The organism is Sulfuriferula sp. AH1 (genome assembly GCF_002162035.1).
Classification (GTDB): Bacteria; Pseudomonadota; Gammaproteobacteria; order Burkholderiales; family Sulfuriferulaceae; genus Sulfuriferula.
Genome location: NZ_CP021138.1, coordinates 1 through 55,397 on the forward strand (window position 1 = coordinate 1; position 55,397 = coordinate 55,397).

63 protein-coding genes, 2 tRNA genes and 3 pseudogenes are annotated in these 55,397 nt (G+C 54.4%); 31 read left to right on the forward strand and 37 right to left on the reverse strand.

Features of this window, described 5'->3' with window-relative positions; genetic code table 11:
- Positions 1-65: 65 nt before the first annotated feature.
- The 4 genes and pseudogenes from dnaA (at position 66) to CAP31_RS00020 (ending at position 6,594) form a co-directional block, all read left to right on the forward strand.
- Positions 66-1,403 (forward strand): chromosomal replication initiator protein DnaA, encoded by a 1,338-nt coding sequence (gene dnaA / locus CAP31_RS00005; RefSeq protein ID WP_087445653.1) that lies wholly within the window; start codon positions 66-68, stop codon positions 1,401-1,403.
- A 222-nt stretch (positions 1,404-1,625) separates the two neighbouring features.
- Positions 1,626-2,732, forward strand: a complete 1,107-nt coding sequence (gene dnaN / locus CAP31_RS00010) for a DNA polymerase III subunit beta (protein ID WP_087445654.1) — start codon at positions 1,626-1,628, stop codon at positions 2,730-2,732.
- Between the two features lie 74 nt (positions 2,733-2,806).
- Entirely contained in the window at positions 2,807-5,203 is a 2,397-nt protein-coding gene (gyrB, locus tag CAP31_RS00015; protein ID WP_087445655.1) for a DNA topoisomerase (ATP-hydrolyzing) subunit B, read from the forward strand.
- A 410-nt stretch (positions 5,204-5,613) separates the two neighbouring features.
- Positions 5,614-6,594 (forward strand): annotated as a pseudogene (locus CAP31_RS00020) (IS3 family transposase).
- Positions 6,595-6,688: 94 nt separating this feature from the next.
- Here the strand turns inward: CAP31_RS00020 and grxD are convergent.
- From grxD to CAP31_RS00055, 7 genes are all read right to left on the reverse strand, one after another.
- Positions 6,689-7,006, reverse strand: coding sequence for a Grx4 family monothiol glutaredoxin (gene grxD, locus CAP31_RS00025; protein ID WP_087445656.1), 318 nt, complete (start codon positions 7,004-7,006; stop codon positions 6,689-6,691).
- Positions 7,007-7,021: 15 nt separating this feature from the next.
- On the reverse strand, positions 7,022-7,270 hold the full coding sequence (locus CAP31_RS00030; RefSeq protein WP_087445657.1) for a BolA family protein: 249 nt from the start codon (positions 7,268-7,270) through the stop codon (positions 7,022-7,024).
- Between the two features lie 143 nt (positions 7,271-7,413).
- Entirely contained in the window at positions 7,414-8,097 is a 684-nt protein-coding gene (locus tag CAP31_RS00035) for a fumarylacetoacetate hydrolase family protein (protein ID WP_087445658.1), read from the reverse strand.
- A gap of 37 nt (positions 8,098-8,134) precedes the next feature.
- Positions 8,135-8,410, reverse strand: a complete 276-nt coding sequence (locus CAP31_RS00040) for a hypothetical protein (RefSeq protein ID WP_087445659.1) — start codon at positions 8,408-8,410, stop codon at positions 8,135-8,137.
- A complete protein-coding gene (locus CAP31_RS00045; protein ID WP_087445660.1) occupies positions 8,407-10,029 on the reverse strand; it encodes an ATP-binding protein in 1,623 nt (540 codons plus the stop codon). Before CAP31_RS00045 ends, CAP31_RS00040 begins: the two co-directional genes overlap by 4 nt.
- The gene (locus CAP31_RS00050; protein WP_087445661.1) at positions 10,029-10,511 is read right to left on the reverse strand and encodes a hypothetical protein; all 483 of its coding nucleotides are present in this window, start codon (positions 10,509-10,511) and stop codon (positions 10,029-10,031) included. The genes CAP31_RS00045 and CAP31_RS00050 overlap by 1 nt, the downstream gene beginning before the upstream one ends.
- The gene (locus tag CAP31_RS00055) at positions 10,508-11,632 is read right to left on the reverse strand and encodes an NAD(P)/FAD-dependent oxidoreductase (protein ID WP_087445662.1); all 1,125 of its coding nucleotides are present in this window, start codon (positions 11,630-11,632) and stop codon (positions 10,508-10,510) included. The genes CAP31_RS00050 and CAP31_RS00055 overlap by 4 nt, the downstream gene beginning before the upstream one ends.
- Before the next feature lie 301 nt (positions 11,633-11,933).
- Between CAP31_RS00055 and CAP31_RS00060 the strand changes: the two genes are divergently transcribed.
- Positions 11,934-12,233: a hypothetical protein gene (locus CAP31_RS00060; protein ID WP_087445663.1), complete on the forward strand. Its 300-nt coding sequence runs from the start codon at positions 11,934-11,936 to the stop codon at positions 12,231-12,233.
- A gap of 124 nt (positions 12,234-12,357) precedes the next feature.
- Positions 12,358-13,611, forward strand: coding sequence for a D-amino acid dehydrogenase (locus CAP31_RS00065; RefSeq protein ID WP_087445664.1), 1,254 nt, complete (start codon positions 12,358-12,360; stop codon positions 13,609-13,611).
- Positions 13,612-13,687: 76 nt separating this feature from the next.
- On the opposite strand, the gene CAP31_RS00070 is transcribed toward CAP31_RS00065, so the two are convergent.
- Complete coding sequence (locus CAP31_RS00070; RefSeq protein WP_087448180.1) at positions 13,688-14,308, reverse strand: DsrE/DsrF/DrsH-like family protein; 621 nt, start codon at positions 14,306-14,308, stop codon at positions 13,688-13,690.
- Positions 14,309-14,439: 131 nt separating this feature from the next.
- On the opposite strand from CAP31_RS00070, the gene CAP31_RS00075 reads away from it, so the two are divergent.
- Positions 14,440-14,730 carry a LysR family transcriptional regulator gene (locus tag CAP31_RS00075; protein WP_087448181.1) on the forward strand — a complete coding sequence of 97 codons (291 nt, stop codon included), beginning with the start codon at positions 14,440-14,442 and terminating at the stop codon, positions 14,728-14,730.
- 57 nt (positions 14,731-14,787) lie between these two features.
- Here the strand turns inward: CAP31_RS00075 and CAP31_RS00080 are convergent, their stop codons facing one another.
- The 18 genes and pseudogenes from CAP31_RS00080 to CAP31_RS00160 all read right to left on the reverse strand — a co-directional run bounded on the left by CAP31_RS00080 (position 14,788) and on the right by CAP31_RS00160 (position 25,780).
- Positions 14,788-15,084 (reverse strand): 2Fe-2S iron-sulfur cluster-binding protein, encoded by a 297-nt coding sequence (locus CAP31_RS00080; RefSeq protein ID WP_087445665.1) that lies wholly within the window; start codon positions 15,082-15,084, stop codon positions 14,788-14,790.
- A gap of 28 nt (positions 15,085-15,112) precedes the next feature.
- A complete protein-coding gene (locus CAP31_RS00085) occupies positions 15,113-15,964 on the reverse strand; it encodes an SIR2 family protein (protein WP_087445666.1) in 852 nt (283 codons plus the stop codon).
- A 28-nt stretch (positions 15,965-15,992) separates the two neighbouring features.
- Positions 15,993-17,141, reverse strand: a complete 1,149-nt coding sequence (locus CAP31_RS00090; RefSeq protein ID WP_087445667.1) for a DegT/DnrJ/EryC1/StrS aminotransferase family protein — start codon at positions 17,139-17,141, stop codon at positions 15,993-15,995.
- A gap of 21 nt (positions 17,142-17,162) precedes the next feature.
- On the reverse strand, positions 17,163-17,435 hold the full coding sequence (locus CAP31_RS00095; protein ID WP_087445668.1) for a DUF6129 family protein: 273 nt from the start codon (positions 17,433-17,435) through the stop codon (positions 17,163-17,165).
- Positions 17,428-17,637 (reverse strand): putative nitrogen fixation protein NifT, encoded by a 210-nt coding sequence (nifT, locus tag CAP31_RS00100; RefSeq protein WP_087445669.1) that lies wholly within the window; start codon positions 17,635-17,637, stop codon positions 17,428-17,430. Before nifT ends, CAP31_RS00095 begins: the two co-directional genes overlap by 8 nt.
- A gap of 31 nt (positions 17,638-17,668) precedes the next feature.
- Positions 17,669-18,820, reverse strand: coding sequence for a cysteine desulfurase family protein (locus tag CAP31_RS00105; RefSeq protein WP_087445670.1), 1,152 nt, complete (start codon positions 18,818-18,820; stop codon positions 17,669-17,671).
- The gene (locus tag CAP31_RS00110; protein ID WP_087445671.1) at positions 18,817-19,215 is read right to left on the reverse strand and encodes a DUF3024 domain-containing protein; all 399 of its coding nucleotides are present in this window, start codon (positions 19,213-19,215) and stop codon (positions 18,817-18,819) included. The genes CAP31_RS00105 and CAP31_RS00110 overlap by 4 nt, the downstream gene beginning before the upstream one ends.
- A 16-nt stretch (positions 19,216-19,231) precedes the next feature.
- Complete coding sequence (locus tag CAP31_RS00115; RefSeq protein ID WP_087445672.1) at positions 19,232-19,483, reverse strand: nitrogen fixation protein NifZ; 252 nt, start codon at positions 19,481-19,483, stop codon at positions 19,232-19,234.
- Between the two features lie 11 nt (positions 19,484-19,494).
- On the reverse strand, positions 19,495-19,797 hold the full coding sequence (locus tag CAP31_RS00120) for a nitrogen fixation protein NifZ (RefSeq protein ID WP_087445673.1): 303 nt from the start codon (positions 19,795-19,797) through the stop codon (positions 19,495-19,497).
- On the reverse strand, positions 19,794-20,600 hold the full coding sequence (locus CAP31_RS00125) for a 4Fe4S-binding leucine-rich repeat protein (RefSeq protein ID WP_223247305.1): 807 nt from the start codon (positions 20,598-20,600) through the stop codon (positions 19,794-19,796). The genes CAP31_RS00120 and CAP31_RS00125 overlap by 4 nt, the downstream gene beginning before the upstream one ends.
- Positions 20,584-21,171: a hypothetical protein gene (locus CAP31_RS00130; protein WP_223247306.1), complete on the reverse strand. Its 588-nt coding sequence runs from the start codon at positions 21,169-21,171 to the stop codon at positions 20,584-20,586. The genes CAP31_RS00125 and CAP31_RS00130 overlap by 17 nt, the downstream gene beginning before the upstream one ends.
- Before the next feature lie 10 nt (positions 21,172-21,181).
- Positions 21,182-21,553 carry an iron-sulfur cluster assembly accessory protein gene (locus CAP31_RS00135; protein WP_087445674.1) on the reverse strand — a complete coding sequence of 124 codons (372 nt, stop codon included), beginning with the start codon at positions 21,551-21,553 and terminating at the stop codon, positions 21,182-21,184.
- A 24-nt stretch (positions 21,554-21,577) separates the two neighbouring features.
- The gene (locus CAP31_RS00140) at positions 21,578-21,802 is read right to left on the reverse strand and encodes a 4Fe-4S binding protein (protein WP_087445675.1); all 225 of its coding nucleotides are present in this window, start codon (positions 21,800-21,802) and stop codon (positions 21,578-21,580) included.
- 28 nt (positions 21,803-21,830) lie between these two features.
- Positions 21,831-22,160: a NifB/NifX family molybdenum-iron cluster-binding protein gene (locus CAP31_RS14920; protein WP_255377118.1), complete on the reverse strand. Its 330-nt coding sequence runs from the start codon at positions 22,158-22,160 to the stop codon at positions 21,831-21,833.
- Between the two features lie 113 nt (positions 22,161-22,273).
- Positions 22,274-23,392 (reverse strand): annotated as a pseudogene (gene nifB / locus CAP31_RS00145) (nitrogenase cofactor biosynthesis protein NifB); the annotation flags it as partial.
- Positions 23,393-23,655: 263 nt separating this feature from the next.
- Positions 23,656-24,051 (reverse strand): phage holin family protein, encoded by a 396-nt coding sequence (locus CAP31_RS00150; RefSeq protein WP_087445676.1) that lies wholly within the window; start codon positions 24,049-24,051, stop codon positions 23,656-23,658.
- 29 nt (positions 24,052-24,080) lie between these two features.
- Positions 24,081-24,269 carry a hypothetical protein gene (locus tag CAP31_RS14880; RefSeq protein ID WP_189836623.1) on the reverse strand — a complete coding sequence of 63 codons (189 nt, stop codon included), beginning with the start codon at positions 24,267-24,269 and terminating at the stop codon, positions 24,081-24,083.
- Between the two features lie 239 nt (positions 24,270-24,508).
- A complete protein-coding gene (locus CAP31_RS00160) occupies positions 24,509-25,780 on the reverse strand; it encodes an ATP-binding protein (RefSeq protein ID WP_087445677.1) in 1,272 nt (423 codons plus the stop codon).
- Between the two features lie 209 nt (positions 25,781-25,989).
- Here CAP31_RS00160 and CAP31_RS00165 point away from each other — a divergent pair, with 209 nt between their 5' ends.
- Complete coding sequence (locus CAP31_RS00165) at positions 25,990-26,250, forward strand: transposase (RefSeq protein WP_087445678.1); 261 nt, start codon at positions 25,990-25,992, stop codon at positions 26,248-26,250.
- A gap of 53 nt (positions 26,251-26,303) precedes the next feature.
- Here the strand turns inward: CAP31_RS00165 and CAP31_RS00170 are convergent.
- The 3 genes and pseudogenes from CAP31_RS00170 to nifA form a co-directional block, all read right to left on the reverse strand.
- Positions 26,304-27,529, reverse strand: a pseudogene (locus tag CAP31_RS00170) (IS256 family transposase).
- A gap of 105 nt (positions 27,530-27,634) precedes the next feature.
- The gene (locus CAP31_RS00175) at positions 27,635-28,072 is read right to left on the reverse strand and encodes a hypothetical protein (protein WP_087445679.1); all 438 of its coding nucleotides are present in this window, start codon (positions 28,070-28,072) and stop codon (positions 27,635-27,637) included.
- Between the two features lie 32 nt (positions 28,073-28,104).
- The gene (nifA, locus tag CAP31_RS00180) at positions 28,105-29,730 is read right to left on the reverse strand and encodes a nif-specific transcriptional activator NifA (RefSeq protein ID WP_087445680.1); all 1,626 of its coding nucleotides are present in this window, start codon (positions 29,728-29,730) and stop codon (positions 28,105-28,107) included.
- Between the two features lie 364 nt (positions 29,731-30,094).
- Here nifA and CAP31_RS00185 point away from each other — a divergent pair, with 364 nt between their 5' ends.
- From CAP31_RS00185 to CAP31_RS00265, 17 genes are all read left to right on the forward strand, one after another.
- A complete protein-coding gene (locus CAP31_RS00185; protein WP_087445681.1) occupies positions 30,095-30,325 on the forward strand; it encodes a zinc ribbon domain-containing protein in 231 nt (76 codons plus the stop codon).
- Positions 30,326-30,583: 258 nt separating this feature from the next.
- Positions 30,584-31,795, forward strand: a complete 1,212-nt coding sequence (locus tag CAP31_RS00190) for an IscS subfamily cysteine desulfurase (protein WP_087445682.1) — start codon at positions 30,584-30,586, stop codon at positions 31,793-31,795.
- Positions 31,796-31,810: 15 nt separating this feature from the next.
- Positions 31,811-32,236: a Fe-S cluster assembly scaffold IscU gene (iscU, locus tag CAP31_RS00195; protein ID WP_087445683.1), complete on the forward strand. Its 426-nt coding sequence runs from the start codon at positions 31,811-31,813 to the stop codon at positions 32,234-32,236.
- A gap of 43 nt (positions 32,237-32,279) precedes the next feature.
- A complete protein-coding gene (erpA, locus tag CAP31_RS00200) occupies positions 32,280-32,648 on the forward strand; it encodes an iron-sulfur cluster insertion protein ErpA (protein WP_189836660.1) in 369 nt (122 codons plus the stop codon).
- Positions 32,649-32,671: 23 nt separating this feature from the next.
- Positions 32,672-32,995 carry an iron-sulfur cluster assembly protein IscA gene (iscA, locus tag CAP31_RS00205; protein WP_087445685.1) on the forward strand — a complete coding sequence of 108 codons (324 nt, stop codon included), beginning with the start codon at positions 32,672-32,674 and terminating at the stop codon, positions 32,993-32,995.
- A gap of 33 nt (positions 32,996-33,028) precedes the next feature.
- Complete coding sequence (hscA, locus tag CAP31_RS00210; protein WP_087445686.1) at positions 33,029-34,909, forward strand: Fe-S protein assembly chaperone HscA; 1,881 nt, start codon at positions 33,029-33,031, stop codon at positions 34,907-34,909.
- A gap of 25 nt (positions 34,910-34,934) precedes the next feature.
- Positions 34,935-35,297, forward strand: a complete 363-nt coding sequence (gene fdx, locus CAP31_RS00215) for an ISC system 2Fe-2S type ferredoxin (RefSeq protein WP_087445687.1) — start codon at positions 34,935-34,937, stop codon at positions 35,295-35,297.
- A gap of 279 nt (positions 35,298-35,576) precedes the next feature.
- Positions 35,577-37,235, forward strand: coding sequence for a methyl-accepting chemotaxis protein (locus CAP31_RS00220; protein WP_369802416.1), 1,659 nt, complete (start codon positions 35,577-35,579; stop codon positions 37,233-37,235).
- A gap of 282 nt (positions 37,236-37,517) precedes the next feature.
- Entirely contained in the window at positions 37,518-38,648 is a 1,131-nt protein-coding gene (gene nifV, locus CAP31_RS00225; RefSeq protein ID WP_087448184.1) for a homocitrate synthase, read from the forward strand.
- Positions 38,648-39,487: a serine O-acetyltransferase gene (cysE, locus tag CAP31_RS00230; protein WP_087445689.1), complete on the forward strand. Its 840-nt coding sequence runs from the start codon at positions 38,648-38,650 to the stop codon at positions 39,485-39,487. The genes nifV and cysE overlap by 1 nt, the downstream gene beginning before the upstream one ends.
- Before the next feature lie 13 nt (positions 39,488-39,500).
- On the forward strand, positions 39,501-39,830 hold the full coding sequence (gene nifW, locus CAP31_RS00235; protein WP_087445690.1) for a nitrogenase stabilizing/protective protein NifW: 330 nt from the start codon (positions 39,501-39,503) through the stop codon (positions 39,828-39,830).
- Positions 39,831-39,839: 9 nt separating this feature from the next.
- Positions 39,840-40,685 (forward strand): electron transfer flavoprotein subunit beta/FixA family protein, encoded by an 846-nt coding sequence (locus tag CAP31_RS00240; protein ID WP_087445691.1) that lies wholly within the window; start codon positions 39,840-39,842, stop codon positions 40,683-40,685.
- A gap of 33 nt (positions 40,686-40,718) precedes the next feature.
- On the forward strand, positions 40,719-41,825 hold the full coding sequence (locus CAP31_RS00245; RefSeq protein ID WP_087445692.1) for an electron transfer flavoprotein subunit alpha/FixB family protein: 1,107 nt from the start codon (positions 40,719-40,721) through the stop codon (positions 41,823-41,825).
- An 11-nt stretch (positions 41,826-41,836) separates the two neighbouring features.
- The gene (locus CAP31_RS00250) at positions 41,837-43,135 is read left to right on the forward strand and encodes an FAD-dependent oxidoreductase (RefSeq protein ID WP_087445693.1); all 1,299 of its coding nucleotides are present in this window, start codon (positions 41,837-41,839) and stop codon (positions 43,133-43,135) included.
- Complete coding sequence (locus tag CAP31_RS00255; protein WP_087445694.1) at positions 43,132-43,428, forward strand: ferredoxin family protein; 297 nt, start codon at positions 43,132-43,134, stop codon at positions 43,426-43,428. The genes CAP31_RS00250 and CAP31_RS00255 overlap by 4 nt, the downstream gene beginning before the upstream one ends.
- 57 nt (positions 43,429-43,485) lie before the next feature.
- Positions 43,486-43,809, forward strand: coding sequence for a ferredoxin (locus CAP31_RS00260; protein WP_087445695.1), 324 nt, complete (start codon positions 43,486-43,488; stop codon positions 43,807-43,809).
- On the forward strand, positions 43,809-44,300 hold the full coding sequence (locus CAP31_RS00265; RefSeq protein WP_223247307.1) for a hypothetical protein: 492 nt from the start codon (positions 43,809-43,811) through the stop codon (positions 44,298-44,300). The genes CAP31_RS00260 and CAP31_RS00265 overlap by 1 nt, the downstream gene beginning before the upstream one ends.
- Positions 44,301-44,324: 24 nt before the next feature.
- On the opposite strand, the gene CAP31_RS00270 is transcribed toward CAP31_RS00265, so the two are convergent.
- Both CAP31_RS00270 and purM read right to left on the reverse strand, forming a co-directional pair.
- The gene (locus tag CAP31_RS00270; protein ID WP_087445696.1) at positions 44,325-44,597 is read right to left on the reverse strand and encodes an oxidative damage protection protein; all 273 of its coding nucleotides are present in this window, start codon (positions 44,595-44,597) and stop codon (positions 44,325-44,327) included.
- Between the two features lie 23 nt (positions 44,598-44,620).
- A complete protein-coding gene (purM, locus tag CAP31_RS00275; protein WP_223247444.1) occupies positions 44,621-45,670 on the reverse strand; it encodes a phosphoribosylformylglycinamidine cyclo-ligase in 1,050 nt (349 codons plus the stop codon).
- 41 nt (positions 45,671-45,711) lie between these two features.
- Here purM and CAP31_RS00280 point away from each other — a divergent pair, with 41 nt between their 5' ends.
- Entirely contained in the window at positions 45,712-46,779 is a 1,068-nt protein-coding gene (locus CAP31_RS00280; protein ID WP_087445698.1) for an AI-2E family transporter, read from the forward strand.
- Positions 46,780-46,808: 29 nt separating this feature from the next.
- Positions 46,809-47,690: a phosphoribosylaminoimidazolesuccinocarboxamide synthase gene (locus CAP31_RS00285; RefSeq protein WP_087445699.1), complete on the forward strand. Its 882-nt coding sequence runs from the start codon at positions 46,809-46,811 to the stop codon at positions 47,688-47,690.
- A gap of 55 nt (positions 47,691-47,745) precedes the next feature.
- On the opposite strand, the gene ntrC is transcribed toward CAP31_RS00285, so the two are convergent.
- The 4 genes from ntrC to glnA form a co-directional block, all read right to left on the reverse strand.
- Entirely contained in the window at positions 47,746-49,143 is a 1,398-nt protein-coding gene (ntrC, locus tag CAP31_RS00290) for a nitrogen regulation protein NR(I) (protein WP_087448186.1), read from the reverse strand.
- Between the two features lie 13 nt (positions 49,144-49,156).
- Positions 49,157-50,215: a nitrogen regulation protein NR(II) gene (glnL, locus tag CAP31_RS00295; RefSeq protein WP_087445700.1), complete on the reverse strand. Its 1,059-nt coding sequence runs from the start codon at positions 50,213-50,215 to the stop codon at positions 49,157-49,159.
- Between the two features lie 115 nt (positions 50,216-50,330).
- A complete protein-coding gene (locus tag CAP31_RS00300) occupies positions 50,331-50,807 on the reverse strand; it encodes a DUF4124 domain-containing protein (RefSeq protein ID WP_087445701.1) in 477 nt (158 codons plus the stop codon).
- Between the two features lie 108 nt (positions 50,808-50,915).
- Positions 50,916-52,325: a glutamate--ammonia ligase gene (gene glnA / locus CAP31_RS00305; RefSeq protein WP_087445702.1), complete on the reverse strand. Its 1,410-nt coding sequence runs from the start codon at positions 52,323-52,325 to the stop codon at positions 50,916-50,918.
- 312 nt (positions 52,326-52,637) lie between these two features.
- Here glnA and CAP31_RS00310 point away from each other — a divergent pair, with 312 nt between their 5' ends.
- From CAP31_RS00310 to CAP31_RS00325, 4 genes are all read left to right on the forward strand, one after another.
- On the forward strand, positions 52,638-53,090 hold the full coding sequence (locus CAP31_RS00310) for a rhodanese-like domain-containing protein (protein ID WP_087445703.1): 453 nt from the start codon (positions 52,638-52,640) through the stop codon (positions 53,088-53,090).
- Between the two features lie 57 nt (positions 53,091-53,147).
- Positions 53,148-53,963: a shikimate dehydrogenase gene (gene aroE / locus CAP31_RS00315; RefSeq protein ID WP_087445704.1), complete on the forward strand. Its 816-nt coding sequence runs from the start codon at positions 53,148-53,150 to the stop codon at positions 53,961-53,963.
- Positions 53,960-54,652: a monofunctional biosynthetic peptidoglycan transglycosylase gene (gene mtgA, locus CAP31_RS00320; protein WP_087445705.1), complete on the forward strand. Its 693-nt coding sequence runs from the start codon at positions 53,960-53,962 to the stop codon at positions 54,650-54,652. The genes aroE and mtgA overlap by 4 nt, the downstream gene beginning before the upstream one ends.
- A gap of 47 nt (positions 54,653-54,699) precedes the next feature.
- Positions 54,700-54,775, forward strand: a tRNA-Phe gene (locus CAP31_RS00325).
- Between the two features lie 46 nt (positions 54,776-54,821).
- Here the strand turns inward: CAP31_RS00325 and CAP31_RS00330 are convergent.
- Both CAP31_RS00330 and CAP31_RS00335 read right to left on the reverse strand, forming a co-directional pair.
- A complete protein-coding gene (locus CAP31_RS00330) occupies positions 54,822-55,196 on the reverse strand; it encodes a diacylglycerol kinase (RefSeq protein WP_223247308.1) in 375 nt (124 codons plus the stop codon).
- A gap of 124 nt (positions 55,197-55,320) precedes the next feature.
- A tRNA-Met gene (locus CAP31_RS00335) sits at positions 55,321-55,397 on the reverse strand.

A 55,397-nucleotide genomic window follows, 5' to 3' on the forward strand; every position in this document is an offset into this window, starting at 1 on the left:
TTTTTCAAGTTATATAAAATAACTTTATATTTTATTTATTGGTTAACAAATTTTGAAATTACGTTATGAATGAATTTTGGCAAGATTCCCTATCCAAACTCGCCCATGAGCTCCCTGCTCAGCAATTCAACACTTGGATAAAACCATTAAAACCCATCGTAAATAATAACGAATTGAGCTTAATGGCCCCAAATCGTTTTGTACTGGATTGGGTTAAGGATAAATTTTTAACGCGGATAGAAGAACTCGCACTGGATTATTTTGGCGCTTCAACAACCATCAATCTCGGAATTGATACCACCACCAAAAACCAGACTGATAATCCAAATAAATCCGTTGCCATTACAGTTGATTCGGTTATCGTCTCACCAAAAAAAGAACCGCCCAAACGCCTTAATCCTGCATTCAGTTTTAATACACTGGTTACCGGTAAGGCCAACCAGTTAGCCCGTGCAGCGGCAATTCAAGTCGCAGAAAACCCCGGTACAGCCTACAACCCATTATTCATTTATGGCGGCGTTGGCTTAGGAAAAACGCACTTGATTCAAGCAATTGGAAATTATGTTCATGCGAATAATCCGGATGCGCGAATCAGTTACATACATGCGGAAAATTACGTTTCGGATGTTGTTAAAGCCTACCAGCATAAAACCTTTGATGAATTCAAGCGTCATTATCATTCTTTGGATTTGCTGCTGATCGACGATATCCAGTTCTTTAGCGGTAAAAACCGTACACAAGAAGAATTTTTCTACGCATTCAACGCCCTGATTGAAGCAAAAAAACAATTAATCATTACCTGCGATACCTACCCCAAAGAAATTGCAGGCATGGAAGACCGCTTGAAATCACGTTTTAGTTGGGGATTGACTGTATCAATAGATCCTCCCGAACTGGAGATGCGAGTCGCCATCCTGTTAAAGAAAGCGATGGCTGAAGGCATTGCGTTAGAAGAAAATATTGCTTTTTTTATTGCAAAACAGGTACGTTCAAACGTTCGAGAACTTGAAGGCGCGCTTAAACGCGTCTTTGCGTATGCCCGGTTTTCCAATAGACCAATTACATTGGAATCTGCAAAAGAAGCGCTCAAGGATTTGCTCGCCGTACAAAGCCGCCAGATATCAATTGAAAACATACAGAAAACCGTTGCTGATTTTTATAAAATAAAAATTATCGATATGCATTCCAAAAAACGCACACGTGCGCTAGTACGGCCAAGACAAATTGCCATGTCCCTGGCCAAGGAATTAACCAGTATGAGTTTGCCTGATATTGGCTCTTCCTTTGGCGGCCGAGATCACACTACCGTATTACACGCCTGTCGCAAGGTAACCGAATTAAAAGAAGAAGATGCCAATATAAACCGCGAATATGCTTTATTACTTCAAGTACTTACAAGTTAATATGTACATAATTGGAATTGCAACTCAAAATACGTATAACCTGAACATATAATGTGGATAACTGCAAAGTTATACACTTTTGAAAAGTTATCCACAATTACTTAACATTGCTATCGCACTTTATCAACATATTAAAAATACAAATAAAGTATTGTTTATAAAGTTAAATAATGACTTGTCATTAAAAATTGAACTCTCTTATTATTGTTATTAAGGTTATATATGTTATTACTAAAAACTAATCGAGATGCTTTGCTCAATCCTTTGCAAACCGTTACTGGGGTAGTTGAAAAAAGACATACCTTGCCCATTCTTTCGAATGTACTGATTGAAAAAAATCACAATCAGTTATCAATGTTGGCTACGGATCTTGAAATCCAGATAAAGATGATTACAGAAACGACTTCAACTGAAGGTGATTTCGCAATTACAGTAGCGGCCAAAAAAATGGTAGATATTTGTCGTGCATTTAACGATAAAGCAATTATTTCGTTGGAAGCCAACGATAATCAGCTGCAAATTAAATCCGGTAAAAGCCGATTTAACCTGCAAACATTGCCTGCTCAGGATTTTCCAACCATCGAAACCGGTGTTGATGCAGATAACCATATAAAAATCGCCCAAAAAACATTGAAAAATCTGATTTCCATGGTTCAATACGCAATGGCACAGCAAGACATCCGGTATTATTTAAATGGCATGTTATTGGTATTGGAAAACAATGCAATTACGGTAGTTGCCACAGATGGACACAGATTATGTCTGGCAGCTGATACTTTGAATGAATCGGCAAGTAAACAGGAAATTATAATTCCGCGTAAAACGATATTGGAATTGACGAAATTACTGGTCGACACTGAGGAATCGGTCACCATTACCATTTTCAAAAATCAAATTAAATTTGATATTGGTAATATCCAGTTGATTTCAAAAGTAATTGATGGAAAATTCCCGGATTACAATCGCGTCATTCCGACTACGCATACCAATATTCTGACTGCAGACAGATTGCCATTACAGCAAGCATTACAACGCGCGGCCATTTTATCCAATGAAAAATTCCGTGGCGTACGATTGGTTCTGGGACACAATGAGCTGAAGATCGTTTGCAACAATAATGAACAGGAAGAAGCTCAGGATGAAATCGAAGTCGATTATCTGGGTGCCCCATTGGACATCGGCTTCAATGTATCGTATTTGCTCGATGCATTAAATCATCTCACTACCGAAAAGATAAACTGTCATTTTGGAGACGCCAGCAGCAGCATGCTAATGACGGTTCCTGATAATGCGAATTACAAATACGTTATAATGCCTATGCGTATTTAACTTTTAATAATTATCGCAGCTTGTTGTTATCTAATGTTTCACGTGAAACATAATCATGAATTGAGTGTATCTATATGAATAAAGAATATGATTCGAATAGTATCCGCATATTAAAAGGGTTGGATGCGGTACGTAAACGCCCTGGTATGTATATAGGTGATACGTCAGACGGTACTGGTTTGCATCATATGGTATTTGAAGTATTGGATAACGCTATTGATGAAGCATTAGGGGGCTATTGCGATGATATTAAAGTCGTCATTCATGCTGATAATTCAGTATCCGTTACCGATAATGGACGTGGCATTCCTGTAGATATCAAACAGGATGACGAATTCAAGCGTTCAGCAGCTGAAATCGTCATGACCGAATTGCATGCGGGCGGAAAATTTGATCAGAACTCATATAAAGTTTCTGGCGGTTTGCATGGAGTCGGTGTTTCAGTAGTCAATGCCTTGTCAGATTGGCTGAAATTACGTATCTGGAAAAATGGCTATAGTTATCAGATGGAATTCCGTCAGGGGGAAGCAGTCAGTCCTTTAGCTGAAACAGGAAAATCCGATCGTCATGGTACCGAAGTGCATTTTTTTGCATCGAAAGAAACGTTCGGCCTCATTGAGTTTCATTACGATATTTTGGCGAAACGCATACGTGAACTGTCATTTCTGAATAACGGGGTAAAGATTGAGCTAATTGATCAGCGTGATGGCAAGAGCGAGAACTTCGCTTTCTCGGGCGGCGTTCAGGGATTCGTACAGTACATGAACCGTTCCAAATCAGTTTTGCATCCTCATATATTTTATGCGACGGGTGAAAAAGACGGGATGACGGTTGAAGTCGCTATGCAATGGAATGATTCTTATGCCGAAACTGTGCAGTGCTTTACCAATAACATCCCGCAACGTGATGGTGGTAGTCATCTTACAGGTTTGCGAACTGCCATGACGCGTACGCTAAACCAGTATATTGAACAAAATGAATTTGCAAAAAAAGCCAAAATAGATACTACTGGCGATGATATGCGTGAAGGCTTGACTTGCGTATTGTCGGTGAAAGTACCGGAACCGAAATTTTCTTCGCAAACCAAAGATAAGTTGGTTTCATCCGAAGTTCAGCCAGTCGTATCGGAAATTGTCAGCCAGAAACTTACCGAATTTCTATTGGAAAATCCCAACGATGCCAAGATTATTGTCAACAAGATTATCGACGCCGCTCGCGCACGCGATGCCGCGCGTAAAGCGCGGGAAATGACCAGACGTAAAGGCGTATTGGATGGCATGGGATTGCCAGGAAAACTGGCGGATTGCCAGGAAAAAGACCCTGCTCTTTCGGAAATCTATCTGGTCGAGGGTGATTCCGCAGGCGGCTCAGCCAAACAAGGGCGCGATCGTAAGTTTCAAGCTATCCTGCCGCTCAAAGGCAAGATACTGAACGTGGAAAAGGCGCGGTTTGACAAGCTGATATCCAGCCAGGAAATAGCGACACTGATTACCGCATTGGGCACAGGTATCGGTAAAGATGAATATAACGCGGACAAATTACGTTATCACCGTATCATTATCATGACTGATGCGGACGTAGACGGCTCGCACATTCGTACCTTGCTTCTCACGTTTTTCTATCGTCAGATGCCGGAATTGGTGGAGCGGGGACATATTTACATTGCGCAACCGCCTTTGTACAAGGTAAAACACGGTAAAACCGAACGCTATTTAAAAGACGAGCATGAGCTGAAAGCGTTCTTGTTGGCGGAAGCGACCAAAGAAACAAGATTGATTACCGCAGAGCATGGCGGTACAGAGATCAGCGGCGCGGCATTGGAAAACATTGCCAAATCCTATTTGCTGGCCGAAGCGGTGATAGAACGCATGAGTCGTGTCATTGACGGTGCCGTCATGCATACGCTAATGGATATCGCGCCTATATCGCTGGCTACTCAGACCGATGCGGAACAATCTGCCAAAATATTAATAGCGGCAATCCAGGATCCGGCGGTTAACATAGAAGTCGATTACAGTATCGAAAACGAAACCTATTCGCTCAAGATTAATCGGCGTCATCACGGCAATATACAAGTTACCAGGTTGGATGCCGATTTTGTACAAAGCGGAGATTACGCACAGATCCGTGAAACCAGTCAGGTTTTGCAAGGATTATTGGCCCCCGGGGCCAAAGCTGTACGGGGAGAAAAATTCCAGCCGGTATCCAGCTTCAAAGAAGCGCTGGAATGGTTGCTTAATGAAGTCAAGCGCGGATTGGCGATACAGCGTTATAAAGGTTTGGGTGAAATGAATCCAAGCCAATTGTGGGAAACCACGATGGATCCGACAGTGCGCCGTTTAATGCGGGTTCAAATTGAAGATGCCATTAGCGCAGATGAAATTTTCGTAACTCTTATGGGTGACCAAGTCGAACCACGCCGCGCATTTATTGAAACCAATGCGCTAGGTGTCAGAAACTTGGATGTATAAAACTGTAGGTTCCCATCAGAGTTTAGATTTTTCCCATTCGTTTAGATTTTGTGGGAATTTTAGTGGTTTATCATTTTGGAGTGGCAGAAGCTTCTTAGGCCCCATTATTTATGGGGCTATTCCCGGTGAGATGCGGTTTGTTGTTTCTTAACTAGTCGATACCCAAAGATACTGTTTCAATCAAGTGGTATGGCAATCCTAAAATTGCCATACTGATCTTTAAAGATTTGAATTATAACCATTGAACGCATTGCTTGTGAGTTAGGCTTGGTTATTGCCATAATTCAAAGGTTCGCGTACTTCTTGGCTTATTGTTCCATATTAGAAGTGGTCCAGAAAGTCTGAACAGTATGTTAAGTGGATGAACTGCTGACATACAATGCCCGAAAGGGCAAAGAATGGAGCAGGCCATGGTAAAGAAAACGAGACGAACGCACTCACCGGCATTCAAGGCCAAGGTGGTACTGGCAGTGCTGGCAGGCGATAAGACGCTGGCCGAACTGGCGCAGCGATTTGAAGTGCATCCCAACCAGATCACGGAGTGAAAGCGCCAGCTTGGCGAACGGGCTGCCGATGTGTTTGGCGGCGCTGCCGGCGCAACGGCTGAACCCGTTGTCGATCTGAAGGTGCTGCATGCCAAGATCGGGCAGCTGACACTGGAGAATGATTTTTTAGACAGTACGCTCACCAAGGCGGGATTGCTGAGCGCAAAACGATGATCGCCGCCAATCACAAACTATCGATCAGCCGTCAGGCCAGGCTGCTGATGAAACGCATGAGCATGGAAGCCCTCTACTAGAAACCCGGCACCAGCAGGAAACATCCCGGTCATCAGGTTTATCCCTGCCTGCTGCGCAAACGGGATATCCGGCATGCTAATCAGGTGTGGACGCTGGATACGACCTATATCCCATGGCGGGCGGCTTCGTGTATCTGACTGCCGTACTGGATTGGGCTACCCGCAAGGTCATGGCAGCCAAGGTGGCGATTACACTGGAAGCCTGCCATGCGGTAGATGTATTGCAAGAAGCTTTCAACAAGCTTTCAACAAGCATGGTACGCCGGAAATCGTCAACACCGATCAGGGCAGCCAGTTTACCGCGCTGGAGTTCGTGCAGGCAGTCAAAGAACAGGGATGCAAACTGAGCATGGACGGGCGTGGCGCATGGCGGGATAATGTCATGGTCGAACGCCTGTGGAAGTCAGTCAAATACGAGCAGGTTTATTTGCATGCCTACGACTCGGTGAGTGATGCGAGATCGTCCATCATGCACTATCTGGACTGGTACAATCGGGCAAGACCGCATGCCAGCCTGGGCAGAAAAACGCCTGATGAGGTTTATGCCGTGATGCTGCCGACAGTTAAACTGGCACGTGAACGTCAGCAGTGATTCCACTTAAAATCGCTGAAAAGTTGTTCAAATGAACTGAGCCACTTCTCTCAAACCCGAGCACTGATCCAGTTTTTTTACCTTATTCCAAACATCACCCCACAGCTGCCTCAATCATCTTCTGCAACTCCTCCTGCTGAAACATCTCGCGCACGATATCGGCACCGCCGACAAACTCGCCTTTGATGTACAACTGCGGGATGGTCGGCCAGTTGGCATACGCCTTGATGCCGTCGCGGATTTCCGGGTCAGCCAGCACGTTCACGGTGACATAATCCTTCAGGCCACAGGCCTGCAGAATCTGCACGGTGACGCCGGAAAAGCCACATTGCGGGAATTGCGGCGTGCCTTTCATGTACAGCACGATGGGATTGGCGGTGACTTGAGTGCGTATTTTTTCCTGTGTGCTCATTTTATTGCTCCTGAATTAGCGGGTAGTCGATTGTGCCCAGGTTTCGGGCGTGAAGGTGCGTATGGCCAAGGCATGGATTTCCGCCTGCATGCGGTCGCCCAGCGCCTGATAAATCAGCTGGTGTTGCTGCACTTTGCTTTTGCCGGTAAATTGCGGGCTGACGATGATTGCCTCGAAGTGCTGGCCGTCGTCGCCCAGCACTTCAACGTGATCGCAGGACAGGCCGTTCATGATGTAACCTTTTATTTCGTTCGCTGTCAGCATCTTGATCCTTTCAATTGGGTACGCTGTGGTAAAACTACTCGTTCATATCTGGAAACAGTATCACCTCATCCGGCAAGCCATTGGTGTTCTTTTCCAGATTCATGCCGGCGACCAGCGAGTAACCGCCATCGCCTGTCCTTTGATTAACCTATGGTAACGATCAGCGGTTCCAGCCCGGCGACAGTAGCTTCGATGACGTCACCATTGACCACGGCGCCGACGCCCGCCGGCGTGCCGGTAAAAATCAGATCGCCGGGAAACAGCTCGACCTGTTGCGACAAATAGTTGATGATTTCAGGAATTTTCCAGATCATGTCGCCGACATCGCTGCTCTGGCGTACCTGACCGTTCACTTTCAGTTCGATTTTGCCTTTGGCAATCACGCCCGTGTAGAACTCCGGCGTGATCGCGGAGCAGGGTGCTGAATAATCGAAGCCTTTGCTGATGTCCCAGGGCCGTCCCTGCCCACGTGCGACGCGTTGCACGTCGCGTTTGGTCATGTCGAGGCCGACGGCGTAGCCGAAAATATAATCGTTGGCTTTTTCCAGCGGGATATTGCGGCCACCGATAGCCATGGCGACGACCAGTTCGACTTCGTGCTGCAGGTCGCTGGTGCCAGGCGGGTAAGGCATCACCGAGTTGTTGGGCAGGATGGCCTGAGCCGGTTTCGTAAAGAAAAACGGCACTTCACGCTCGGTATCGCCGCCCATTTCCTGCATATGCGCAGCATAATTCTGGCCGATGCAATAAATGCGACGCACCGGGAACGGATCGCTCGACATGGCCGGAATACTGACGACGGGAGCGGGGGTGAAAGCGTAATTCATTTAATCCAACCTCTTAAATAATCATTTCGAAAGCAGTTCACATCAGCCTGTCATTGCCGCGATAACCTGCATCCATGTCGAATTCCAGATAATAGATACGGAAATGCTGTTCCATTTTGCCGGCTTCCGGTATGGAAGCGGTGCGTTCCGGATATTGTGCCAGCAAAGCGGTACGGTGTGCCGTCCACGCATTCAGCAACGCCGTCCTCGCATCTTCCTTGTTGCGATCTACGCCTTTGAAGATGAAATTATGGGTAATCATTTCCGCGACGTAAAAGCGCGACGCTGCTGTCGCTTCATTTGCCGGCTTCATGCCTGCGCCGCAACCCGCCCGAAATCCATGCCCCGGAATACCGAACAGCGCATGAAGGCTTCCGCGCTCGGTGCGACCTGTTTCTGGTGGCAGAATTTGGCGGTGAGCTTGGCCAGGCCCTTGATGTCGCGACCGGTGGCGCACGGGAACATGTCGACCAGCGCGTCGATCAAGGCGGCATCCACGTCCAGCCCGAACTGTTCGGTCATCATTTGCCAGATCTTGCGCCGCGCATCGCTTTGCGGCGGGTAAAACTTGGTCATGGCGATGCAGCGCGAGACGATGGCTTCGTAGATGTCGTCGACACGGTTGGTGGTCAGGAACAGCAGACCGTTGAAATACTCCTGCACGCGCAGGAATACGCTGACCACCGCATTCATGGTCATATTGTCGTCGCGGCGCTTGATATAGACGTCGGCTTCGTCGATCAGCATTACCGCGCCCAGCGCTGGGGCGCGGGTCAGCACTTCCTTGAGCGCGGTTTCCATCGATGCGACGTTCAGCCCGAGCTGGCCGGAGTGTACCCAGTGCAGCGGGCGCTGGATGATTTCGGAATACACTTCAGCAGTCAGCGTTTTGCCGACTCCGGCAGGCCCGGCGCACAGCACCGTAGTACCGCCCGATTTGCCGGCAACGATATCGTCCATGAGCACGTCCATTTCGGCGGTCAGTATGTCGATGAGGTCGGTCTGTTCCTGCGGCAGGATCAGCTTCTGTTTCAGCGCGGGCTGGTACTGGTAGGGCATCATGTCGTCGACATGTACCCACAGATAATGGTGCAGTTCGAGATGGAACATGAGGATGTAGGCGTGTACCGGGAGCTGGCAAAACAGGCCCTTGGGTATCGCCGCCTGCGATTCCCTGGCTTCATCTTCAGCTTCGTACTTGTTGCTCTTGGCCGCCTTGTTCAGGTACGAGCCCAGTATGTCGCCCGTGACTTCCAAAGTTAAAATACGCGAAGTGAGTATGCTTTCGTCGTTGACCAGCCGCGCCGTGCCGCCGCTGCTTGACAGCACTACCACGTCCTTGCGTGACCAGTCGGTATTGCGGCGCGAGGAATTCGGATCGTCGGTATAAAAGCCGGTGCCCTGACCGGAAAACTGCGCACCGTATTGCGCGCGCCAGTCGAAATAGCGCGCCGCCGTTTCATTATAGGCATCGACGAGTTCGGGCGTTTCTTTCAGGTAACCTTTACTGGCAAAAATTTCAGCTATGGTTTTGCCGTCGATATCGCCTGCGCCGATGCGAAACGTCGCCATGGTGATGGTGCCCTTGGTATTGGCTTTCAGTTCGACCATCACTTTGCCGGTCTCGTCGTTCGATGACGGCGTAAAGTCGAGACGGGTAACCACGTACGGCAACGGTTTACTGGTGGCGTTGGCAGTAAACAGCCAGCCGCGTATTGCATTCGTCATCAGGTAATCGGCAATCGCCGGTATGAGCATTTCCAGCTCCGCCGCCTGGTACAGATTGCCGAGGAAACCCAGTTCGGTATCCGATAATTGGCTGAACAAGACCTCGACCTTATTACCGAACTTGAGCTGCCCTTTCAGCGGTTCCAGCCCGGGAAAGGCATCGATCATGGCCTCGATGTAAGGCCGCTCTATCTGCAGCTTCATTACTCTATGCCTTCCAGTATTTCCAGCGCGACCAGTTGACCACGCAATGCGTCTCGCGCCCAGTATCCGGCAGAACCGTCGAACACCGGGTCGCTTTCCAGCGCTGCGGTAGCTTGCGTGTCCGACCAGTAAATCTTGTACGCCTGTGTGCGTCGCGCCAGCGCAGCAACGCAGGCATCGGTTTCAGTGATGGCCTCGGCCTGGAATACGCCGTCGCCGAGCAGATAGTCCGCCCGGTACAGCGGCGTATCCCAGCCGTGTTCGTCGCCCAGGCTGCAAATTGCCGGGAACTCGTCGCGTGCATCGGGCGTGTCTGCCGTCTTGCCCAGCAGTTCGATCAATTCGCGTGCGGTTACCACGTCGAATATTTCCCATTCCTTGCGCGTATCGGTCGCATAGATTTTGTGCAGCAGATCCTGCTGTTCGAAGGCGAACCACGCATGGGCTTTTCCCTGCTCGGGAAATTCGACGACGTAAATCATAAACTTCTCCCGTATGTGCTTGGTGATGATTTGTATGCGGCATTGTTCTCGGCGTTAAGCATGTATGCGACACGCTCGCCTGCCTCCAGCGCGCCTTCCATGTATCCGGCGGCATAACTCGCCGTCTCGGAACCGCAGAAATACAGCCTGGCATCCCAGCATGACCGGCGCAGCGCCGGGTCGTCGTAGGCCGGATGTCTGCCGGGCGGGACTTGATCCAGCGTGCTGCTGGTATAAACCTCGGTGGCCCAGTCCTGTACATGCTGGGTACCGTCATCGGCTTCGCGGCCGAACAACTGCACCAATTGACTGGAAATCAATATTGGCATGCCTGCCTGAAACGATAGGCGCAGCGCCGGTGACAGCGCTATGAAACCGCCCAGTGCAGCCTTGTCGCCAGCAGCGTCGCAGGCGTCGAAAGTTTCGTACAGCATCGCCTGTTCATGTTCAACGAAAGCATTGCCGGCTAGGCCTGCGGCACGCCAGAACGGTTGCGCATAAGTGACCAGCACTTTGGCCTGATCGGCCATCCAGGTATAGGTCGCACGCATGCTCTGGCGCAGCGCTTCGTCCAGTGGCGGCTCGAAGCACACCCGCTCTTCCAGCAAGCGTGGGGGCACGGCCAGCACCACCCGGCGCGCCACAATCATCTGCACGCTGTCACCGCAACGAAAATGCAGCTCGACGTGGTCGCGATGCCGAATCACGGCGATCAGCGTATGCCCCAAGTGCAGTACATCGGCGGGCAAGGTGGCGGCTAGCGCCTCTATCAGGCTGCCCATCCCCCCTGCGAGACGCTGCGCGCCATCGTGGATGCTGCCGGTCGAATACGGCTGTGGCGCCTTGTCGGGATCGCTCAGGTTTAATACCGTCCCCTGATCGTGCTGCGCATAAGCTTCCAGTCCCAGCTCCGCTACCAGACGATGAATGCGCGGCTGCGTTTTGGGCCAGAACCAGGCCGGGCCGAGATCCAGCGCCATATCGTCGACTGGTACGCTCAGGATGCGTCCGCCGAGCCGCTCGCGCGCTTCGAACACGGCGAAGTCGCGCCCCTGCTGTTGCAGATTGCGGGCCAAAGCCAGCCCGCTCAGACCGCCGCCTATGATTGCTATCCCCAGCATGGTTCGTCCCCGGATATCGAATATATGAGAGCGTCAGCAAATATCGTTCCCCGTTGCAGCGTTACGCCGCGAAGTACGCGGTTTGCTGGTTTGAAGCGGCGATTTGCCTCGCGCCACGCAAAATGCAGCAACGCTGCAGCTGTAGCCTTTACGACAAAACATACAGGATAGATGCGGCAATTGTTGCATCGTTGCAACGCGTAGACCGCCATTCTCCGCCATGCATGGGATCTGCCGTTAATGGCATGGTTTATGCTGTTGCGCCAGGCATGCATACGCATGTTGACCCTAGGAGATTAAAATGCAAGCCACTCTTGAAAAACCAGCAATGATCCGTATCGAAGGCCAGGACGCCTGGATTGCCTCGCCGGAAAGTATAGACAGCGGAATTGTCGCTGCCACCATCGTCTTTGCCCGCCACGGCGTTGATCCGCAGGATTGCGCAAAGGCCAGCGAAAAACTGTTCCGCGGCGTCGAATTACTCAGCGAACGGGAAGCGCTGCTGTGCCTGATCTGGGATGAAGCCGATTACGCGGCATTCCACGCCATCACGGTAGGCTGGTTAAGCCGGGATATCGACATCCAGATCGTCGTACGCTGAACGCAGCACTATGTCGGCATGAAGTCGGCAGGCACGCCTTCGGCCAGTTAAACATCGCCGGAAATGGGCACCGGACACATATGCGCTATATACTTTGCATATAGGCTGAAGCTGGAGATGTACGATGCATGTCGTTATCCTTGGGAGCGGAGTAGTCGGTGTAACCAGTGCTTATTATCTGGCTCGCGCCGGGTTTCAGGTAACGGTTATCGACCGTCAGCCGGGCCCGGGGCTGGAGACCAGTTTCGCCAACGCAGGACAGATTTCACCGGGCTATTCGACCCCCTGGGCTGCGCCGGGAATTCCCCTGAAAGCGCTTAAATGGCTGACCCAGCGCCATGCACCGTTGTCTATCCGTCCCGACGGCTCGTTGTGGCAACTGCAATGGATGGGCCAGTTGCTGCAGAATTGCACGCTCAGTCGCTACCTCGTCAACAAGGAACGCATGGTGCGGCTGGCCGAATACAGCCGCGATTGCTTGCACGACCTGTGCATGCAAACCGGCATCACCTACGAAGAACGCAGGCTAGGGACACTGCAGGTTTTCCGTACCCGGCAACAACTGGACGCAGCGAGCAAGGATATCGTTGTGCTCGAACGCCAGGGCGTACCCTACCAGTTGCTGAACCCGAACGACTGTGCGAGGGTGGAACCGGCACTGGCTGCGGTCAGCCACAAACTCACCGGCGGACTGCATCTGCCCGGCGACGAAACCGGCGACTGCATGCTGTTTACCAGCCGGCTGGCGGAAGCAGCACAAGCGCTGGGCGTGAACTTCCGCTACAACCTGCCGATCACCGGCCTGATTAGCGAGCATGGCCGTATTGCCGGCATAACGGCGGGGGCCGAACACATAACCGGCGATCATTACGTAGTCGCGCTGGGCAGCTATTCGCGCAACCTGTTGCGGCAAGTCGGCCTGGACATCCCGGTCTACCCTGTCAAAGGCTATTCGCTGACCGCCTCGGTCACCGCCGCGCCCGCCGCGCCTGTTTCCACCGTGCTGGACGAAACCTACAAAATCGCCATCACCCGTTTCGACCAGCGTATCCGCATCGGCGGCATGGCCGAACTGGCCGGCTTCAACCTGACCCTCAACCCTCGACGTCGGCGCACGCTGGAGATGGTGATGCACGACCTGTTCCCGCACGGCGGCGACATACCCGAAGCGACGTTCTGGACCGGGCTGCGCCCGATGACGCCGGACGGCACGCCCATCATCGGCGCTACCCGCCACCCCAACCTGTGGCTCAACACCGGCCACGGCACCCTGGGCTGGACCATGGCGTGCGGCTCGGCGCAGATACTTGCCGATCTGATCGCACGGCGCGACCCGTCGATCCGTGTGGACGATCTGGGTATCGGACGTTATGGCTGAGCACGCAGCCACCATAAATTTCAGGTTTTAGCCAAGCCGCCCTGCCAAATCACGACAGATTTATTCCGCAATAACATTAAATATATAAACAAATATCCGCTTTGGCAGCTAATGGGAGAAAGCTGGCTGCACCTACCCATTCAGCCACTTCCGGCACAAAATCAGTTTTCTCGTATCCGAATAAATCAACCGTCATCTGGCATGCCACCAGTTTTACCTCGGCTTCAATACAGGCTGAACGCAATTCTTCAATACTCGCAACGCCTTTTTGCTTCAAGGTGCTGTTGAACATGGATTTGGCCATCATCTCGAATCCAGGGACGTTCCCCATCACTGCATTTGGAATTTTCCAGTCGATTCCACGGAACCAGTCCGGTCCTATGGGCATTTTCATGGGCATGGCCGGGTTCCCCAGCGGGGAAACGCCTAACCGCAAATCTTTCTTTAACAATTCCAAACCGTAGAAACTGAAAAATATAGACACTTCCCAGCCTAATGCTGAGGCAGTGGACGCCAGGATAAAAGGCGGGTATGCCCAATCCAGCGTACCTTTGGTTGCGATGAGTGCCAAGGTATGGGTTTTAGTCTCGGCACGAACATTGGTCTCCTTTTCAAATTCTTCCTTGAACCACTGATTAAATCTGTTCCGCTCAAACTGAGCGGTTTCGTTTGCAATAGCTAATGATGTGATATTCATAATATGCACCTTTCTGATTGGATTGCGCCAAAGCCATGCATGCTGATTGGCAGAAACGTCATCATCCACTATTAACAAAAACTTGATAATTGATTATATAATTGATTCACTTTCTCTTTTTTGTTAAATATATGCTGGTTGAAAATATTACTGATCTGCTTATTTTTGTTGCCGTGGTGAAAGCCGGGAGCTTGTCCGCTGCGGGGCGAGAGCTTGGATTTTCCAGCGCCGTGGTAAGCAAGCGATTACAACGCCTTGAAGAACAGCTGGGCGTTCGGCTGCTTAACCGCTCTACCAGACAACTGTGCACTACGGAAGAAGGGCGGCATTATCACGATTATTGTGTACGTGTGCTGGCCGAGCTGGATGAGGCGGAAACCCTGATAACGAGTGGGCATAGCCAACCTAAAGGTACTTTCTAAGAATTTCCACTTTGCCCAAATCAACGGCTACCGGCTTGCCGGTAGCCGTAACTTGGCTTAAACGAAACTGAGCAATTCCACCGTCACGTTTTCAGTGCCAAGTAATGCCTGACAAGCCAGGCGCGAACTGGAACTGACGCCGACGATGCTGTCGAGTTTTTCGTTTTCCAGACGCTGGGTTTTGGACAAGGTTTTACGGCCTTCCTTGACATAGATGTGGCATGAACCGCATTCGGCTTTGCCTTCACATTTATGTGCTATCGATTCGCCGGCTGCAAGAATAGCGGCAAGCAGGCTTTTACCGGCTTCGACTTCTACGATTTTTCCGCTGGGTTGTATGGTTAACATGGGCATGATTTGAACTCCTGATTTAGATTGTAAATTACGAATGCACTTCCAGCTTTTCGCCGGTTAACAACGCGACGAATTGCTGCAGCGGCATATCTATGTGCTGAATATTTTGCTCTTCGAGAAAGCGCAGTTCGTTACGGGTCAGTTCGCCCGGCAATACTGCCCAGTGGTGATCCGACGAACGCTTCATCACCTGACGGGCGAAAGTGCGCTGCAGCTGGTCGTTGAAACGGCAGCCGAGGAACAGAAAATGCCGGCCGGTGCGGGTTTCCTGCACCTTGGGCGGAATCGGCGTCTGGATGTCGATCTCGGTAAGCACTTCGACGTAATCGGTATCGGACACCAGGAAATTGGCCGCCGGACGTGCGCCGCCTATCGGTTTGTAGAGCATGGTGTTCCAGGCGGCGGCATTGTCTTCGATAGTCGGCACGCCTAATGCATCGTAATATCCGGTCCAGGTGCCGAAATGTTCCGACTGCGACAAGCCTTGTACCTGCCCCCAGTCGCTACGCCCGGCCAGCGCATTTTGCGATGCGTCGTCGTACCAGGCATCAACCCACAGCGGCAGATTGGTCAACGAGGCAATGTAGGTATGCAGCGGCGACGGCGTCATCTTGGGCGCAAACGCCTCACCCATGTAAGTGGTAAGGGTTTTGCGGTGCTTGAAGTTCTCGATGAATTGCGCCGCTGCCGTCAGCCGGTTGCGGATCTTGTGGGGTACGGTGACTTTGGATGTCAGTATCGCTGCCAGTGCCTCGGGGGCGGATGGCACCGGTGCACCGCCGGGAATCAGATCGAGTACGCCGGGCCCGAAATAAGGGATAACGCGACCGCCGACCAGGCCGTCGGTCAATTGCGGGGGGAGTGTCGTTTGTATGGTCATGTCTAAATCCTCGATTGCTGATGGGGCTTCAGTAAATCGCCGCTCCGGCACCAACGTTGATTGATGAGTCCTTGGTGGTAGTGACGATAAAATGCACCGTGTCGCTGTCCAGATGGGCATGGAACGGCAGCGCCAGCGAACGGTCTGCTACTTTTTCGGTGACGAACAGATCGCCTTTCCTGTGTCCCAGCATGCTGTAAAAATACTGCAAATGCAGCGGGTTGCAGTAAGCCAGCACTTCGACCTGCTCAGTAGCGAGATCGTCGACTATCTGGTTGCGCCCGCTGCGCGTGAAGCGGGTGCCAAGGTGAACGACAAAGCTCATCCAATGCACTTCATCCACTTCGGGTGCGACATAGGACGGCTTGATGCCTTCAAACGCAAGGATGTGTTCCTCGTAAAAGCTTTCGACCCGCTTGCGCCGTGCCAGGATTTCATCCAGCCGGTCGAGTTGCGCCAGACCGAGCGCCGCTGTCATATCACTGATGGAGGCCTGAAACGGCACCCGACTGGCAATGGCGATGGAGAAGCGTTCGTCCAGACCGCGGCTGCGGTGGTAGCGTAACTCACTGGCGAGGTCGTGATCGTCAGTCACGATCATCGCGCCCTCGCCGCAACACAGCGCCGAGGGCTGGGAAAAATCGAATATCGCCACATCGCCGAAAGTGCCGACCAGCTGACCTTTATATTGCGAACCGATGGCCTCGGTAGAATCTTCGATCAGCTTGATACCGTGCACATCGGCCAGTGCGCGAAACGGCTCCCATGCTGCCGGGTGACCGTTGGTATTGCCGGCCACGATAGCGCGAGTTTGCGGCGTGATTTTGGCTGCGGCCTTCTCTACCGACAACGTACCCGACCAGTAGTCGATATCGGCAAATACCGGCGAGGCCCCGACCAGCACGATGGCATGCACAATCTGATGCCAGGAGTAAGCGCTGGCTATCACTTCGTCGCCAGGGCCAATGCCCATTGCTCGCAGGCTGACCATCAAGCCTATGGTGCCGCTGGATACCGCAACGGCATAACTGCGCCCCAGGCTTTCGGCAAAGGCATCTTCAAATTTTTCCACCACCGGCCCCGCAGACAGGCGCGAGGATTTCAGCACATTGGCGACAGCAGCCAGTTCATGCGTGCTGATATCGGGGTCGGTTAACGGAATCCAGTCGTCTTCCATGATTGCTTTCTGTCAGCTTGATTAGCTGCGCGCGGCGAGTATCACGCCGGTCGCGACAGCAGGTTCGTCGATAATGCGCCAGCAATGGCTGCTGGTATCGACCAGGAATACGTCGTAATCACCGACGCAGCGGAACGGAGCTTCATCGCGCATGTCGTCAGCCGAACAGCGCGATACCGACAGCTCCGGAAAACCGGCGCGCACTGCCGGCACGGGGTTTTCCCCGCTCGGCAATGCCACCAGCATGCCGGTCAGGTTTTCAACTTGTTCGAGCGAGATAGCCATGTCAGTCATTCACTTTGCGTGCATCAACAGTAATCGGCAATCGGGTATCCGCCGCCATTTCCGGCAGCTCCAGTTGCCAGCCATTCGCCAGCGTAATCATGCCACCCCACATATCCGGTTTTTCCATTATGGAAATCGGCTCTTCCAGATCCTTCTTGGGGACGTAGGCGGATAACTCGCCTGCTGCATTCTTGCGGATCATGATTTTCATGTTCAAATTCCAGTAAAGTTAAATTGTTACGTTACGCGACCATTCCGGCCAGCGGTCGCACGATGTCCGGCAAAACCTTGAGGATGCGGTCTACCTCAAGCACGGTGTTGTAACGGCTCAGCGAAAACCGCACCGCAGCCAGTGCTTTGGCCCGCGATTGCCCCATCGCCAATAAAACATGTGATGGCTCGGTGCCGCCCGCAGTACACGCCGAGCCGCTGGAGGCGCAGATGCCCGCCTTGTCGAGCCGGTCCAGCGTGATCTCGGCATCGATTTCGCCGAAACCGATATTGCTGGTATTCGCCAGACGCTGCGCGCCGCTGCCGTTGACGCTGGCAAAGGGCAGTTGCTGCAACAGCCCCTGTTCCAGCCGGTTGCGCAATGCAGCCACATAAGCGCTATCGGACGCCATGTGTGCCAGCGCGAGTTCGGCAGCCACGCCCAACCCGGCAATCGCTGCGACATTCTCGGTGCCGCCGCGCCGGCCGCGTTCCTGATGCCCCCATAACAGCGGCGGCAACTTGCAGCCCTTACGCATAAAAAGCACACCGATGCCCTTGGCTGCATGCAATTTGTGACCCGACAATGACAGCAAATCCGCCGGCACGTAGCGCATATCCACAGGCATGCGGCCGACCGCCTGCACTGCATCGGTGTGAAAAAGTACACCATGAGCGGCAGTCATCGCCGCCGCCTCGGCCACCGGTAACACTGCGCCGGTTTCGTTATTCGCCCACATCATGCTGACCAGTGCGGTGTGTGGTGTGATCGCTGCCTGCAGTGCGGCCAGATTAGGCAGGCCATCACTGTCAACCGGGAGCTCGGTTACTGCCACCCCCTGCCCCGCCAGCCTTGCCAGCAACAAGCGCGTGGCAGGATGCTCAACCGCCGTCGTCACCACATGGCGCCGCGACGCATCCCGGCCCAACGCGCCGAGTATCGCCAGATGATTACTTTCGGTAGCACTGCTGGTAAACACAATTTCTGCCGGTGATGCGCCGAGCAGCGCAGCCACCTTGCTGCGCGCGTCCATCACCATCTGCTTTGCCAGCGCCCCGACACGATGCAGGCTGGACGGGTTGCCGTAACACTCGGCCAGGCACGCTGTCATCGCCGCCAGCACCTCCGGCGCGAGCGCTGTGGTCGCGTTGCTATCAACATAGATCGGGGCGGCGCTGCTCATTGCCAGAACACCCGTAACGGGTCCTCGTTCAGTTGCGAAATCAGCATGTGCAGCAGCGGCGATAGCGCGTACATTTTCCAGACGTCCTGCCCGTGATCCTTGTGATACAGCCGCCACAGCCCTTCCGGATGGGCATATTCCAGCCGGGCGATGTCTATCGTGCCGCCACTAACATCGATGTTGCGCGAACAGCACGGACTGACTATCCGGTAACCGCCGGCAACCGCCTGCACTTCCGGTTCGACATAACGGTAGCGCACACGTAACGCTAGCATGCGGGTTATGCGGCGCAGATCGAATTCGTTGGGATGCGGGTTGGCCGCATCAGACACGTGATAATTTGCCCTGGATACCTTTTTTGTCTTCGTATGCCTTGCCACCTGTCGGTTACTCATGACGACCTCCGCACCATCAGGCGGGCAGAATTTCTTCTTCCATGCAGCCGACCACGCAACCGCTCCGCGCATCTTCTCCAAATTCCACCAGATAGATGGGGGTATCGGAATCAACGTGATGGCCGATTTGCACCACCTCCCCTATGCTGCCCTGGGCAACGAGCAACGCATTGGCTTCGCGTTCCGGATAAGAACCGTCATTAACCAGATCAATCCCGGCGACTACGCGCTGACCCCACTGAAATTTGGCTGCTCTGGGCTCTATCATGATGTTCTCCCTTAAACCTGGACTTCCTGATCATGTGGCTTCATTTCCTCCATAGCCGCCAGTTCCTTGCCGCGCATGCCGACACGGTAGCCATGTTCGACAAACTCAACCGCATAGATATAGAACTGCTGCAAGAAAGTGCCTATGCTGGTGACATAACCGATATCGCCCTTGTTGACGAGTATGTCGCCGATTTCTCTGCCTTGAAAAGTGCCGTCATTGCGCACGGTTTTCAGACTTCTGACTTTCTGCCCGTAATTGAAATCGGGCGGCCCGCTTAATTCGACTATGCTGTCATCACGACTGATTTTCATAGCGGCGCTCCACATTGAATTAATTTCTTGGCCGATATCGGCACGGCTATACGCTGACGAGCCTGCGCGATTTCGCGCACTGCCTCATCCTCATCCATCAGCAACGCCTGGAGCTGTCGCTCATCGATACGCTGCGCCACTTCGTAACGCACGCGCCAGTCTGCATCACGCAGAAACATGCTTAATTGTGCTGCCGGCAAGCGCCGCACCACCACCAGCCGCACCTGCACTTCGGGGTCTGACGCCATCTGTCGCAAACCACTCAGTGCAATACGCTTGGCGACTTCCGCCCGCACCTCACGATCGGCATCATGGATCATCAACGGCAGCAAACCTATGGGTATGCGTCGCGCCACGATAGTCCGCACATAATAATCAGCATCATGAATCATGCTTTTCAATTCATTTTCAGGCAGTCGGGTCGCAACCCGGATACGCACTTCCCTATCCGGATCCTGACACAACAACCTTAACTGCGTTAGCGTCAGGCGTTGTGCGGCACTCCAGCGCACTGTCTCGTCCTCATCAGCCACCAGCTGCGGCAGATAAAACACTTCAACGTATTTCGCCGCAATGGCGCGTACTTCAAAATACGGGTGCTTGAGATATTCCTTGGCCAAGTCCGCATTCCAGCGGAAGAAACGGTCTATGCGCAGCGCATAGCGATCAAACACGCAGGCATGTTGCGCTTCGCATTTCCCAATCGTGCTCATGACAAAATGCGGGCAACTTGCACAATCTATCGGCTGTGCCTGCCAGTCGAGCGCTTCGAAAGCTTCAACAACGTCATTCGTCATCATCATTTAGCCCCACTCGATCAAGTATGCCTTGCAACACTGCGCCGCCCAGTTTGTTGCTCGGGTCCAGCGCCATTAATTTGGCGACCAGTGCCGCCCCCTGCTCCAGATCGCCCAGTCGCATATGCAGATAAGCGCAACCTTTCAGGGTGAACAGATAAAATCGCGGTGCGGGGGCGTAACTGTCTGCATGTTCTGCAAATACAGCATGATCCAGAGCCACTTCGCGCCAATCAACCGGCAAACCCAGATCGACCGCTGTCTTAATCAGGCAACGTTGCGCCACGGCCAGTGCCTCGCTCAAACGGTTTTTATAGAAATAGAAACGGTAGAGCGCGATATGCACCGCCGGATGCTCCGGAGCGCGGGCATAAGCCTGCGTCAGATAGCTTTCGGCGACCTCATCCAGATGGTAAGCCGCTGCCGCACTTTGCAAATCAGCCGCTACTGCCGGAGGTAACGCGCCGCCGAGACAGGCGCTGCCCAGCCAGTCGTCGAAATCCGCCAGCGCAGCATCACCGCCACTTGACGGCAGTGCCGGTGTTGCGGAATACTGGCTGGAGGCGGCGGGTGGCATGGCGATACGCTCAGGTGCGCTTGATGTCAGCGATGCTGACAGTAGTCTGGGCGGGCTTGGCGGATTCAGCCGAGCTGCAACCGCAGGATGCGGCATTCGGGTTGATGAAACTCAACCCGGATTCCAGCGTGGTATCGACAAAATCGATGGTGACGCCATCCAGCAATAAACGGCTTTCCGCCGACAAGAACACCTTGAGACCGTTCCAGTCCAGCGTCGCATCGCCATCCTTGGGCGCAGCTTCTGCCGAAAACTCGGAAGCCAGACCGGAACAGCCACCGGCCGTAACCGTAAGCCGGAAACCTGAATCGGCCGGGCCGCCGCCGAAGCGAACGATACGGCGCATGAATTTTTCGGCCTTGGGGGTGATAGTGATATTCATTGCAAAACTCCTCTTAAGACGACTTCAGGCAGGCGCTACGTAACGTGGAAAGGCGTTGTCGATAACGCAAGTCAGATCGACCGGACACACCGCTACACACTGCGGTTCATCAAAATGACCGAGACATTCAGTGCATTTTTTCGGATCGATAATGAACACGCCGTTCTTTTCGCGGATAGCGACGTTAGGGCACTCGGGTTCGCACGCGGAACAACCGGTGCACTGGGAAGCTACGATTTTGTAAGCCATGATTTTTCCTTAAATATAAATTCAGCAACTAGGCGGCAGAGATATAGGCGCCCTGACGGATGTCCGCATCGCCGCGCACTTCATGCATAATCTCGTGACTGCGCACCTTGGCCAGGTATTCCTTGAAGTAGGTGATCGCCGACTCCTCGATAAACTCGTGCGCGAAACGATCGACCGGGTCGATACCTGCCGCCTTCAACTCGTCGCGCGGGCAGCCGCCGATCTTGGCGACAAACACCGCGTGACAGTCATTGATCGCGCGTACCACCGATGGCAAGGTTTCTTCCTCGCCGAAGCCACCCTGGCAATACAGATCGACGCGACGGTGACCGACAAACTTGGAACCGGCCGAACCCACTTCGTAAATCTGGAACTCGGTCGCGTGGCCGAAATGCTCGTTGACCCGACCCTGCCCTTGGTGGCGACGGCGATCATGATCTTGATGTCGGACACTTCTGCGTCGGACATGTCTGCCAGCGCAGCTTCCTTGGCGGCAACCTTTTCCAGACGCTCGGCTTCCACCAGCTCCTGATAGGCCTTGCGCGTGGCGGCGTCATAGACCACTTCGCTCATCTCGTCGATTTTCTCGGTGGTGAATTCCGCACTGCGGTCTTCGCCCAGCAGACCCACTGCATCGGCACGGCACTGACGGCAATGGCGCATCATGTTCATGTCGCCTTCACATGCATCCTGCAAGGCTTTCAGCTCCTGCGCGCTGGGACCGCGCTGGCCGTTAAGGCCGAAAACGGTACCATGCTCAGGTGCCGAAATCAGCGGCATGATGTTGTGCAGGAAAGCGCCCCGCGATTTGACCGCCTTGTTCACTTCCACCAGATGCTTGTCGTTGATGCCCGGAATCATTACCGAGTTGATCTTGGCCAATACACCAGCAGCAGTCAGCATTTCCAGACCCAGCAACTGACGCTCGGTCAGGATGCGCGCCGCCTCGATACCGGTGTAGCGTTTGTTCTTGTAGTAAATCCACGGATAAATATGCTGTCCGACTTCCGGATCTACCATGTTGATGGTAATGGTCACGTGATCGACATTAAACGACTTGATGGTATCGACGTGATCAGGCAGCGCCAGGCCATTAGTGGAAAGGCAAAGCTTGATGTCCGGCGCAGTCTTGGCTATCAGTTCAAATGTTTTGAAAGTTTTGGCGGGGTTGGCCAGGGGGTCGCCAGGGCCGGCAATGCCGAGCACCGTCATTTGCGGAATCGCAGACGCTACCGCCAGCACTTTTTTCGAGGCCTGCTCAGGCGTCAGCTTCTCGCTGACCACACCCGGACGCGATTCGTTGGCGCAATCGTATTTGCGGTTGCAGTAATTGCACTGAATGTTGCAGGCCGGCGCGACCGCCACGTGCATACGCGCGTAATGGTGATGCGCCTCTTCGCTGTAGCAGGGATGGTTCTTGACCTTTTCCCATACTTCCGGCGCCATGTCCGCCGGACCATCCGACGAACCGCAACTCGCCTTGCCGCCATCGCTGGACGTACCACAACCCTTGTGGTCGGCAATCTTCTCAAGCAACTGTTTTAGTGGCTTGCCCTTCTCGATACCGATATGTTCCGAATTTGCATGCATGAATCGCCCCTGATTAAAAGTTGCGGAAAAAACAGCTTTACGAGCAACCTATTAGCCAGAACCATGCCAACAAATATTTTATATTTAAATCAGTTAATTACAGAAAAATTTAGGGATTTCTGAGATGTAGCAAGTGCGACAGGAAGGAGATGGCATGTGCGGATTTGTCGCAAATCTGACAAACAAAACTGACATAAAATGTCACGATTAAACGCCGGGATTAACCCCGATTGAACTGGTTGGTACAACGCCAGCGAGTGCGTTCAGATCCACACACCGTCATGCGACAATTGTAACGGCGGCGCGCCGCCAATCAGGAATAAACCAATCAGGAAACTGATTATGGAGATAAAAATACTGGCGAATAACGCCGTCCAGAACCCGGACACGCTGAAACCGCGCACCAGTGACGACACCAGCAAAATCATCAGCGCATTGATCACCAGCAGGAATAATCCGAACGTGACCAGAGTCAACGGCAGCGTCAGAATAATCAGCAACGGCTTGATAATGGCATTCGCAAAACCGAGCAGCAATGCGGAGATGATGAGCGAGGAGGCATTTGCGAATTTGATGTCGCTGAATACATAGCTGGCCACCCACAGCGACAGCGCCATAATGCCCCAGTGCAGGAAAAATGGCGTCAGATTATTTAGCATAGCGGAACCTTTGCGAAAACCGTTGATGGTTATTCATCATACAGATCAATGGAGACAGCGAACAGACGGTTCTGTTCCAAACAGCTGCTCGTTAAAGACAGTAACGGCAGTGTGTGGAAGCCCCCTATTTCTACGCGATGGCGATGGCCATGATCCAGATAGTCGTGGATTTCCATGTAGCGCAGCGTGGCAAAGCGACCAGGTGTAGGCGACGGCATCCACCGTCTTGATGTGCTTGATCAGGCGGTCGCGTTGCTCATACACCTTAACTGGCCATTCCCGATCAGCGACGATGGCGATGTCGCCTTTTTTTTCGCCAGGTGCAACTTCGAGCGTGCCACCGGCTTCCGACAAGCCGAGCAAGTTGGCGCGGGCGGTAACGGCAGCGATAAAGTCCTTGCGGGCTTACGGGGCTTACGGGGCTTAGGTCTTGAGTTTGGATTTATTCATCGCTTGATTACATTTTCCGACTGCTAGCGAGGGTGGCAATGGGCATCGCCCACAACGGACGGTCATTGGCTCGGCCGAGGGGCAGCGTTTCGGTTCCATCATAAAGGATGATGCCTGCTTTGAAATTCTGGGGCGCAACGCTGGCCAGCCGCTTTAATCCGGCGAGGTCGCTCAAGGAGACACTGGCGGCGGCTTTAACTTCGATGCCGATAATTCCCCCCGAGGCATTCTCCACGACGAAATCGACTTCGTAATGGTCTTTGTCGCGGTAGTAGAAAAGTCCATATTCACCTTCTGACCAGGTGATTTGTTTGCGTAGCTCGGCGTACACGTAGCTTTCCAGCAATTGACCAAACAGATTGCGTTGGCGCATCGGATCGGAAAAATCCAACAACACGCTCAACAGGCCAGAATCATTAAATTGCAGCTTGGGGGTTTTAACCAAACGCGATAGCCGGTTCCTCGACCACGGCTGCAGCCGCTGCATCAAATACATTTGCTCGAAGATGGCAATGTATTTGCTGGCAGTCTTATGGTCGATGCCGACTTGTCCGCCCAGCTGGCTATAGTTGCAAAGCCGCCCTGCAGTGTGCGCCAAGGCGCGCATCAGACGGGGCACCTGATCGAGTTTGTCGATGCTGGCGATGTCTTTGATGTCGCGCTGGATTAGCGAGTCGATGTATTGTTTTGCCCAGGTTCTGCGGCGACGATTATCCTTACGCGATAACGCTTCGGGATAGCCGCCTCGAATCACTTTATCTACCAGCGCCTCGCCCACCGCAGGCTGTGTTGCCGCCAATATGCCATCGGCAAATAAAGTGTCTAGCCATGTGCGTGAAGATTCAGGATTGGCGGTGATCTCGCACTGCGCGAGAGGCAGCAACACCAAGGTTTCCATTCGCCCTGCGAGCGAGTCGGCAATACTGGGCAAAGCCATTAGATTAGCCGAGCCGGTGAGCAAGAATCGACCCGCACGGCGATCTTCGTCGACCGCTTTTTTTATTGCCAAGAGCAAGTTGGGTGCGCGCTGTACTTCGTCTATTACGGCACTATCAAGACTGCGAATCACCCCAACCGGATCTTCCTGCGCTGCAAGTCGTGTGAGCTCATCGTCAAGCGTGAGGTAACGCCGCTCACTCCCAGCCAACTGCCGCACCAAGGTGGTTTTACCCGCCTGGCGCGGGCCGCTCAACAACACGACTGGCGTGTCAGCCAGCGCAGCCGTCACGCGTGACTGGATGTATCTGGGATAGATTGATGTTGCTTCAGTTTCAAGCATGCTTGGCCGCCTCGTCTATTTGGGATTTAAGTATAGCCTAATTGGGATTATTGTTATTTTATTTTGGGATTATAGCGAGCGAGAATGTGCATGAGCCAATAATCTTTTTCAACCAGGTAGAACTTCGGGGTCAGATACCGTCTTGAATAGCAAGCCTGCTGTGAACGAAATTGGCATCAAACGGCCTGCCTGACTTCACCACACCATAGATGATATGGACGAGTTTACGCATTGCCAACGGCAAGGCACTGGCAGCCTTCATCGGCGTATCGCCACGTCAGCGGCAATCCGGTAGTTCAGTCAAGGGTCGCACCATGATTTCCAGAACCGGCCATGCGGACTTGAGGAAAGCCTTGTATATGCCAGGCATGGTGGCGTTACGTCACACACACGGTGCTACAGGCGTTTGGGGAAAGAATGGAAGCCAACGGCTTGGTGCCGAAGGCGGTCATTGGGGCAGCCATGCGTAAGCTCGTCCATATCATCTAGAGGGTGTCCTAAATTTTGTGTAAACGGGATTTCGCTATTGTTGCGGCAGCCGGTCTTCGAACTGAATATTAAACCGGTTTAATGCTGCGTTCCAATCACGGATCGGCATCGTCCATTTTTTGCTGATGTTGAGCAGCGCCAGATAGAACAATTTTAGCAGGGCTTTATCACTGGGGAACGCGCCCCGGTTCTTGGTGATTTTGCGTAGACTCATGTTTACCGACTCAATGGCATTGGTGGTATAGATCACTTTCCTGATCTCGGGCGGGTAGTCGAAGAACGGGATGATGCGTGCCCAGTTACTGCGCCAGGATCGGACGATAGACGGGTAATCTGCACCCCATTGCTGCTCGAATTCATCCAGCCGCTGTTCGGCCTCTTCGACAGTGGCTGACGTGTACACGGCACGCAGCGCATCAGCGACTTCCTTGCGCAGTTTCCACGAGACGTAGTTCAAGCTGTAACGCACCATGTGTACGATGCAAAGCTGCACGGCAGTCTTGGGGTAGATCGTCTCGATGGCTTCAGGGAAACCCTTCAACCCATCCACGCAGGCGATGAAGATGTCCTGTACCCCGCGATTCTTCAGCTCGGTCACCACCTGCAGCCAGAACTTGGCACCCTCGGTCTGGGCGATCCAGATACCCAGCAATTCCTTCTCGCCGGCCAGGTTGATGCCGAGCGCCAGATACACGGCTTTGGTGCGCACGGCACCCATATCGCGCACCTTCACATGGATGCAGTCCATGTACACGATCGGATACAGTGCATCCAGCGACCGCGATTGCCACAGTTTCACTTCGTCAGACACGGCATCGGTGACGGATGAAATCAGGCTGGGCGACACTTCGGCACTATACATTTCTTCCAGGTGGCTTTGTATCTCCCGTACGGTCATGCCACGGGCATACAGCGACACTATCTTCTCGTCGAAGCCACTCCAGCGCGGCTGATGTTGGGGATCAGTTGCGGCTCAAAGCTGCCGTGGCGATCCCGGGGGATGTCAATGGGCAGTTCACCGAATTCACCTTTGAGCGTCTTGCTGCTTTTGCCATTGCGGGGGTTCTTGGCTGGGTTGGTGACGGCTTCATGTTTACCATGGCCGAGATGGGCTTCCATCTCGGCTTCCAGGGCGCGTTCAACCAGCGCCTTGATCAGCTGCTTGAGCAGGCCGTGTTCGCCAATCAGGTCTTCAGGTTTCTGGTAACCCGATAACAGGCTATCAATCAGGTCATTGGGTAGTGCTTTTGCTGCGGTCATTACAACTCCTTTCAAAGTAGTAGCAGTTTCCTGCTTAATGACCGTTTACACAAAATTTCTTACGCCCTCCAACGTGAATACGCGCACAGTGAATGCCACGGCATTTCAGCCACCACTCATCACCAGATCAAACGCTCGGCGCAGCAGGTTAAGCTCCTGAATCGGGGTACCGCGCATTTCACTGATGGGTTTGAACACGCCGCCATTGGGTTCCAGTGCGGCCTTGGGTGCATCCAGCGTAGTAAAACGCAGCAAATGAATGCGAATCGGGCCGGTGGGACTGTCCATCCATTCCTGAAACCCATCGGCATGCGTCAATACGGTCGGGGAATAACCATACTGCGCGGTCATGGCCGCCATCACGGTATCGGCATCATGCTGTTCACTGGTTTCTGCTGGTGCAGCCATCGCGCTGGCTTCTTCCGGCAACGGGGTGGGCGCCAGTACGCTGGTGCCGTAGCGCGCAAACACCGAGGCGGCGCTGTAGCTGTCGAAGTGGCACAGGATCACACGATTACGATCGAAAATATTGGCACTCTCCATTGACTATCCTTTGTCTGCTTTCTCTCTGACTATCAAAATTTTTTCACCTCAATGTTGTATTTCAGCAATGCGTAACCCATCTGCCGTGGCGAGATATTAAGCAATCGGGCGGCTTTGGCCTGTACCCAGCCGCACTGTTCCAGCGCCCAGATCAGCCGTTCGCGCTCGGTGGAGGGTGGGGCGGGGTGTTCAACGGCTGATGGCGCGACGTGCTCGCGCTGGTTGCTCTCTGCCGCCGCAGGCGGCTTCTCGACGTGAGCTGGCTGAATCACGGTGACGGGGATGGTGTCACCGTGCAGCATCTGGGTAAGGCATTTGGCATGCTGACAGGGAAAGTCGAATTCCCGGATGACGTTGGTTCGCGTCATGGTTGCAGTGCGCTCGACGCAATTTTCCAGCTCGCGCACATTGCCCGGCCAATAGCAGTTGACCAGCACCTGCATGGATTCCGCCGACAAGGTCAGCTTGCGCTTGTTTTCCAGATTGAATTTACTGAGGAAACGCTCCACCAGATAGGGAATGTCTTCGCGTCGGTCACGTAGTGGCGGCAGGAAAATGCTGACCACGTTGATGCGGTAATACAGATCGGCGCGAAACTCGCCCTTGGTGACGGCTTGCTCCAGATTCCTGTTGGTGGCAGTAATCAGGCGCACATCGACTTTAATGGAACGATTGCCGCCAACGCGTTCGAATTCGCGCTCCTGCAGCACGCGTAACAGTTTGGCCTGGAACGCCGGGGAAATATCGCCGATCTCGTCCAGGAACAGGGTGCCGCCGTGCGCCTGCTCGAAGCGGCCCTTACGCTCGGCCTGCGCGCCGGTAAACGCGCCCTTTTCGTGGCCGAACAATTCGGATTCCAGCAGAGTTTCGGTCAATGCGGCGCAATTGACCTTGATGAACGGGCCGTTCTTGCGCGAGCTGAGAAAATGGATGCCGCGGGCGATGACTTCCTTGCCGGTGCCGCTTTCGCCACGCAACAGCACGGTGGCGTGCCCCGGTGCAGCCATGTGCGCCTGCGCGAACACCTCCTGCATGGGCTTGGAATAACCGACCACATTGTCCAGGCTGTATTTGCCGTGCAATTCGCTTTTTAGGCGCCGCTGTTCCTGCATGAGCAGGGTGCGCTCGGCAGTGACGCTCTGATGCAAGCGCACGGTCTGGCCGATCAGGTTGGCGACCATCGTCAGCAACAGCACATCATTCTGGAATTTGCCGCTGCGTCCTTCCGCCACACGGTCTATGCTCAATACGCCGATGGTTTCGGTGCCATGCTTTATCGGTACGCCGATAAAGGCGATGGGCTGCTCCGCGATCTCATCCAGCGAACCGGTACGGTTGAGAAACAGCGGTTCCTTGGCAATATCGTGCACGACTACCGGTATGCCGGTTTGCAATATGCGTCCGGTCACACCTTCACCTGACTGGAACCGCCCGCGCTTGAACTCTTCTGCCGACAAGCCACTGGCACCAACCAGGTGCAACTCGCCTGACGCCTGTAACAAACTGATCATGCCGCGTCGCGAGTCCAGATTAACGGACAACAGGTTCAACACCTCGCGAAAGGTTTTCGGCAGGTTGAGCGACGAGCTCAAGATTTTGCCAACTTCATAAATGGTGACCAGCTCCAGGCTCCTGCTCTGCTCTGCTGTTTTAGCCATTTGGCTCTCCAAAAATCAATACTGGCTACGGTTAAAATACAAACCCTTGTTCCCCTATATTTTTGATATTGAGATAATAAGATCGTTAAATTGCCGGGATGACGGACGCAATAATTTTCCTGTAAACGTATTTCATGCAAAAAACGTACCGGTAACGCATCGCACCCGGATCGGCAACCGCCCCGCGATCCGGGTTTCCCCGTTTATCATTTGCGATAACCGCGTTGTGACGCGATTCGCAGCCGGACACGCCGGATACATATTTCGCTTACAGCCGCAGCCAGGTGCCGGAATTCATCAGGCACTTATTTTGCTAATACCTTCCATAACGCGCATTTTTGTAAGTAACCCTACAGGAGGATGTATGCCTATCTACGATTATCGCTGTAATAATTGCGACAAAACTTTCGAACTTCTGGTCAGATCAACCACCGTGTTCGCTTGTCCACAGTGCGGCAGCCTGCAACTGGAAAAACTCGTGTCGATGCCGGCACCCAAGAGCAAGATCGATGTCCTGCGCAAACGCGTACGCAGCCAGGCCGCCCGCGAAGGCCATTTCAGCAACTACAAGCCTTCGGAAATACCGCGCAATTGATGTCGCAGGCACCGGCGGGCACGTAGTCTGCACGCCGCGCGGCTCATTACGCCAGCGGCTACCCCACGCTCCGGGACTACGCTCGGGTTTTTGTACCGATCCCTACAAAAACGACAATCAAGATCACCTTGAATTTATATTTTTATTCAATAAAACCATAAAGTTACAAAACCAAATCAATATTGGTACGCTACTTGCTGATAGCAGAATGTACCGACTGTCAACCGACAAACATTACTCGCGATACTTAAAGACACCATGCTCAAGTCACCTATATATCTCGACTATTCTGCAACCACCCCGGTCGATCCGCGTGTGGCACAGAAGATGATCCCTTATCTGACAGTGATGTTTGGCAATCCGGCCAGCCGTTCGCATGCCTACGGCTGGGATGCCGACAAGGCTGTCGAAGAGGCGCGCGAACACGTTGCCAAGCTGGTCAATGCCGACCCCAAGGAAATCGTGTGGACGTCCGGCGCAACCGAGTCCAACAACCTGGCACTGAAGGGCGCGGCGCATTTCTACAAAGCCAAGGGCAAACATCTGATTACGGTGAAAACCGAACATAAGGCGATTATCGATACCTGCCGCGAACTCGAACGCGAGGGTTTTGAAGTCACCTATCTGGATACGCGTGAAGACGGTCTGCTCGATCTGGAAGTCTTCAAGCAGGCGATCCGCCCCGACACCATCCTGGCATCGGTGATGTTCGTCAATAACGAGATCGGCGTGATCCAGCCGATTGCCGAGCTGGGTCAGATCTGCCGCGACAAAGGCATTATTTTTCATGTGGATGCTGCGCAGGCGACCGGCAAGGTCGAAATTGATCTCGGCAAACTCAAAGTCGATCTGATGTCGTTCTCCGCCCACAAGACCTACGGCCCCAAAGGCATAGGCGCACTGTACGTGCGCCGCAAGCCGCGGATACGGCTGGAAGCGCAGATGCATGGCGGCGGTCACGAACGCGGCATGCGTTCCGGTACGCTGGCTACGCACCAGATCGTCGGCATGGGTGAAGCCTATCGTATCGCCGCCGAGGAAATGGCTGCCGAAAACGAACGCATCCGCCAGCTGCGCGACCGTCTGCTGGCGGGTTTCATGGCGCTGGAAGAGGTCTACGTCAACGGCGATATGACCCGGCGCGTGCCGCACAATCTCAACATCAGTTTCAACTATGTAGAAGGCGAATCGTTACTGATGGCGATCAAGGACATTGCGGTCTCCAGCGGCTCGGCCTGCACCTCGGCCAGTCTGGAGCCATCCTACGTACTGCGCGCACTGGGCCGCAACGACGAACTGGCGCACAGCTCGATCCGCTTTAGCCTGGGGCGCTTCACCACGGTCGAAGAAGTGGATTTCGCGATCGAGCTGATCAAGGAAAAAATCGGCAGGCTGCGCGAGCTGTCTCCGCTGTGGGATATGTACAAGGATGGCATCGACATCAACTCGGTGCAATGGGCTGCACACTAAATTCAGGAGAACACTATGTCATACAGCGACAAACTCATAGATCACTACGAAAACCCGCGCAACGTCGGCACCTTCGACAAGGACGACGACAGCGTCGCCACCGGCATGGTCGGCGCACCGGCATGCGGCGATGTGATGAAGCTGCAGATCAAGGTCAATGCCGACGGCGTGATCGAAGATGCCAAATTCAAGACCTACGGCTGCGGCTCGGCGATTGCATCCAGTTCGCTGGTGACCGAGTGGGTCAAGGGCAAGACGCTGGAACAGGCGCTGGATATCAAAAATACCGCCATTGCCGAAGAGCTGGCATTACCGCCGGTAAAAATCCACTGCTCCATCCTCGCCGAAGACGCGATCAAGGCCGCCGTGGCGGATTACCGTTCCAAACACGAAACGGGCGAAGCCGGCTATCCGATCTGTGCACCCGTCGCTGCCCATTGATGTCCCAACCTCTGATAAACAGGAGCTGACCATGTTAGAAACCATGTCTGAAACCACCCAAACGGCAACCATCACCGATTTTTCCAGCCCGATACAGTTCTCCGAGAGCGCGGCGCTGAAAGTGAAGGACATGATCGCGGAAGAAGGCAACCCGAAATTGAATTTGCGTGCTTATGTCACCGGCGGCGGCTGTTCCGGCTTCCAGTATGGTTTTGCCTTTGACGAAACCATCAATGAAGACGACACCTGCATCGCCAGGCATGGCGTCAATCTGATCGTGGATGCGGTGAGTTTCCAGTATCTGGCCGGTGCCGAAATCGATTATGAAGACGGCCTGGAAGGCGCCCGCTTTCTTATCAAGAACCCGAATGCTGCCTCTACTTGCGGTTGCGGCAGCTCGTTCTCGATGTAATCACCCCTGCTGAGGAGAGCATCATGACTGTCACCCTGACTGAGAGCGCGGCTAAACGCGTCAGCAGTTTTATCGAAAAACGCGGCAAGGGCGTAGGTTTACGTCTGGCGGTTAAAACCAGCGGCTGCTCCGGCCTGGCCTACGCCATCGAATTTGCTGACGAAACTGCAGAAGACGACCTGCTGTTTGAAAGCCACGGCGTGACCGTATTGGTAGATCCGAAAAGCCATGTTTTTCTGGCTGGCACCGAGCTGGATTTCGTACGCGAGGGGTTGAACGAGGGCTTCAAGTTCAACAATCCCAACGTCAAGGACTCCTGCGGCTGCGGCGAGAGTTTCAAGGTCTGACCCTTTTATTGACGCATAAACCGGCAATCTATTATGGCACTGCTACAGATATCCGAACCCGGCCTGTCCGCCGCACCGCACCAGCATCGCCTGGCAGTCGGTATTGATCTAGGTACCACCAATTCGCTGGTAGCCAGCGTCATCAGCGGCTCCGGCACGGTCATCCGCGACGAATTTGAACGCAGTCTGCTGCCGTCCGTGGTGCGTTATCTGGCTGATGGCAATATCGAGACCGGCCATGACGCACTGGCGCATCAAAGCTGCGACGCACTCAATACCATCGCCTCCGCCAAACGCCTGATGGGACGCGGACTCGCCGATGTGGCCGACATACACCAGATACCTTACCGCCTGATCGACTCCCCGGGCATGGTCAGCATCGCCACCGCGGCGGGAGCCAAAACACCGGTCGAAGTCGGTGCAGAAATTCTGCGTACGTTGCGCCTGCGTGCCGAAGCCGCATTGGGCGGCGAACTCACCGGCGCCGTCATTACCGTGCCCGCCTACTTCGACGACGCGCAGCGCCAGGCCACCAAGGATGCTGCGCGACTGGCCGGACTGACTGTATTGCGGCTGCTCAACGAGCCTACCGCTGCCGCAATCGCTTATGGCCTCGACAATGCCGCCGAAGGTATCTATGCGGTCTATGATCTGGGTGGCGGCACGTTTGATATTTCCATCCTCAAACTGTCGCAGGGTATCTTTGAAGTACTCGCCACCAACGGCGATTCCGCACTGGGCGGCGACGATTTCGATCGCGCCATCGCTGGCTGGGTCAGCGCACAACTCGCGCTGCCAGCGCTGGATGCGTACGACATGCAACAATTGCTGACTCAGGCTCGAGTTGCCAAGGAAGCCCTGTCGGTTGAGCCCATCGCCCGCATCAACACCACGCTGTGCGACGGTCGCGCCATCGATGCACTGCTGTCGCGTGAAACGTTCGAGAGCATCACCGCCGAACTGGTGGCACGCACCCTCAAACCTACACGCAAAGCCTTGCGCGACGCCAAATTGGGCGTAGAAGAGGTCACCGGCGTGGTGCTGGTGGGCGGTTCTACCCGCATGCTGCATATACGCCAGGCCGTAGCCGACCATTTCCGGCAGACCCCGCTGACCAATGTCGACCCCGATCAGGTCGTCGCCCTCGGCGCAGCCATGCAGGCCAACGTACTGGCAGGCAATCGCGGCAACGACGACTGGCTGCTGCTGGATATCAATCCGCTGTCGCTGGGCATCGAAACCATGGGCGGGCTGGTGGAAAAGATCATCCCGCGCAACGCCGGCATACCGGTAGCGCAGGCGCAGGAATTCACCACCTTCAAGGATGGCCAGACCGCCATGAGTTTTCACGTGCTGCAAGGTGAACGCGAATTGGTGGCAGACTGTCGCTCGCTGGCGAGGTTCGAGCTGCGTGGCATCCCGCCCATGGTGGCGGGCGCGGCACGCATCCGGGTGACGCTGCAGGTGGATGCCGACGGACTGCTGAGCGTTAGCGCCCGTGAACAGAGTACCGGGATAGAAACATCGGTCATCGTCAAGCCCTCATACGGGCTGAGCGATACCCAGGTCGCAGAAATGCTGCAGGATGCTTACGGTAAAGCCGACAGCGACATGCAGGTACGCATGCTGCGCGAAGCACAGGTAGACGCCCGGCGCCTGCTCGATGCCACCTACGCCGCCATCGAACAGGATGGCGAAATCCTGCTCGCGCCCGGCGAGCGTGCGGTACTGACGAAGGCCATGTACGCATTGGCTGAAGTCATCGAAACCAGCGATGCGGACAGTCTGCGTGCGCTTAAACAGGCCAGCGAGGCGCTCAACCGCGCCACTCGGAATTTTGCCGCCCGGCGCATGGACGCCAGCATACAGCGCGCCCTGGCCGGACATAAACTGGCCGACCTGGCACAGGTTTAATCCGCCACTTTCCGGAGAGATCACCATGCCACGCATTATCGTTCTGCCCCATGACACGCTCTGCCCGCAAGGCGCGACCTTTGATGCCAAAGCGGGGGGCTTTCTGTGCGACGCACTGCTCAAGAACAGCATTGCGCTGGAACATGCCTGCGAAAAATCCTGCGCTTGCGCCACGTGCCACGTCATCATCCGCGAAGGCTACGCTTCGCTGACGCCCGCGGGTGAAGATGAAGAAGATCAGCTCGACAAAGCCTGGGGGCTCAACCAGCATTCACGTCTGGCCTGCCAGGTAGTTGTGCGTCAAGCCGACCTGCTGGTGGAATTGCCACGCTATACCCTGAATCTTGTTCAGGAAAAGCCTGAACCAGGGTTGCCCCATGAACCATGACTATTAACAATCACCGTGCAAAGTTGTATTTGCATGGTACTCCACACCATGCGCTCTTTGCATTCAAGTAAATTCCTCCTTATTCAATCATTCTTGGTATAAAGGCATTCCCGATTTAAACAGTGCGGACTTATTCCAAATATGTTCCAATTAACTTACTAATTCCTTACAATATTCTAAAAAATCACAATAACTAACCGATCCGTCTCACAACCACCATTATTAACAACGGGGGAGATTATGCGAAACAACATGCCCGTCACAGGCACAGAATACATTTTGAGCGAATCCGAAACCATCGTCTCAAAAACCGATCTGCACGGCAACATTACTTACATTAACCAGGACTTCATCAATATCAGCGGGTTCTCCGAAGAAGAGTTGCTGGGCGCGCCGCAAAACATAGTGCGCCACCCCGACATGCCGAAAGAGGCCTTTGCCGATTTCTGGCGCACACTGCAAAGCGGCAAGGCCTGGACCGGCCTGGTAAAGAACCGCTGCAAGAATGGCGATCATTACTGGGTGGAAGCCAATGCTGCGCCCATGTTCGAAAACGGTCGGATCGTTGGCTACACCTCCATACGCGTCAAGCCCGACAGAGGCCAGGTCCGCGATGCCGAGAACGCTTACCGGGAAATAAGATCGGGTAGTAAAAAACTGGAAATTGCCGAAGGCGAAGCCGTTCGGCGCTCGCTGCCCCAGCATCTGGACATCCTGAAGAATGCATCCATCAAGAGCAAACTGATCATGTCCTCGGGCTTGTTGGCGCTGCTGTTCACAGCCAATCTGATCGCAACCGTAAACAGCAGCAAGCCGTATGATAATTGGTCGGTAGCCGTTTCCGTTATCGGCATGCTGTTGTCCGCCTTGTTCGGCTTCATGTTCTACCGCAGCATCGTGACGCCGCTGGAACGTGTTCGCCGCGATATTGAGCGCATGAGTGCGGGGGATCTTTCCGGAAAAATCATATCGGATAGAGACAATGAGCTGGGTAAAGTCATCCAGTCGTTACGCATTTTACAAATCAATGTGAAATTGCTGGTCGGGCAGATCAAGGAAGCCACCGATCTGGTCAATACCGGCGCGAAGGAAATAGCTGCGGGCAATGCCGATCTCTCTGCACGTACCGAATCGCAGGCCAGTTCGCTGGAAGAAACCGCTTCTGCGATGGAGCAACTGACCAGCACCGTAAAACAGAATGCAGACAATGCCCATGAAGCCAACAAACTGGTTGCGACAACCTCCGACATCGCAGTCAAAGGCGGAACCGCTGTAGGCAATGTCGTCAGTACCATGAGTTCAATCCAGGACAGTTCACGCAAGATCGCCGATATTATCGGCGTCATCGACGGTATTGCATTCCAGACCAATATTCTGGCCCTCAATGCCGCTGTAGAGGCGGCGCGCGCTGGAGAACAGGGTCGCGGCTTTGCGGTGGTAGCGACCGAAGTGCGCAGTCTGGCGCAACGCTCGGCGGCAGCTGCCAAGGAAATCAAGGCATTGATCGACGACTCGGTGGAGAAAGTCGGACTGGGCAGTAAGCTGGTCGACGCCGCAGGCAAGACCATGGATGAGATTGTAAGCTCGGTCAAGGGCGTGGCTGGCTACATGAATGACATCACCGCTGCGAGCCAGGAACAAAGCGCAGGCATAGAGGAAGTCAATCAGGCGGTTATGCAGATGGATGAAACGACCCAGCATAATGCAGCATTAGTCGAACAGGCCGCAGCAGCGGCAGCGACCATGCAGGATCAGGCAGGCAAGCTGGCGCATCTGGTTAGCGCATTCAGACTGGTCGCCGGTGCGCAAACACATTCAGTCGAACATAGCGCCGTTCCGGTACAAACTGCGGTAATACGCGTACTGCCAACCCGAATCAAGCCAAAGCCTGCTCCGGCCAGACTGGCTGTACCGATTGCCAATAGCAACAGAAAATAAGCCCCTATCCAGCAGGCGCAAGTACGCTCTTGCGTCTGCAAGCTGCACTCATTCAAAATAGTTCAGCCAGCGTTGCCGAACGCGACATCCGGCGCCAGCTCCCCTGTTACAAAAACGACAAACGCGACATTGGGTCTGCTTCGCCCATTTCGATGGACCGCCGAAATTCCCGCAACATCATGAAAAATATAACATAAATTTCCATATCGTCAGCTGGCACAGCTATTGCTGAATAGAGACTGAAACCCTATTCAGTACACGCCAATGGAAGCCACTGACATCATGATCACGATTAACGACACCACTCTGCGCGACGGCGAGCAAACCGCCGGAGTAGCGTTCAGTGCAGACGAAAAAATCGCCATCGCCAAGGCGTTGTCGAGCGCGGGTGTGCCGGAGATGGAAATCGGCATCCCGGTGATGGGCGACGCCGAAATCGAATTGATTCAGGCCATTGCCGATCTGCACCTGCCGTCCAGACTCATGGCGTGGGGCCGCATGTGCGAGACCGACCTGCTCGCCATCGCCTATTGCAATGTCGATATCGTCAATCTCTCCATCCCGGTTTCCGATGTGCAAATCAAGCACAAGCTGGGGCGTGATCGCAACTGGGTGCTGGCGCAGATACAGACATTCGTGCCATGCGCGCTGGATCTCGGGCTGGAGGTATGCGTCGGCGGCGAAGATGCTTCACGTGCCGATGTCGAGTTCCTGCTCACCGTCGCTGAAACCGTGCAAGATGCCGGTGCCCAGCGCTTCCGTTTTGCAGATACGCTGGGCTTGCTGGATCCCTTCGCCACCTACGGCCGCATCAGCATGTTGCGGCAGGCCGTTGATATCGATCTGGAAATGCATGCCCACAACGATCTGGGGTTGGCTACCGCCAATACGCTGGCCGCCATCCGCGCCGGGGCCAGCCATGTCAATACCACGGTCAACGGACTCGGCGAACGCGCAGGCAATGCCCCGCTGGAAGAAGTGGTGATGGCGCTGCGTCACCTCTACGGCATCGAAAGCGCCGTCGATACCCTGCATTTTCCCCACATCTCTCAACTGGTGGCCGCGGCTTCCGGTCGGCCTGTCCCACCCAATAAAAGTATCGTCGGCGATGCCGTATTCACCCACGAATCCGGCATCCACGTGGATGGGCTCATCAAGAATCCGCGCAACTACGAAGGTTTCAGCCCTGCCGAAGTCGGTCGTGAACATCGCACGGTGCTGGGCAAGCATTCCGGGTCGCATTCAGTCATGGATGCCTACGCCAAAATCGGACTGGTGCTCACGGATCTGGAAGCGCACTCCCTGCTCAGCATGATCCGCATACACGCCATATTGACCAAAAGCACGCCAAGCATAGACGACCTGAAACGTTTCTACCTTGAAAATGCGGCGTGCACAGGCACGCCGTCGTGATGAGCGAGAAACCTGCGATGACTACCACATTGACCGACAAGCATATTGACCATCAGGCGCGAGCCGGGACAACGCCTTCAGGTTTGTGGGCCATGGTGCGCGAAGACATTGCCTGCGTATTCGAACGCGACCCGGCGGCCCGCAACACGCTGGAAGTGGTCAGCATCTATCCCGGCGTGCATGCGCTGGTGCTGTACCGTCTTGCTCACGCGTTGTGGCGGCGCAAGCTGCGCTACGGTGGACGCCTGATCAGCTTTATTGCGCGCATGTTGACGCAGATAGACATCCATCCGGGGGCCACCATAGGGCGGCGTTTCTTCATTGACCACGGCTGTGGCGTAGTCATCGGCGAAACGGCGGAAGTGGGTAACGATGTTACGCTCTATCACGGCGTAACGCTGGGCGGCACCACATGGAATCCCGGCAAACGCCACCCGACGCTGGGTGACGGGGTGGTGGTCGGGGCTGGTGCAAAAATACTCGGCCCGGTGAGCATAGGCCGCAACGCCCGCATCGCCGCCAATTCCGTGGTAATCGAGGACGTCACCGCAGAAATGACCGTAGTCGGCATCCCCGGTCGCATGGTGCTGCCCAGGCATCAGCGCCGCATCACCGCTGACGGTATCGATCTCGACCATCACCGCATGCCCGACCCCGTGGGCAAGGCGATTGCCTGCCTGCTCGACCGCATCGCCGATCTGGAACGGCAGGTGACAACGCTTGCAGGCGATGATAGCAGTACTGGCATTTGCCAAACCTGCGATAGCGATGCCTGTGCGCAGCCTATTTTTGACGGCAGCCTGAAAACTGATGCCGTTGCAACACCCAAGCATTCCTGAGGAGAAACGCAATATGAATGCCATGATCAAACAACTGACCCAGTTTTCCGCCGCCGAGGAGTTCCTCGATTATTTCGGCATCCCCTACGAAGAAGCGGTGGTCAACGTGAACCGTCTGCACATCCTCAAACGTTTCTATCAATACATGCGCCAGGAAAAAGGCCTGGCTGCGCTGGACGAAGTCGCCATGTTCAAACAGTACCGTGCATTGCTGATGCGTGCTTATGAAGACTTCGTGCACTCCAATGCAGCGCAGGAAAAGGTCTTCAAGGTATTCCAGGATGCAGAAGCCAAAAGCTTCGGCCTGGACAAACTGAAATCCACGCTGCCTACGCTCAGCTAGGAGATAGCCATGCATATCGTCGTCTGTATCAAGCAGGTTCCAGATAGCGCACAGATCCGCGTGCATCCAGTGACCAACACCATCATGCGTCAGGGTGTACCTGCCATCGTCAACCCTTATGACCTGTTCTCGCTGGAAGAAGCGCTGCGCCTCAAAGACAAACACGGCGGCCGCGTCACTGTGATCAGCATGGGGCCGCCGCAGGCAGAAGGCGCATTGAAGAAATGCATCGCCTTCGGTGCCGACGCCGCCATCCTCGTCACCGACCGCGCTTTTGCCGGTGCCGATACGCTGGCGACCTCGTTTGCGCTGGCCTCGGCCATCCGGCAGATCGAAAAGGACATGAAGGTCGACATGGTGTTCGCCGGCAAACAGACCATAGACGGTGACACCGCGCAGGTTGGCCCCGGCATTGCCAAACGCCTGAACATGCAACTGCTGACTTATGTTTCGCAGATTGACGCACTGGATCTGGACAAGGGCGAAATCCAGGTACAACGCCGTGCCGAGGGCGGTGTGCAGGTGCTGCAGACCAAACTGCCGTGCCTCATCACCATGCTCGAAGGTACCAACGAGATGCGCTTTGCCACTATGGAAAACATGTTCCGTGCTGCGCGTTACCCGGTCAATTTCTGGAACAAGGATACCGCCGGTATCGAAGATATCAGCAAAATCGGGCTAAAGGGTTCACCCACACTGGTAAGCAAAGTGTTCGCGCCACAGCCCAACACCAAACCGGCAGAAATAATCGACACGGAAAGCCACGAGCCGCGCGACATTGCGCTGACTCTGATAGGCAAGCTGTTCACGCAGCACCCGAAACTGCGCGACAGCATCGTCAAGCAGGCTGCCTGAACGGTAAGCTGCAATATTTAAGCGAGGTAGATCATGAGCGAAGCAAATGCACCATCTGCAACACCGGCCAAGAAACCCGCCGGACGCGGTAATTTCGAACTCGACGAACGGCTGAAGGCCTATAAGGGCGTCTGGGTCTTCATCGAACACGAACGCGGCGAAGTCCATCCGGTATCCTGGGAGTTGCTGGGAGAAGGCCGCAAACTCGCTGACAAGCTCGGTGTTGACTTATCCGGCGTGGTCATGGGGCCGCCGGGACTGCCGACGCGGCGTTTCTGCGAAGAAGCTTTCTTCCACGGTGCTGATAATTGCTATCTGATCGAAGATACTGTTCTCAGCAATTATCGCAATGAATCCTTCACCAAAGGGCTCACCGATCTGGTCAACACCCACCAGCCGGAGATACTGCTGCTCGGCGCCACCACTCAGGGCCGCGACCTGGCCGGTAGCGTGGCCACCACACTGCAAACCGGACTTACCGCCGACTGCACCGAGCTCAATATCGACCCGGACAATCGCGGTCTGGCTGCAACGCGCCCCACTTTCGGCGGCAGCCTGCTGTGCACCATCATCACCAAGAATTACCGGCCCCAGATGGCGACCATCCGCCCGCGCGTAATGGCCATGCCCGACCGCGACGGCAACCGTAGCGGCCGCATCATCGAGCACTCGCTGGGCCTGATAGAAACCAGCATCATCACCAAAGTGCTGGAATACATCCCCGACGAAAATCAGGACAAACCGCAACTGCCCTTTGCCGACATCATCATTGCCGGCGGGCGCGGCATGAAGAAACCGGAGAATTTCCAGTTGATCTGGAATCTGGCTCAGGTACTCGGTGCCGAAGTCGGCGCAACGCGGCCCGTAGTGCAGGCCGGCTGGGTGGATGCCGAACGCCAGGTCGGTCAATCCGGCAAGACGGTGCGGCCCAAGTTGTATATAGCCGCCGGCATTTCCGGCGCGATCCAGCACCGCGTCGGCATGGAAGGTGCGGACGTCATCATTGCCATCAACAACGATCCGAACGCAGCCATTTTCGATTTTGCCACCTACGGCATCGTCGGCAACGCCATGACGGTGCTGCCGGCATTGACGGAAACATTCAAGCAACAGCTCGCAGTCGCACGCATGGCGGGCTAAAGGAGAAAATCATGGCTGAGAAATTTGATGCTATCGTAGTCGGCGCAGGCCCTTCCGGCAATGCCGCCGCTTACACCATGGCGAAAGCCGGGTTGAAAGTGCTGCAACTGGAGCGCGGCGAATATCCCGGCTCGAAGAACGTGCAGGGCGCGATCCTGTACTCGGATGCGCTGGAAAAAATCATCCCCGATTTCCGTTATGACGCGCCACTGGAACGCCACATCATCGAGCAGCGCATGTGGGTGCTGGATGACGAATCCTACATCGGCACGCACTATCGCTCGGACGAGTTTAACAAGCCGCCGTACAATCGCTACACCATCATCCGCGCACAGTTCGACAAGTGGTTCTCCGAGAAGGTACAGGAAGCCGGCGCAATGCTGATCTGCGAAACCACGGTGTCCGACCTGCTGATGGATGGCAAGCGCGTCATCGGTGTACAGACCGACCGCCTCGGTGGCTCGATCTATGCTGATATTGTCATTCTCGCCGATGGCGTCAATTCGCTATTGGCCACCAAAGCCGGATTTCACCCCGAGCTGGAACCTAAGAATGTGGCGCTGGCTGTGAAGGAAATCCACTTCATGCCTCAGGAAACCGTGGAAGCCCGTTTCAACGTCAACGGCGATGCCGGCGTGGTGATCGAAATGGCGGGCAAGATAACCAAAGGCATGATGGGCACCGGCTTCCTCTACACCAACAAGGAATCGCTGACGATCGGCGTAGGCTGCATGCTCTCCGACCTCAAGCAGCAAAGGATTTCGCCGTATCAGTTGCTGGAGGAAATGAAAGCGCATCCGTCCATAGCACCGATCCTGGATGGCGGCGAAATGAAGGAATACACCGCGCATCTGATACCCGAAGGCGGTTACAAGGCGATCCCGGAACTGTGCGGCGACGGCTGGATGATCGTCGGCGATTCCGGCATGTTCGTCAACGCCATGCACCGTGAAGGCTCCAATCTGGCGATGACTACCGGCTGCTTTGCCGCGGAAACGGTCATCGAACTCGCCGCCGAACAGAAGCCATTTACGGCAAAGAATCTGGCACGCTATCGCGAAAAACTGAACGAGTCCTTCGTCATCAAGGATCTGAAGAAATACAAGAACATGCCCGACGTATTCCATGCCAATCCGCAATTCTTTACCGCCTATCCGGAAATGCTGAATCAGGCAGTGCACAAAATGCTGCGGGTTGACGGTGTCGACAAGAAGACCAAGGAAAAGCAGATCATGGCCAATTTCAAACAGCGGCGTTCACTGTTCGGCCTGATGGGCGACGCTTACAAACTGTGGAGGGCTTTCGAATGAGTGCCAACGCAAAAGTCGAAGAAAAACTGTTCCAGAACCGTTACCGCGTCGATTCCGGACATCCGCACATCCAGATCAAGGACGAAGAGTTGTGTGCATCGCAATGCGAAACCCGGCAATGCACAGTATGCTGCCCGGCCGGCTGTTACACCCTGGAAGGCAATGGCCGCATCGTGCTCATCACCGACGGCTGTCTGGAATGCGGAACCTGCCGCATCATCTGCGATGATTACCGCAATGTGGCATGGGAATATCCGCGCGGCGGCTATGGCGTACTGTTCAAGTTCGGTTAATCCCGAAATCAGTGCATCAAACGCCCGACCAACATTTAACTTATCAAGGAAAGCAACATGAGCAAGCCCGTCAAACACGTATTCGTCTGTTCACAATCCCGCCCTGACGGTCATCCGCGCGGCTCATGCTCGCATAAGGGCTGCAAGGAAGTATTGCAGACCTTCTGGCAGGAACTGCAACAACGCAATGCCTATGACCGTATCGCCGTTACCTACTCAGGCTGCCTCGGCCCCTGCGATCAGGGTGCCAACGTGCTGGTCTACCCGGAAGGCGTACTCTACGGTCACGTCACCAAGGAAGATGTAGCAGAGATTTTCGACTCGCATCTGGTGGATGACGTGCCGGTCGAGCGCTTGCGTGTACCTGCCGGAAGCTGGTGATGCAGGGCCTGGATAGCGCCGGCGATCCGCTAGCCTTGTTCGGTGGCGAGGCCAGCCCGGTGATCGCGCAATTGCTGCACGATGCCGCGGCAGCTTACCAGCACACCAGTCGCGCCGAGGCGATACTGTGGAGTGCACAGGCCATCAATCCTGCCTGCCTGCCGGTGTATTTTGCGTTGTACAAATTTTATTTCTACAAATTCCGGCTGGCAGACGCAGAAAAAGTGGCATTGATGGGATTGGAGACGGCTGCGCGTCAAGGTGGTTTTGCTTCAGACTGGAAGCAATTATCACCGCTTTCCGTAAATTGGGGCCTGACCGACAGGCCCCAGCATTTTTACCTGTTTACCCTCAAGGCGCTGGCCTTCATACGCCTGCGCCTGGGACAGCACACGGACAGTCTGGCACTGCTCGACAAGTTGCAGGAGCTGGATCCCGGCGATTCGGTAGGCAGTTCAGTGATACGCGATCTGGCCACTGAACTGATCTAGCAGTCTTGTTATCCTGAAACCAAATCAGTTGCTGGGCGGTACGTAACCTTGCACCTGATCCGCACCTTCCCCGAAGAAATACTTTTCCACCTGTTCCATCAGGTATTTCCGCGCTTTGGCATCGGCCAGATTCAGGCGATTTTCGTTCACCAGCATGGTCTGCTGACGCAACCAGCCTGCCCATGCCTCCTTGGACACATTGGCATACAGCCGCTGTCCCATTTCACCCGGCAATGGCGGGAAATCCAGACCTTCGGCTTCACGCCCCAGTTTGATGCAATTAACCATTCTAGCCATGTTTCATCACTCCAATTGTTGAATTAAATATTGACGATGGTTTGGTCTTCACCTTCACCACGTGTACGAATTGTGCCGATACGATGCACGGTCTCGCCGGCTGTCGTCAGTTGCTGCATCGCGGCGGCAGCATGTTCCGCGGCAACGATGACCACCATGCCGATACCGCAGTTGAATGTGCGGTGCATTTCCGCATCGGCGACGCCGCCTTGCTGTTGCAGCCAGCGGAAGATGGCGGGCATTTCCCAGCTGTTGGCGTCAATCTCGGCGGTCAGGTTTTCTGCAAGGATGCGCGGCACATTGCCGGTCAGGCCGCCGCCGGTGATGTGCGCCATGCCCTTGACTGGCATGCTCGCCATCAGCGCCAGCAACGGTTTGACGTAAATGCGGGTCGGAGTCATCAGCACATCGGCCATTTTGCGGCCATGGAAATCGGCGTTCACATCGACGCCGCTGACTTCGATGATCTTGCGGATCAGCGAATAGCCGTTGGAATGCGGGCCGCTGGAAGCCAGACCCAATACCACGTCGCCGGGGAAAATGGTGCTGCCATCGATAATCGCATCGCGTTCCACCACGCCGACCGCGAATCCGGCCAGGTCGTACTCGCCTGGCGGATACATGCCCGGCATTTCCGCGGTCTCGCCGCCGATCAGCGCGCAGCCGGCCTGTTCGCAACCGAGCGCGATGCCCTTGATGACCTGCTCGGCGACATCGACATCGAGCTTGCCGCAGGCAAAGTAATCCAGAAAGAACAGGGACTCGGCGCCTTGCACCAGTATGTCGTTGACGCTCATGCCGACCAGGTCGATACCCACGGTGTCATGCTTGCCGAGCATGAACGCGAGCTTGAGCTTGGTGCCGACGCCATCGGTACCGGAAACCAGTACCGGATTCCTGTATTTGGCAGGCAAGCCCATCAATGCGCCAAAGCCGCCGATACCACCCATCACTTCCGGACGCATGGTGCGCTTTGCCCACGGCTTGATACGGTCAACTAGGGCGTCGCCCGCGTCAATGTCTACGCCGGCATCACGATAGGAAAGAGAGGGTTTGATTGGGCTGGTCACGATAAGCTCATTTCGATTAAGTAATTTGTGGTATTTTACCGCAAATGAACACATCACGATTAAACACTGAATGGATTTGGGCAATTATTGCCGTCGTCGCCTTTATCGGCATGCTGTATCTGCTTGCACCGATATTGACGCCGTTCCTTATTGCGGGGATTCTGGCGTATATTTGCGACCCCTTGGCTGATCGGCTGGAACGCCTGAAATTCTCGCGTACGCTGGCCACGTTGGTGGTGCTAATGGGCGTCTCACTGATCTTTTTATTTCTGGCGCTGCTGTTATTGCCTGTGGTACAGAATGAAACCGCGCATTTCATCGGGCGCCTGCCTGATTATCTGATCTGGATACAAACCCGGCTGGCGCCGATGTTGCATGACAATCTGGGTTTAACCTTGCCTGGCGTGGCAGATCTGCAAAATATGGCTAAAAATCATATGCAGGGTGTTGGCAATGCGGCCGGGGCATTATTACCCACCCTCAAAAGCGGCACGCTCACAGCACTGAACATCCTCGTCAATGCATTACTGATCCCGGTTGCGCTCTTTTACATGCTGCGCGACTGGGATAGCTTCATGCTCAAACTCGGTGAGCTGGTACCGCGCCGCTGGCACGAACAAACACTGAGCATTGCGCGCGAAATCGACAGCATCCTCGCTCAATTTTTACGCGGCCAAATACTGGTCATGCTGATCATGGCGGCTTTTTATGCCACCGCATTGTGGGCCGTCGGTCTGGAATATGCGCTGCCGATAGGCATGCTGGCAGGGCTGCTGATCTTCATACCTTACGTCGGTGCGACGCTTGGTCTGGGACTGGCCTCGCTGGCCGGTCTGGTGCAGTTTAATGATATTGCCGACCTGATCCCCGTATGGGTCGTGTTCGGTGCCGGACAGGCGATAGAAAGCATGGGCATCACCCCCTGGCTGGTCGGTGAGCGCATCGGCCTGCATCCGCTGGCCGTCATCTTCGCGCTGATGGCATTCGGCCAGATTTTCGGTTTCTTCGGCATCCTGCTCGCGCTCCCGATTTCGGCAGCATTATGGGTAGGCTTGCGTCATGTCAAACTCACCTATCAACGCAGTAACCTATACCGGCATCCAAAGGTATAATACTGATTTTAATTAAAAGAAACCCGCAAATGACTGCCGCGCTCCTCGAATCCCACATCCCATCGTTGCAACTCCTGTCGCGCGGCAAAGTCCGCGACCTTTATGCCGTGGACGATCAGCGCCTGCTTATCGTCGCGACCGACCGTCTGTCGGCGTTCGACGTCGTGCTGCCGACCCCGATCCCCGGCAAGGGTGTGGTACTGACCGAGATTTCGCATTTCTGGTTCAGGCAATTGGCGGATGTGATCCCGAATCATCTTACCGGCGACACGCCCGAATCGGTGGTGCAGGCCAACGAGCGCGATCAGGTCAGCGGGCGCGCAATGGTGGTCAAGCGTCTCAAGCCGTTACCGGTAGAAGCCATCGTGCGCGGCTATCTGGTCGGCTCGGGCTGGAAGGAATACCAGAGCAGCGGCAGCGTATGCGGCATCCCGCTGCCTGCCGGTCTGGCGCAGGCGGCACAGCTGCCGCAGCCCTTGTTTACGCCGTCGACCAAGGCGGAAGTCGGCGCGCATGACGAAAACATCGATTTCGCTCGCGCCGAGGAACTGCTGGGTGCTGACATCGCCGCGCAAGTGCGCGACGCCAGCCTTGCGCTTTATACCCGGGCTGCCGCCTACGCTCTCACGCGCGGCATCATCATCGCCGACACCAAGTTCGAATTCGGCCTGGACGACACCGGCAAGCTGTATGTGATCGACGAAGTGCTGACCCCCGACTCATCCCGTTTCTGGCCCGCCGACGAATACAAAACCGGCAGCAATCCGGCCAGCTTCGACAAGCAGTTCGTGCGCGACTGGCTGGAAAGTTCAGGCTGGAACAAACAGCCGCCGGCACCTGAATTGCCGGCCGGGATCGCAATAAAGACCGGCGAAAAATACCGTGAGGCGGTTGCGCGGCTGATGGGCTAACTACTGCCAAAGCGGCACTGGAAGCCTGAACGCCATTCGGGCTTCCATTTTCATCTCATTCCGCCGCCAGCCCCAGCTCCTGAATCTTTCGGGTCAGGGTATTGCGCCCCAGTCCCAGCAGATTCGCTGCCTCGATACGGCGTCCGCCGGTGTGCTTGAGCGCGATGTTGATCAGGGTCTTTTCAAAATCCTGAGTCAGGCCTTCGATAATCCCCACTTCGCCGCGATTCAATGCCGCATCCGCCGTATGGGCCAGGGCCTGCAACCAGTCGCCGCTGACCTGTTCAGAGGGGCTGGCATTCAGTATCTCGGGCGGCAGGTCGGACACATCCACATTGTTGCCCGGCGCCATCACGGTGAGCCAATGGCAGACATTCTCCAGCTGGCGCACGTTGCCGCTCCAGGCAAACTGGCTCAGATGCCTGATCGCTGCTTCGGACAGCTTCTTGGCTTCGACCCCCTGTTCCTGTGCGCTCTTCTGCAGAAAATGCTTTGCCAGCAGCGGAATGTCTTCGCTGCGTTCGCGCAGTGCAGGCAGGCGCAAGCGGATCACATTCAGCCGGTGATACAAGTCTTCACGGAACAGACCCTCCTTCACCCGCGTTTCCAGATCCTGATGCGTCGCTGCGATGACGCGCACATTGACCTTGATCGGCTGATGTCCGCCGACACGGTAAAACTGGCCGTCTGCCAGCACGCGGAGCAGGCGCGTCTGTAATTCGGCCGGCATGTCGCCTATTTCATCCAGAAACAGCGTACCGCCGTCAGCCTGTTCGAAGCGCCCGCGGCGCTGCACCGCCGCGCCGGTAAAAGCGCCGCGCTCGTGGCCGAACAATTCGGATTCCAGCAGATCCTTGGGGATCGCTGCGGTATTCAATGCGATAAACGGCTTGCTGGCGCGCGGACTGTGGCGATGCAATGCCGAGGCGACCAGTTCCTTGCCGGTACCGGATTCGCCGGTAATCAGTACCGTGGTGTGCGATTGCGACAGGCGGCCGATGGCGCGGAAAACTTCCTGCATCGCCGGGGCCTGCCCCAGTATCTCGGGTACGCCTTCCACCTGCACTGCGGCAGCAGCCTCATCCACCCGCATGCTTTCATCAACGGCACGACGGATCAGCTCGATGGCGTGATCGACGTCAAACGGCTTGGGCAGATATTCGAATGCACCGCCCTGAAATGCCGCTACAGCGGATTCCAGATCGGAATAGGCCGTCATGATGATCACCGGCAATTTGGGAAAACGCGCCTTTAACTGCTGCAGCAGATCCAGCCCGGAACCACCCGGCATGTGGATATCGCTGACCACCACTTGCGGCATGCCGTGTTCCAGCGCCGCTTCGACTTCCGGCACGGAAGTAAAGCTGACGAAGTCTATGCCCTCGCGCTGCAAGGCCTTCTCAAATACCCATCGAATGGAGCGGTCGTCATCAATAATCCAAACTGGTTTCATCATGATATTTCCGTCATGTATATGCAGGAAGCTGGCCTAACGGCAGCAATAAGGTAAAACAGGTACGCCCCGGCTGGCTTTCCACTTCTATGGTGCCATGGTGCTGATGCACGAAGGTCTGGGCCAGCGTCAATCCTAGTCCGCTGCCACCTTCGCGCGCAGAGACCAGCGGGAAGAAAATACGGTCGCGCACCGATTCGGGAATGCCGGGACCATTATCGATAATCTGGATTTGAGCCGCTAACGGGTAGCGCTTCATCGCCAGGGTCACCTGCCGCGCGATCCGTGTGCGCAAACATATTTCACCCTGCCCATGCAATGCCTGCACCGCATTGCGCACAATGTTGAGAACCACCTGAATCAGCTGTTCACGGTCCCCCACAATATCGGGAATGCTGGTGTCGTAGTCACGGCGGATAATCAGGCCTTTCGGCGTTTCAGCCAGCGTGACGCTGCGCACCCGCTCCAGCACTTCATGAATGTTCAGCGCATTGATCTGTGGCAGGCGATGCGGCGTCAGCAGTCTGTCCATCAACGACTGCAGGCGGTCGGATTCCTGAATGATGACCTGGGTATATTCACGGGTCTCGGTAGATAATTCATGCTCGAGCAATTGCGCTGCGCCGCGAATACCGCCCAGCGGATTCTTGATTTCGTGCGCCAGATTGCGCACCAGCTCACGATTAGCCTGTTGTTGCAACAGCATATGCTCGTCGCGCGCGATTTTCAATTGCTGATCCATCGCGTGAAATTCGAGCATGAATGCCGCAGCAGAACCTTCAACCGGCGTAAAGGTGGCGCTCACCTGTAACGCGATGTCGCCAACCTGGACATGCAATTCATGCTCGGTGAAACTGGCGTTATGCGCGACCGCGTAATCCAGCGCAGCATTAAGCTGGGCTGGCTGGCGGAAAATCTCGTTGAGCGGCAAGCCTTTGACTTGCACTGCGCTCAACCCCAGCAAATTCTCCGCGGCCGGGTTGATATAACTCACGCAGCGATGCTCATCCAGTGCCATCACGGCTGTCGCCAACCACTCCAAGCCTGCGAAATAAGGATTCATCTGTTCCATGCCATGCACTACGAGGGATAAAATGAAACGATGCACCGAAATAGGACGTTACTATCGTTTAATATACAATTCAATTCATAGTAAGCAAATAGTAAGCCAGATACGCTAGCTGATGTTATTTGACGCTGCTTAGTTCTTTCCTGAGCGCATTAATATTGTCCCGGTGCAATTTGATGTTGCTATCCAGCCTCTCGGTGCGCGTTATGTAGCCTGGACTGGTGGCCTTTTCACCGGGGCGCAGCACTTCGCCATCCTTCTTTGCCGTCACGGCATCTGACAAGGCCTGTTCTTCGACATGCAGTTCGTCTTCCAGCACATTGCGCCGCACGTTATCCCGCTTGCGCTGAATATCACTATTCACACGCGGGAAATTAAGTGGCGTCGTACTCACAGATTCGTTTTTGCGCGCTGGATTACCGTTATTCGCATTACGCGTTATCGGTGTAGCTACCGGCCCAAGATCCAGGCGTTTGGCGCCTTTGACCGGCCGATCGGTATAAGTCACCTGGCCTGAGGCATCAATGTGTTTATAAATATCGGCATGTGCAGGCACGGCCAAGCATAAACCCAATACCAAAATCGATAATTTCATTTGTGAACCATATCAGAATGATAGCCCGAGTTTAGGGCAAGCCCAATGGGGTTGCAAGCCCATAAAAAAAGGGGCGGAAATCCGCCCCTTTCAGTTCGCTGTTGAATCTTACAGCGAGTAATACATTTCAAACTCAACCGGATGGGTGGTCATCCGGAAGCGGGTGACTTCTTCCATCTTCAGTTCGATATAAGCATCGATCATTTCGTTGGAGAACACACCGCCGCGGGTCAAAAACTCGCGGTCTGCATCCAGAGCCTCGAGCGCCATTTCCAGAGAGTGGCAAACTTTAGGAATCTTTGCTTCTTCTTCAGGCGGCAAATCATACAGATTCTTGTCCGCGGCATCGCCAGGATGAATCTTGTTCTGGATACCGTCCAGACCAGCCATCATCAAGGCGGTGAAAGCCAGGTATGGGTTAGCGGAAGGATCCGGGAAACGCACTTCGATACGACGGCCTTTTTCGCTGGCAACGTGCGGAATACGAATCGATGCGGAACGGTTTTTAGCCGAGTAAGCCAACATCACTGGCGCTTCAAAGCCTGGCACCAGTCGCTTGTAGGAGTTGGTGCCCGGATTGGTGATCGCATTCAGCGCCTTGGCGTGCTTGATGATGCCGCCGATGTAATACAGCGCTGTTTCGGACAGGCCGGCATAACCATTGCCTGCAAACAGGTTTTTGCCATCTTTCCAGATCGACTGATGCACGTGCATGCCGGAACCGTTATCGCCAACAATAGGCTTGGGCATGAAGGTCGCGGTCTTGCCATAAGCATGAGCGACATTGTGCACCACGTATTTCAAAGTCTGGGTCCAGTCAGCACGCTTGACCAGGGTGCTGAACAAGGTACCGATTTCACATTGACCAGCGGTTGCCACTTCATGGTGATGCACTTCAACTGGCACACCCATGTCTTCCAGCGCCAGGCACATTGCCGAACGGATGTCATGCAGGCTATCGACGGGAGGAACCGGGAAATAGCCGCCTTTTACACCGGGACGATGACCCATGTTGCCGCCTTCGTATTTCTCATCCGAGCTCCAGGCTGCTTCTTCGGAATTGATTTTGACCGAAGTACCGGACATGTCGGTTTTCCAGCTTACGGAATCAAACACGAAGAATTCTGGTTCAGGACCAAAATAGGCGGTATCACCGATACCGGTGGATTTAAGGTAAGCTTCGCCGCGTTTGGCGATGGAGCGCGGGTCGCGATCATAACCTTTCATATCGGAAGGCTCGATTACGTCGCAAGTCAGAATCAGAGTGGACTCATCCATGAACGGATCCATGCGGGCGCTTTCAGCATCCGGCATCAGGATCATGTCTGAAGCCTGAATGCCCTTCCAGCCAGCGATGGAAGAACCATCAAAAGCATGGCCATCGGTAAATTTGTCATTGGTGAACTGCTTAACAGGCACAGTCACATGCTGTTCCTTACCGCGGGTATCGGTAAAACGAAAATCAACGAATTTGACATCGTTGTCTTTAACCATTTGCATTACGTCGGCGACCGCCATCAAGTTCTCCTAACTAAAAAGTACGTGCAGAATTAAATCAAAATTATATTATTCGCCTAATCAAGCATGATATATGCCAGGATCAAGCTTAACCCGGGTATTCATATATTTCATGATTATGCTTGTTTAAGTTGCCACGTGTAAAGGGTATCCATCAATAAACCTATTTGGTGCATAATTTTAATATACGCACCAAAATGGTGCTTATATTAAAATAATGCACCAATATTGTGCATAATCTGTCTGTGGCTACCAAAGTTATAAACACCATCTATACTAAATTGACCACCCGGATTAAAACGGAGCGACAAAATGCCTACTCTTAATAATATTTTGCATACGGCTCAAGAGCGAGCAGATGCAGCCAATCTGCCCTATGCCGGCGCGCTCACTCCAACTGAAGCCTATTATCTTAGCCAGCATGCTCCGGGAGCGATATTGGTTGATGTGCGCAGCCAGGCCGAACGCGATCTGGTCGGCACGATTGAACAGGCTGTCACGGTAGAATGGCAGACCTATCCGGGCTGGCAACCCAATCCCTATTTCATTACGCAACTCAAGGCGGCCGTCGACCCGGAAGCGCTGGTTATGTTTTTCTGCCGGAGCGGCAACCGCTCCAGCCAGGCTGCAGTAGCCGCCTACAGAGCAGGCTATAGCGAAGCCTATAATGTGCTGGAAGGCTTGGAAGGCGATAAAAACGATCTCGGACAGCGCGGACATAAAAACGGCTGGAAATTTGCAGGTTTGCCCTGGCAGCAGAAATAAAGGCATAGCCCGGTTTTTGCAGTAGAATTCCATTTTTTAGCATGAACATGACTTCCTGTGACTGACCGCTATGCAGTAATCGGCAATCCCATTGCCCACTCCAAATCGCCGTTCATACATACTGCGTTTGCCCAACAAACCGCACAAGATATCACCTACGAGCGCCTGCTCGCGCCGCTGGACGGCTTCGCCGTCACCTTGCAGCAATTTCAGGATGCAGGCGGATGCGGCGTCAATATCACCGTCCCGTTTAAAGAAGAAGCCTGGCAACTCGCCGACAAATTCACTGCACGGGCGCGGCTTGCGCGCGCAGCCAACACATTGATGTTTACCGAATACGGCATCCTCGCTGACAATACCGACGGCGCGGGCCTGGTCACTGACATCCGGCAAAATCTGGGCTATGCATTGGCTCATCGGCGCATTCTGGTAATGGGCGCGGGTGGGGCCGCTCGCGGCGTCATCGCGCCGCTGCTGGCTGAACTGCCTGCATTTGTGGTAATAGCCAACCGCACCGTCAGCCGGGCAATTGAACTCCAGCGACAATTTTCGCCTTATGGCGTGGTAGAAGCCTGCGATTACGATGCATTGAAGAACATGCAATTCGATTGCGTCATCAACGCCACTTCGGCCAGCCTGTCTGGCGAGCTGGCGCCCCTGCCAGCCGATGTGTTCGCTTCCGGCAGCCTTGCCTACGACATGATGTACGGCACCGAACCCACTCTCTTCCTGCGTTTTGCCGCTGCTCATGGCGCCGGCCGCTGTGCCGACGGCCTCGGCATGCTCGTCGAACAGGCCGCCGTGGCTTTCGAGCTGTGGCGCGGTATACGCCCCGACACCCGCTCCGTCATTGCCGAATTGCGCTCATTATGATTTTAAAATTAATACGCCGCGGGGTTTTCGCCCTGCTGGCCGTTATTGTGCTCTATCAATTCTGGCTGTTCGTCCATGTCTGGTGGTGGGTAGATCACAATCCGGCAAACAGCGCATTCATGGACGAGCGCCTGAATATCCTCCAGCAAAAAAATCCGGATGCGCAACTGCGCTTCAAGTGGGTGCCTTATAACCGGATTTCCGGCAATCTCAAACGCGCGCTGATTGCCGCCGAAGATGCCAAATTTTTAAGCCATGACGGCTTCGACTGGGAAGGCATGCAAAGTGCCGCCGAGAAAAACCTGAAAAAGGGCAAGATCGTCGCCGGCGGGTCGACCATAAGCCAGCAACTGGCGAAAAACCTGTTCCTGTCCGGACAACGCACACCGTGGCGCAAGGGGGAAGAAGCCATCATCACGATCATGCTCGAGCAAATGATGAGCAAGCGCCGCATCCTGGAAATCTACATGAACGTGATTGAGTGGGGCAACGGCGTATTCGGCGCGCAGGCCGCATCGTACTATTATTATCGCACCTCGCCCGCCAACCTGTCCGCCAGCCAGGCTGCCAAACTCGCGGCCATGGTGCCCAACCCGCGCTATTACGACACTCACCGCAATGCGCGCGGCTTGCTGCATCGCGCCGCAATCATACAGGCGCGCATGAATCAGGTTACCGCACCGAGATGAAAATCCTTGACCCCACTTCCTTTTTGGAGTTTAATAGCGGGCTTCGTGGCTGGGTAGCTCAGTTGGTAGAGCAGCGGATTGAAAATCCGCGTGTCACAGGTTCGATTCCCGTCCCAGCCACCAAATAAACCAGGCTTTCAGCGATGAAAGCCTTTTTTATTGCCTGCCGTTAACGGCCTAACAGTATCAGACCCCATACCACGCATACATTCAGCAACGACACCAGCACGGCGGCGCTACCCATATCCTTGGCACGCTTGATGAGATGATGATGCTCGAACGAAATACGGTCAACCGCAGCTTCCACCGCAGAGTTAAGCAGCTCCACGATCAATACCAGCAGCACCGACGCGATCATCAATGCCCGCCCAACCGCACTCGGCTCCAGAAAAATTGCCAGCGGAATCAAAATCACCGCCAGCAGCATCTCCTGGCGAAACGCATCCTCATGGCGCAAGGCCGCTTTCATGCCATCTATCGAATAGAATAAAGCGTTAAGCACCCGCTTGGGGCCGGTTTTACCTTTGAACGGAGATTCTTGCACAGTGAACTACCTCAAAAATTTGAGCATAGCCGAGGCCGGCCCGGTTTGAATAGCCATTACAGATGAAGTTTTTGCGTCAGATTGATGACAATACGACAAAAATACGGTGCGAACCTAAGGCGGGTGGTGGTGATGGGCGGAATCGAACCGCCGACCTATGGGTTATGAATCCATCGCTCTAACCGTCTGAGCTACATCACC

Coding starts and splice junctions, on each gene's coding strand:
- dnaA (WP_087445653.1), top strand. CDS start 66: ATGAATGAATTTTGGCAAGATTCCCTATCCAAACTCGCCCATGAGCTC.
- dnaN (WP_087445654.1), top strand. CDS start 1,626: ATGTTATTACTAAAAACTAATCGAGATGCTTTGCTCAATCCTTTGCAA.
- gyrB (WP_087445655.1), top strand. CDS start 2,807: ATGAATAAAGAATATGATTCGAATAGTATCCGCATATTAAAAGGGTTG.
- grxD (WP_087445656.1), bottom strand. CDS start 7,006: ATGAGCACACAGGAAAAAATACGCACTCAAGTCACCGCCAATCCCATC.
- CAP31_RS00030 (WP_087445657.1), bottom strand. CDS start 7,270: ATGCTGACAGCGAACGAAATAAAAGGTTACATCATGAACGGCCTGTCC.
- CAP31_RS00035 (WP_087445658.1), bottom strand. CDS start 8,097: ATGAATTACGCTTTCACCCCCGCTCCCGTCGTCAGTATTCCGGCCATG.
- CAP31_RS00040 (WP_087445659.1), bottom strand. CDS start 8,410: ATGAAGCCGGCAAATGAAGCGACAGCAGCGTCGCGCTTTTACGTCGCG.
- CAP31_RS00045 (WP_087445660.1), bottom strand. CDS start 10,029: ATGAAGCTGCAGATAGAGCGGCCTTACATCGAGGCCATGATCGATGCC.
- CAP31_RS00050 (WP_087445661.1), bottom strand. CDS start 10,511: ATGATTTACGTCGTCGAATTTCCCGAGCAGGGAAAAGCCCATGCGTGG.
- CAP31_RS00055 (WP_087445662.1), bottom strand. CDS start 11,632: ATGCTGGGGATAGCAATCATAGGCGGCGGTCTGAGCGGGCTGGCTTTG.
- CAP31_RS00060 (WP_087445663.1), top strand. CDS start 11,934: ATGCAAGCCACTCTTGAAAAACCAGCAATGATCCGTATCGAAGGCCAG.
- CAP31_RS00065 (WP_087445664.1), top strand. CDS start 12,358: ATGCATGTCGTTATCCTTGGGAGCGGAGTAGTCGGTGTAACCAGTGCT.
- CAP31_RS00070 (WP_087448180.1), bottom strand. CDS start 14,308: ATGAATATCACATCATTAGCTATTGCAAACGAAACCGCTCAGTTTGAG.
- CAP31_RS00075 (WP_087448181.1), top strand. CDS start 14,440: ATGCTGGTTGAAAATATTACTGATCTGCTTATTTTTGTTGCCGTGGTG.
- CAP31_RS00080 (WP_087445665.1), bottom strand. CDS start 15,084: ATGCCCATGTTAACCATACAACCCAGCGGAAAAATCGTAGAAGTCGAA.
- CAP31_RS00085 (WP_087445666.1), bottom strand. CDS start 15,964: ATGACCATACAAACGACACTCCCCCCGCAATTGACCGACGGCCTGGTC.
- CAP31_RS00090 (WP_087445667.1), bottom strand. CDS start 17,141: ATGGAAGACGACTGGATTCCGTTAACCGACCCCGATATCAGCACGCAT.
- CAP31_RS00095 (WP_087445668.1), bottom strand. CDS start 17,435: ATGACTGACATGGCTATCTCGCTCGAACAAGTTGAAAACCTGACCGGC.
- nifT (WP_087445669.1), bottom strand. CDS start 17,637: ATGAAAATCATGATCCGCAAGAATGCAGCAGGCGAGTTATCCGCCTAC.
- CAP31_RS00105 (WP_087445670.1), bottom strand. CDS start 18,820: ATGAGCAGCGCCGCCCCGATCTATGTTGATAGCAACGCGACCACAGCG.
- CAP31_RS00110 (WP_087445671.1), bottom strand. CDS start 19,215: ATGAGTAACCGACAGGTGGCAAGGCATACGAAGACAAAAAAGGTATCC.
- CAP31_RS00115 (WP_087445672.1), bottom strand. CDS start 19,483: ATGATAGAGCCCAGAGCAGCCAAATTTCAGTGGGGTCAGCGCGTAGTC.
- CAP31_RS00120 (WP_087445673.1), bottom strand. CDS start 19,797: ATGAAAATCAGTCGTGATGACAGCATAGTCGAATTAAGCGGGCCGCCC.
- CAP31_RS00125 (WP_223247305.1), bottom strand. CDS start 20,600: ATGATGATGACGAATGACGTTGTTGAAGCTTTCGAAGCGCTCGACTGG.
- CAP31_RS00130 (WP_223247306.1), bottom strand. CDS start 21,171: ATGCCACCCGCCGCCTCCAGCCAGTATTCCGCAACACCGGCACTGCCG.
- CAP31_RS00135 (WP_087445674.1), bottom strand. CDS start 21,553: ATGAATATCACTATCACCCCCAAGGCCGAAAAATTCATGCGCCGTATC.
- CAP31_RS00140 (WP_087445675.1), bottom strand. CDS start 21,802: ATGGCTTACAAAATCGTAGCTTCCCAGTGCACCGGTTGTTCCGCGTGC.
- CAP31_RS00150 (WP_087445676.1), bottom strand. CDS start 24,051: ATGCTAAATAATCTGACGCCATTTTTCCTGCACTGGGGCATTATGGCG.
- CAP31_RS14880 (WP_189836623.1), bottom strand. CDS start 24,269: ATGCCGTCGCCTACACCTGGTCGCTTTGCCACGCTGCGCTACATGGAA.
- CAP31_RS00160 (WP_087445677.1), bottom strand. CDS start 25,780: ATGCTTGAAACTGAAGCAACATCAATCTATCCCAGATACATCCAGTCA.
- CAP31_RS00165 (WP_087445678.1), top strand. CDS start 25,990: ATGATATGGACGAGTTTACGCATTGCCAACGGCAAGGCACTGGCAGCC.
- CAP31_RS00175 (WP_087445679.1), bottom strand. CDS start 28,072: ATGGAGAGTGCCAATATTTTCGATCGTAATCGTGTGATCCTGTGCCAC.
- nifA (WP_087445680.1), bottom strand. CDS start 29,730: ATGGCTAAAACAGCAGAGCAGAGCAGGAGCCTGGAGCTGGTCACCATT.
- CAP31_RS00185 (WP_087445681.1), top strand. CDS start 30,095: ATGCCTATCTACGATTATCGCTGTAATAATTGCGACAAAACTTTCGAA.
- CAP31_RS00190 (WP_087445682.1), top strand. CDS start 30,584: ATGCTCAAGTCACCTATATATCTCGACTATTCTGCAACCACCCCGGTC.
- iscU (WP_087445683.1), top strand. CDS start 31,811: ATGTCATACAGCGACAAACTCATAGATCACTACGAAAACCCGCGCAAC.
- erpA (WP_189836660.1), top strand. CDS start 32,280: ATGTCTGAAACCACCCAAACGGCAACCATCACCGATTTTTCCAGCCCG.
- iscA (WP_087445685.1), top strand. CDS start 32,672: ATGACTGTCACCCTGACTGAGAGCGCGGCTAAACGCGTCAGCAGTTTT.
- hscA (WP_087445686.1), top strand. CDS start 33,029: ATGGCACTGCTACAGATATCCGAACCCGGCCTGTCCGCCGCACCGCAC.
- fdx (WP_087445687.1), top strand. CDS start 34,935: ATGCCACGCATTATCGTTCTGCCCCATGACACGCTCTGCCCGCAAGGC.
- nifV (WP_087448184.1), top strand. CDS start 37,518: ATGATCACGATTAACGACACCACTCTGCGCGACGGCGAGCAAACCGCC.
- cysE (WP_087445689.1), top strand. CDS start 38,648: ATGAGCGAGAAACCTGCGATGACTACCACATTGACCGACAAGCATATT.
- nifW (WP_087445690.1), top strand. CDS start 39,501: ATGAATGCCATGATCAAACAACTGACCCAGTTTTCCGCCGCCGAGGAG.
- CAP31_RS00240 (WP_087445691.1), top strand. CDS start 39,840: ATGCATATCGTCGTCTGTATCAAGCAGGTTCCAGATAGCGCACAGATC.
- CAP31_RS00245 (WP_087445692.1), top strand. CDS start 40,719: ATGAGCGAAGCAAATGCACCATCTGCAACACCGGCCAAGAAACCCGCC.
- CAP31_RS00250 (WP_087445693.1), top strand. CDS start 41,837: ATGGCTGAGAAATTTGATGCTATCGTAGTCGGCGCAGGCCCTTCCGGC.
- CAP31_RS00255 (WP_087445694.1), top strand. CDS start 43,132: ATGAGTGCCAACGCAAAAGTCGAAGAAAAACTGTTCCAGAACCGTTAC.
- CAP31_RS00260 (WP_087445695.1), top strand. CDS start 43,486: ATGAGCAAGCCCGTCAAACACGTATTCGTCTGTTCACAATCCCGCCCT.
- CAP31_RS00265 (WP_223247307.1), top strand. CDS start 43,809: ATGCAGGGCCTGGATAGCGCCGGCGATCCGCTAGCCTTGTTCGGTGGC.
- CAP31_RS00270 (WP_087445696.1), bottom strand. CDS start 44,597: ATGGCTAGAATGGTTAATTGCATCAAACTGGGGCGTGAAGCCGAAGGT.
- CAP31_RS00280 (WP_087445698.1), top strand. CDS start 45,712: ATGAACACATCACGATTAAACACTGAATGGATTTGGGCAATTATTGCC.
- CAP31_RS00285 (WP_087445699.1), top strand. CDS start 46,809: ATGACTGCCGCGCTCCTCGAATCCCACATCCCATCGTTGCAACTCCTG.
- ntrC (WP_087448186.1), bottom strand. CDS start 49,143: ATGAAACCAGTTTGGATTATTGATGACGACCGCTCCATTCGATGGGTA.
- glnL (WP_087445700.1), bottom strand. CDS start 50,215: ATGGAACAGATGAATCCTTATTTCGCAGGCTTGGAGTGGTTGGCGACA.
- CAP31_RS00300 (WP_087445701.1), bottom strand. CDS start 50,807: ATGAAATTATCGATTTTGGTATTGGGTTTATGCTTGGCCGTGCCTGCA.
- glnA (WP_087445702.1), bottom strand. CDS start 52,325: ATGGCGGTCGCCGACGTAATGCAAATGGTTAAAGACAACGATGTCAAA.
- CAP31_RS00310 (WP_087445703.1), top strand. CDS start 52,638: ATGCCTACTCTTAATAATATTTTGCATACGGCTCAAGAGCGAGCAGAT.
- mtgA (WP_087445705.1), top strand. CDS start 53,960: ATGATTTTAAAATTAATACGCCGCGGGGTTTTCGCCCTGCTGGCCGTT.